Below are 57,671 nucleotides of genomic sequence, written 5' to 3' on the forward strand. Positions count from 1 at the left end.
TTAGAGAGTTTCGAGATAAGATTGAAACAATTACTAGCGAGCAAATTAAAGAAAGAGCAACCTTATCTGCGCAGATAGAAAATTTGAAAAAAACCAGTATTGAAACGCAAGAAACCACACAAAATTTAACCAATGCTTTGACTTATGACAACAAACAACAAGGCGATTGGGGTGAGATGATTTTAAGCTCTATTTTATCCAATTCTGGTTTACGAGAAGGCTATGAATTTGACACACAAAAGCAATTTAAAAATGATTTGGGTGAAGCATTTAAGCCTGATGTAGTTTTACATCTTCCTGAAGAAAAAGACATTATTATTGATTCAAAAGTTTCATTAAAGGCTTATAAGGATTATATTGCCAATCAGTCAGATAAGCGATTACTCAAAGCACATGTGACCTCTATTGAGGCGCATATTAATGGAACTAGTATTAAAGAGTATGAGAATTTACAGGGCGTGTTAACGCTTGATTTTATTTTTATATTCATCCAAATTGAATCTGCACTTTTAATCGCACTTGAGCAAAAACCAGATTTATTCACCATAGCATTGAGAAAGAACATTATTTTAGTATCACCTTCAACGTTGATGATGAGCCTTAAAACTGTGCATCATATTTGGCAAACCGAGCGTCAAAACCAAAATTCTGAAGAAATTGCACGTCAAGCAGGTGCGATGTATGACAAATTATTTGGCTTTATTCAATCAATGGATGATATTGAGAAGCATCTTGATAAGGCTTCTAAAAGTTACAAAGAAGCCAGAAGCAAGTTGTCTAATGGTAAAGGCAATCTTATTGGTCGCGCTGAAAAATTAAAAGAATTGGGTGTTCAAAGTAAAAAGGAATTAAGCTAATGAAAATTGCAACTAATTATTTAATCACCAAGGGTGAGTTAAAGGATAAAGTTATTTTAGTGACAGGTGCAAATCGTGGCTTTGGTAGGACAATAACACTAGATCTTGCCAAAGCAGGTGCAAGCGTTATTATGCTAGGGCGTGATTTAGGTTCGTTAAAAACCACTTATGATGAAGTGCTAGATTTGGGCTATCAAGAGCCCATTCTTTATCCGCTTGATTTAGAAGGCGCAACCCCCGAACATTATCAGCAATTACAAAAAGACATCTTGGATAATTTTGGACAACTTGACGGGCTTATTCATAATGCCAGTATTATTGGCATTATGATGCCAATTGAACAATATGACATTAAGCTGTGGTATTCAACCATGCAAATCAATGTTAATGCGCCGTTTATGCTTACCCAAGCGTTAATTCCTGTACTTAATAAATCAAGTGATGCCCGTGTGCTATTTTTATCTTCATCAGTGGGACGTGCAGCCAAAGCATACTGGGGTGCGTATGGCGTGAGTAAATTTGCCATTGAAGGTATGAGCAAAACTTTATCTGAAGAATTAGAAAAAACAAATATCCAAGTGAATTCACTCGACCCAGGGCGGATGCGTACCAAAATGCGACAAATTGCTTATCCGGCTGAAAATGCAGATAACAACCTATCACCTGAGACAAAGAGCCCAGCGATTGTGTATTTAATGAGTGAAAAAGCTAAAAAACTGAATGGAGAAAGGCTTATTTTATTTAGCATTTAATTAAATTTAAAACAAATAAGATAAATAACAATACCAGAACACCCAACATCAAAGAAAAGCCCCTAGTGGCATAAACATACTGTCGTGTAGCTAGCCTTGGGCAATCTACATATTGGTAAAAAGTATTTTCAAGGAAAAGAAAAATAGAACTTAGAAGTAGTAAAAATAAAGAAATTTTTAAGACTTTTTTAAAATGACACTTTTTAACGTTGCAAATCAGCCGTTAAATGTGGATGGATGGTTTTTAAAATGGCTTTAAAAACTTGGTCATTGCCAGCCACCACATTGCCTGTTTCTAGGTATTTAGCTCGTCCTGAAAAGTCACCCACAAAGCCACCAGCTTCTTTAACTAAAAGCACACCAGCAGCAATGTCCCAAATATTAAGCTTAGTTTCCCAAAAGCCATCTAACCGACCTGCGGCCAAATAAGCCAAATCAAGTGCAGCAGAGCCAGCACGGCGAATACCAGCAACTTTTGGATGAATGGCTTTAAACATATTTAAATAAGCATCTAAATGCTGTGGTGCTTTGAATGGAAAGCCTGTGCCGATTAATGTATTTTCAAAGCCATTGGTATGTGTGGTACGAATTCTTTGTTCATTTAAATAAGCACCTTCGCCTTTAGATGCGGTAAATAACTCCTCTTTAAAAGGGTCATATACTACGGCGTGTGTCGGTTCATTATTCTCATATAAGGCAATGGATACTGCATATTGTGGAAAACCATGCAAATAATTAGTGGTGCCATCTAATGGGTCAATAATCCATTGAAAACGACTGTCGCCTAAAATTTCACCATTTTCTTCACCCAACATTGAATGATTGGGAAAGGCATATTTCAACTCGTCTATAATGGCATCTTCAGCAGCTTTGTCCACTTCGGAAACAAAGTCATTGGTTGCTTTATTCTCAATCGTTAAAATATCAATTTGGTTGTGATATCTTAGGATGATGTCACCAGCTTTTCGAGCGGCTTTAACGGCAATATTAAGCGTAGGATGCATAGTAAGGTAAAATGAAAAAAGAAACAGATTATACCTTTGATAACGTACGTGTGGTTATGGTTAATACCACTGAGCCTGGCAATATTGGCGCAGCAGCCCGTGCGATGAAAAATATGAGCCTCTCTTGTTTGTATTTGGTCAATCCGAAAGGTTATCCATCGGCCACCGCCACCGCTAGAGCTAGTGGTGCAGATGACGTACTGTCAAACGCTGTGGTTTGTGAGTCTTTGAAAGAGGCTTTGAAGGGCGTGCATTTGGTGATTGGCGCTAGTGCACGTCAGCGTAATATCAAATGGCGGCAAATAGATGTTGTGGATACTTGCAGTGAAATTCAAAAAACCATTATAGTTGACAGCCAAAAGGTTGCGGTAATATTTGGCACGGAAAGAGCGGGCTTGACTAATGAGGAATTAGACTTGTGTCAAATACTCATGACTATTCCTGGTAATAGAGATTATTTTTCTTTAAATGTTGCATCGGCCATTCAGGTATTTGCCTATCAAAATTACGTTTACAACACCACAACTGAATTTGAAAAAAGTGCTAATAAATTAGCCAACTTTAATGAATTAGAAAGTTTTTACACACACCTTACTCAAGTGCTAGAGCACATTGAATATTTTGAAGACAAGCGTCCCAAGACTTTGCTAATGCGTCGCTTGCGACGTTTTTTTACCAGAGCAGCGCCTGAAAAAGAAGAAGTGGCAATTTTTAGAGGCATTCTTAGGAACATTAAGCCCTTTAAAAAACCATAAAAATCCAAAAAATCGGGTTTTTATGGTTGATCTAAACTAATCAATTAATCAGTTTATTCATACGCTTTATGAATTCAGCTGGATCTTTAAGTTGCCCGCCTTCTGACAAAACAGCTTGATCAAATAAAACGTTTACTAAATCTTCATCAATTTTGGTTTTAAGTTTTTTAACCAGAGGGTGTGTTGGGTTGATTTCAAGAATTGGCTTAGTATCTGGCACCTCTTGACCTAGGGATTTCATGATTCTTTCCATGTTGCCACCCATTTCATTTTCATCAGCCACCAAACAAGAAGGGGACTCGCTAAGACGAGAAGAGACTTTGATTTCTTTAACCTGAGTATTAAGGATTCTTTGCATTTTTTCGATGACTTTTTCAAAGTTTTTAGCAACTTTCTCTTTTGCTTTCTTTTCCTCTCTAGAACCAAGGTCTTCTAAGTCGCCTTTGGCAATTGATTTCAGCGGAACACCTTCAAATTCTCCAAAATTACTTACCATCCACTCATCAACACGATCAGATAGTAGTAGTACTTCAATGTCTTTTTGGTTAAAAATTTCTAAATGTGGTGAGCCTTTGGCAGCTTCAAAAGTCTCAGCAGCGATGTAATAAATTGCTTTTTGGTCTTTTTGCATACTGTTTATGTAACACTCAAGTGTTGCCGCTTGTGTGGCATTTTCACTTTTATTAGTGGCAAAGCGTAAAAGTTTTGCAATTTTGTCTTTATTAGCAAAGTCTTCAACCACGCCTTCTTTCATCACCATGCCAAATTCTTGCCAAAATTTTGCATAATCTTCGGGTTTGTTTTTGGCCATTTTTTCTAATTCTTTTAAAACTCTACTGACTGAGGCCTTACGGATAGTGTCAACCATTTTGTTGCCCTGTAAAATTTCGCGAGAAACATTTAATGGTAAATCAGCCGTGTCAATCACACCTTTAACAAAGCGCAAATACAAAGGCATTAGGGCTTCATTATCTTCCATAATGAACACGCGTTTGGCATAGAGCTTTATACCGCCTTTGCGCTTAGGCTCCCACATATCATAAGGAGCTTTTGATGGGATGAATAACAATGAAGTATAGTCCAAATTTCCTTCAACTCTATTGTGTAATTGCGTTAGTGGTGCTTCAAAGTCATAAGTGAGTGACTTATAAAACTCATCATAATCTTCTTGCTTAATGTTGCGTTTATCTTGAGTCCAAAAAGCATTGGCTTTATTAATGCGCTCATATTCAATGTCTTTGCCATCTTCACTAGCCTTAATCATCATAATTGGCACGGTGATGTGGTCTGAGTATTTTGAGACAATGCCACGCAAGCGATAATCATCTAAAAATTCTTTTTCATCTTTTTTGGTGTGCAGGATTACTGTAGTGCCAAAATTAGGACAATCAACACTTTCTATTGAGTATTTCCCCTTGCCAGTAGAGGTCCATTTTGTGCCTTTTTTACCTTTGCTACCAGCTTTTCTGGTAATTAGTTCAACCTTATCAGCAATAATAAAGCTAGAATAAAATCCCACACCAAATTGGCCAATTAAGTTAGAGTCTTGTGCTTGTTTTTCATCTAAGCTTTTTAAAAACTTCTTAGTACCAGAATTAGCAATGGTACCGATGTTTTTATTAACTTCTGCTTCGGTCATGCCTATACCATTATCAGTAATGGTAATTGTGCTGGCATCTTTATTCACATCAATGTGAATTTGTAACTCTTCTTTATCCTCAATCAAAGTATCATCTGATAAGAATTTGAATTTTAATTTATCAACCGCATCGGAGGCGTTAGAAAGTAATTCTCGCAAGAAAATCTCTTTGTTTGAGTACAAAGAGTGAATCATCAAATCTAGTAGTTGCGAGACTTCCGTTTGAAAGGCGTGCGTTTGTTTTTCTGCCATTTTTTTTCCTTTTTTGTACGTAGTAAATGTATCAATATGGGTGAACTACAAAAAAACAAGGGTTATAAGGGTTATTTTGCATAAACAAATTACTAATTTTATTCAGTATTTGAGAGTTGGGCGTCATTACGCTATTAACACGCAACAGGCTTATAAGCGCGACCTTGAGAAGTTGTTAGTATTTACCCATAAGAAAAGTCTTAGCCAATGGTCAAATCTTACCAGTGAGCATCTTAATTTATTTGTAATGGAGATGCGCCATCAAGATAATAGTGCCCGCACTATCCGCAGGAATTTGTCCTCAATTCGTGGATTTTTAGCTTATCTTGTTAATCATGAACAGTTGAGTAATAGCTGCGCCATTCATTTACAAAGCCCAAAAATTGATCAAAATTTACCTAATATACTTAATTACGACAACATACTACTTATGCTCAAGCCTAGATCAAACACTTGGCTTGAATTAAGAGATGTGGCAATGATTGAAGTGATGTACTCTTGTGGTCTTAGAGTATCTGAATTGGTTGCTTTAAATGTTAATGACGTGGATTTAAATCAAGGATTTTTGCGCGTGATCGGAAAAGGCGCTAAAGTCAGACATACACCAGTTGGTAAGGCAGCACAGCAAGCCATTAGTCGTTGTTTGTTTGATCATTCAAATCATGTATTATTTGTGAATAGAAAGCAACAAAGAGTGAGTGTAAGAGCTGTGCAAAATATGGTCAAAAAACGTGCACTAGGAGCTGGTATTAAAGTTAATGTGTATCCGCATATGTTGCGTCATACAGCGGCAACTCACTTTTTACAATCCAGTCATGATTTACGCTCTACTCAAGAATTTTTAGGACATTCTAGTATTAAATCTACCCAAGTCTATATCCATCTTGATTTTTTAGAATTGTCCAAAGTGTATGATCAGTGCCACCCAAGAGCTAAAAAATCATGAATTTTCAGACTAGGCTTGCAGCATCTTGTTTAAAAACAGGTGGTGTGATTAGTAATCCTACTGACACCATTCAGGGGTTGACTTGCTTGCCAAAATTTGAGCTCTCTATGGCTAGAATGCTACAACTTAAACGCCGTTCAAGTGCTAAAGGCCTGATACTACTGGCCAGTGATGTGCGTTATTTTATTGATTATGTTGAAGATGCTTCTTTGTTGGTTGATGTAATAATTGATGCTCAGCCAACTACTTATTTACTCAAGGCGAATGAGCATGCCTCTAAATTATTAACAGGTGGCTTTGATACCATTGCACTTAGATTGACCAATAATCAACTCATTACCAATTTGTGTGTAACTACTAATAGCGCTCTGGTTTCAAGTAGTGCCAATATTACAAGTAAGTGTAGTGCAACAAGCATGTTGGATTTAAAAGAATTTTTTAGTAAAAAATTAGATTTTATTATCCCGCCAAAAACTTATAATATCCAAGCATCAAAAATTATTAATCTGCAAACTGGAGAGAAAATTAGGTGATTGAACAAATTAAAAAATATTTATTAATGTTGCAAGCCGATATTTGTGAACAGCTTGAGCAAGTAAATGGTAAGGCTGAATTTATTAAAGATGTTTGGGAAAAGCCAAATAATGCAGGTAATGGATTAACCAGAGTGCTAAGTAATGGCGCTGTGTTTGAACAAGCAGGTGTTAATTTTTCAATCGTTCGTGGCGATGATATGCCAGCCTCAGCTACCGCATTAAGACCAGAGTTATCAGGACGAGGTTTTACCGCTTTAGGCGTGTCATTAGTGATTCATCCACACAATCCCTATGTGCCCACTTCACACGCTAATGTTCGGTTTTTTATCGCCGAAAAAAAAGGTGAAGCCCCTATTTGGTGGTTTGGTGGTGGTTTTGATTTAACGCCGTATTATGGTTTTGATGAAGACGCAATCTTTTGGCATCAGTCAGCCAAAGAAGTATGTGATCCATTTGGTGAAGATGTCTATCCAAAATACAAAAAATGGTGTGATGATTACTTTTATTTAAAGCATAGAGGCGAACAACGTGGTATCGGCGGTTTGTTTTTTGATGATCTTAATGAAGGTGGTTTTGATGAGTGCTTTGCTTTTATGAAAAGTGTAGGTGATGGCTATATTAAAGTTTATCGCCCCATTGTTGAACGTAGAAAAGATACGCCTTATACAGACCATGAAAGGCAATTTCAACTTTATCGTCGAGGGCGTTATGTTGAATTTAATTTAGTTTATGACCGTGGCACTTTGTTTGGTTTGCAAACAGGTGGCCGTAGCGAGTCAATTCTGATGTCATTACCACCATTGGTGCGCTGGGAATATAGATATGAACCAGAGCTAGGTAGCGAAGAAGCAAGGTTATATACACGTTTTATTCAACCCCAAGATTGGATTAATACCCCTCAAGAGGGTGGATAGAGTGAAACATAATCTTGATGTTAAGTGCTTGTTGTGTCCTATGCCAGTGATTCGCTTAGGTGAGATGATTGAAAAAATTAAAATTAGTGACACCATTGAAATGCTTGCCACCGATTCTGGTGTACTACATGACATACCTGCTTGGTGTAAAGTACACGGGCATAAAGTGATTTCGATTAATGAAAAAACTGACGGGATTATTCTACTTGTAGAGAAAATAGGGTAGAATCGTTCGCTGTTTTTATAAAAAAAAATAAAACTAACTAAGAATAATGCTTGCAACGGCGCAGGCTATTTTGACAAAGACTATCAGCAAATATAAATAGTCAAAAAAAAGGAGAAAATATGTCTGCTAAAAATGTAATGAAAATGATTGAAGACAATGAAGTGAAATTCATTGATTTTCGTTTTACTGATACCATTGGTAAAGAACACCACGTAAGCGTTCCAGCACACGCTGTTAATGCTGAAAAATTAGAAGAGGGTCAGATGTTTGATGGCTCATCAATTGCTGGTTGGAAGCCTATTAATGAATCTGACATGATTATGATGCCAGACACAACAACAGCGGTAGTAGACCCATTTACTGAAGAATCCACGCTTAATATCATTTGTGATATTATCGAGTCAAATGATATGAAGGGCTATGAAAAAGACCCTCGTTCTATTGCAAAAAGAGCCGAAGCTTATTTAAATGAAACTGGCATTGGTGATGCTGCATATTTTGGTAACGAGCCAGAGTTTTTTGTTTTTGACAGTGTCAAGTGGGATACTGGCTTCGGTTTGGGCAAGGCATTTTATGAAATTCACTCTGAAGAAGCAGATTGGGAGTCAGGCTCTGATTTTGAAGGCGGCAATAAAGGACATCGTCCTAGAATTAAAGGTGGTTATTTTCCAGTTCCTCCAGTGGATTCATTGCATGATTTACGTTCGCAAATGTGCTTAGCAATCGAAGAAATGGGCGTTACTACTGAAGTTCATCACCACGAAGTTGGTACTGCTGGACAGTGTGAAATTGGTGCATTATTTAACACGTTAGTGAAAAAAGCTGATGAGACTCAAATCCTAAAATATTGTGTGCATAATGTGGCGCATGCTTATGGCAAAACAGCAACGTTTATGCCTAAGCCAATTGCGGTTGATAATGGCAATGGTATGCATGTTCATCAGTCAATCTCTAAAGATGGTGAAAACTTATTTGATGGCGATAAATATAGCAATCTAAGTGAAATGGCACTGCATTATATTGGTGGTATCATCAAGCACGCTCAAGCGCTTAATGCCTTTACCAATGCTTCTACTAACTCGTATAAGCGTTTAGTACCAGGCTTTGAAGCGCCAGAAATGCTGGCGTATTCAGCCAAAAATCGTTCTGCTGCTATTCGCATTCCTTTTGTGTCTAATCCAAAAGGTCGTCGTATTGAAGTGCGTTTCCCAGATCCAACAGCCAATCCATATCTTGCATTTGCAGCAATGTTAATGGCAGGCCTTGATGGTATTAAAAACAAGATTGATCCTGGAAAACCAGATGATGAAGACTTGTATGAATTAACAGAAAAAGAAAAATCGGCCATTCCTAAAGTTTGTGGTTCGTTAGATCAAGCACTAGAGACACTGAATAAAGACCGTGAGTTTTTAAAGCAAGGTGGTGTGTTCACTGATAATGTGATTAATTCATTCATTGAATTAAAAATGACAGAAGTGACCGCATTACGTGCTTCTCCTCATCCAGTAGAGTTTGATATGTATTACAGCGTGTAAAATATTTAATAAAAACGATAAAAAATCGTGCAATTGCACGATTTTTTTATTATATAAGGCAGTAAAATATCAACAATTAATTTACATTAACCCATTATGGCAAAATTAAGAAACGATTGGACTCTAAAAGAAGTTGAGGCATTATTTGCATTGCCTTTTAATGATTTGCTATTCAAAGCACACAGCATTCACAGGCAAAATTTTGACCCCAATCAGGTTCAGGTTAGCTCATTATTAAATATCAAAACTGGCGCTTGTCCTGAAGATTGTTCATATTGCTCACAAAGCTCTAAATACGACACAGCTCTTGAACGTGAAAAATTAATGGAGGTTGATTTAGTGTTTCAACAAGCTAAAGAAGCACAAGACAAAGGTGCAACGCGGTTTTGTATGGGCGCTGCATGGCGAAATCCCACTGATAAGAGTTTAGACAAGGTCATTCCAATGATTCAAGGTGTGAAAGCCATGGGCATGGAAACGTGCGTAACTTTAGGTATGTTGACTCAAGAACAAGCATTTACCTTAAAAGAAGCGGGTCTAGATTATTATAATCATAACATTGACACCTCAAAAGAGCACTACTCAAATGTGGTTACTACACGTAATTTTCAAGATCGCTTGAATACTTTAGAGTCAGTACAAAATGCCGATATTCATGTTTGTAGTGGTGGCATTTTAGGTTTGGGCGAAAATCAGATTGATCGCGCCTCTATGCTTAGGTCACTGTCTAATTTAAAAACACATCCAGATAGTGTGCCACTTAACTTATTAGTGCCAATTCTGGGCACGCCATTTGAAAATATTAAGCCACCAACAGAAAGTAAGTTTATACGCACTATTGCAGTAGCACGCATCATGATGCCAAAATCAGTTGTGCGTTTATCAGCAGGGCGTACTGAGATGAGTGAGGCCATGCAAGCGCTTTGTTTTTTTGCAGGGGCTAATTCTATCTTTTATGGCGAGCGATTACTCACCACTGACAATCCAAACACAAACAGCGATCAAGATTTGTTTGCAAAGTTGGGGATTAATCAAAAGCAAGTAGATAATCTACAATCTGTTTAGCTGCATTGGGTTTGGCAAGTTTGAATGCATTAGTAGACATTTGTTTAATTTGATTTTTGTTAATATTGAGTAAAGTTTTTTCTAACAGTTCAATCGTTAAATCTTTTTGTTCAATCAATATGCCAGCGTTATTATTTGCCAAAATCTTGGCATTATAAAATTGATGATTGTCAATAGCATGAGGCAGTGGGATTAAAATACTAGGCATGGCTGATAGCATCAATTCTGAAACTGTCATTGCGCCCGCTCTACAAAGCACAACATCTGCCCAAGCATAAGCGTTTGCCATATCTTTAATAAATGCAGTCACTTTCGTAGTGTTGTTTTTGTATTGGACTTTAACTGTATCAAAATGTGACCTCCCTGTTTGATGCCAAATATTAATGTCAATATTGAGTTGTGTGACGATATCATTAATAGGCTTTGAGCCTAAAGAGCCACCGATGATTAATAAGTTTAATTTATTGTTATTATTTTGTTTTTTAACAGGATTGAACGCGACAGGATTGCCAGAAGTAGTGGCATTTTTAATAAAAGCATCATTAAATGCTTGAAAGGTTTTGGTGGCTATTTTATTGAGTATTTTATTGGTTGTACCTGGTATAGAGTTCTGTTCATGAATCACCAGTGGTACTCTAAAAATCCAAGCCACTAAACCGCCAACGCCAGAGGCAAAGCCACCCATGCCGAGTACAATATCGGGTTTAAACTTTAGAAGAATACCCATCACTTGCAACGTTGCATAACTAAGCAAAAAAGGCGCTTTTATCAGGCTAACAATACTTTTACCACGCAAGCCAACACTACTCACTGTGTGTAATTTGATGTTGTGTTTAGGCACAATTTCATTTTCCATGCCAGTATTTGAGCCCAACCATTGAATATGAGTTGAATGATTTTTAAGTTCATTAGCAATAGCAAGTGCAGGAAATATATGCCCGCCAGTGCCACCAGCCATAATGAGAATTTTTTTAGACATAATGTTTTTGTTTAGAATATTCACAACGACTTTCCATATCAATTCTGAGTAATATAGCCAGTGATATCAGTGCAAATATCATACTTGACCCGCCATAACTAATCAGTGGTAAGGTAAAGCCTTTGGGTGGAATTAAACCAAGATTCATGGCAATATTAACGCTAAATTGCATGCTCAGCCAAGTACAAATACCAAAAGCAACATAGGAGCTGTATTTTCGATTACTTTTAAGGGCGTCTTTGGCAATTTTAAAACCTTTAAGCACAATATAAGCAAAGGTAAACAATACAAACAACATACCAACAATGCCTGTTTCTTCGCCAATAATAGCAAAAATCATATCGGTATGTGGCTCGGGTAGTTTGGTGTATTTTTGAATGCCATTGCCCAGTCCAACGCCAGTCCAATCACCCCTAGCGATGCCGATTAATGCTTGTTTGGTTTGCCATACTTTTTCAGATTCGTTAAGCCATAAATCTTCTCGCCAAAAGGAAGTTAGCCTTTCAACTCGATTGGGAATTTGGAAAAGAATGACAATAAAAACAGCAACAACGCTTGCACCAACTATGAACAATTGCTTTAAGTAAACACCAGCAGTTAGCAGCATAGCAAAAGCAGTTGCGGAAATAATAAAGGTCGCGCCAATATCTGGCTCTAGTAATAACAAAAAACTTGATGCACCAATGATAATAAGCGTTTTAATAAAGCCCATATAAGGCTTTCTTAAATCCTTTTCCTGCCTAACCAAAAAGCCCCCCATGAATAGAATCATCACCAATTTCATCATTTCAGAAGGCTGAAATTTAAACAACACAAAGTTAATCCAACGTGTTGAGCCTTTAACGGTTTTGCCAATAGGCTCTGGTAAAAACACCAGTGCTAAGCATATCAAAGTAATAATAAAAAATAATTTAGAATGATTTTTGTAAAAATATAAGGGGACTTTAAGCACAGTGTAACCAAGGCTCAAGCCTAAAATAATAAAAACAGTTTGCTTCATAAAGTAACCATAACTACTAAAATGTCCAAGCGAAGCAGAAAAAGACAATATCCAGCCAAAAGTTAGCAGTGTCAAAATCGAAAAAAGTAGATTTTTATCAGGCAGTTGGCCAGTTTTTTCAAACATGAGAATTTTTTAATGATTAATGAGTTTATTATTTTTCACGCCACTTGAATTATACGCTCAAGGGCGGATTTTTTTATAAATTCAAATTCTATTAGTTGAGCTTTTTGTTACTATTATGGGATAATATTTATTTTGTAAAAATAACAACAAACTTATGATTTCTACTACCAATATCACCATGCAGTTTGGTGAAAAACTTTTATTTGAAAATATCTCTATTAAATTTCAAAGCGGTAATCGCTATGGTTTAATTGGTGCAAATGGCTGTGGTAAGTCAACTTTTATGAAAATTCTAACGGGTGAGCTTACGCCTAGTAATGGTACAGTTCATATTAGCGATGGCGATTGTTTGGGTATTCTTCGCCAAGACCAATTTGCTTTTGAGGATTTTCGTGTGGTTGACACCGTGATTATGGGTCATGCTGAATTATGGAAAATTAAAAAAGAAAGAGACAGAATTTACGCCTTACCTGAAATGAGCGAGAAAGATGGCGTTAAGGTTGCAGAGCTTGAAATGCAATTTGCAGAAATGGATGGTTATATGGCAGAGTCTTCTGCCAGTGAGTTGTTATTAGGCTTAGACATCCCAGAAGAGCAACATTATGGCTTAATGAGCGAAATTGCACCAGGTTGGAAATTGCGTATTTTACTAGCCCAGGCGCTGTTCTCAAATCCAGAAATTCTACTACTTGACGAGCCAACAAACAATCTAGATATTAACTCAATTCGCTGGCTAGAAGGTGTATTAAAAGAACGCAAAGCAACCATGGTTATCATCTCTCATGATAGGCATTTTTTAAATGGCGTATGCACACACATGTCTGATTTAGACTATGGTGCACTTAATACCTTTCCTGGTAATTATGATGACTTCATGATTGCATCAACTGCCATTCAAGAAAAAATGCAAACGGATAATGCCAAAAAAGAGGCTAAAATCAAAGAGCTTAAACATTTTGTTTCTCGTTTTTCAGCCAAGGCCTCTAAATCCAAGCAAGCCACTTCAAGATTAAAGCAGTTAGATAAAATTATATTGGATGAGATTAGACCCTCTTCAAGAGTAAGCCCTTACATTATTTTTAATCAAGAAAATAAATTACATAGAAATGTATTAGAAGTCAAAGGCTTGTCTAAGAGTTTCAACCCTCAAGGAGATGCTAAAAAAAATGACAAACTTGAGGTTTTAAAAGATATTAATTTCTTATTTGAGGTGGGTGATCGCATTGCCATTATTGGTCAAAATGGTATTGGTAAAACCACATTACTGCGTACTTTAGTTGGTGAAATCAAGCCCGACAAAGGCAAGATTAAGTGGAGCGAAAACATTAACATTGGTTATTATGCACAGGATTACAGTAAAGATTTTGAAACTGATATGAATGTACTTGACTGGATGAGTCAATTCAAAACCGAAAAAGACGACATACAGGCAATGCGCGCAGTGCTGGGTAAAATGTTATTTGGCAAAGAAGACATTGGAAAGAGCATTAAATCACTTTCTGGTGGCGAAAAAGGCAGAATGTTATTTGGCAAACTCATGCTACAAAACCCCAATGTATTAGTGATGGATGAGCCTACCAATCACCTTGATATGGAGTCTATCGAAGCCCTTAACCTAGCACTGGATAATTACGAAGGCACTTTAATATTCGTCAGCCATGACAGAGAATTTGTATCCTCATTATCTACCAAGGTGGTAGAGCTTAAAGAGGACGATATGCATTATTATTCTGGCAATTATGAAAACTACTTGACCAGCCAAAAATAAAAGTTGTTAGTGTTGATATAATGATTGATAACTTTTTTGATGGAATAGAGTGAATAGCTTAGAGTTAAAAAAAGGCAAATTTATTGTTTATAGTCAAAAAATAGTTGATGATATTTTGTAGCATAAAAAATGACGGATGAGAAAGAAATACTAAAACCCTTTGATAAAAGTGTCAGCAAGGCTTTGACCATTAAAAAAGCGTTGGGGTCACTATGCGGTTGTGTGGAATGAGAAGGCAAAAGAAGTTAAAAGAATTGAGGTAAAGGATTTGCCAGAATATCGCTATAAAATATAATGCATATTCTATATACTAGCTTTTTAACCATTTAAAATCAAAAAAGATTTTGACTTAGCGGCCGTGTTTTTCTTATTTCAACAAGTAGACAGGTGTATTAATTCAATTTAGGGGTTAGGCTTGAGCCTTGCGCGCCATTTTGACGTTGATTTGATTATTTATTTACTGGTGAGTTCTTATCTAAGCGCATCAAAATTATTTGTTTTTATACCGATGGGTGATATTTTTATATCAAGTTTGCCAATCATTCTTTCAGCCATTGGGCTGGGTCTGTTGTACTATTTTATCTCCAATGAAAAAGTATCGTTCAAAAATGCGATTAAATCAGGCTTTATTGCTGTATTTCTTTTAGAGATTTTAAAATCAATATTATTAATTTATATTAACTATTTCCCTTTTTATGAGCTGATTTATAGCGCATTATTCATGCTATTATTGTTCATGCTTTGGGTATATTTTTTTTTGGTTGTGGTATTATTTGGCACAAGTAGCAGTTTTTGTTTGTGTCAGGCAGAGGATCAATAAATGTTCACAGGTATTATTCAGACTATTGGTAAGATTAAAAGCATTAAGGCAGGTACGTTCTGCTTTGAGGCGCGAAGCTCATTTTTTAATGAGGTTGAAATAGGCGATAGTATTGCCGTAAATGGCGTATGTTTAACCGTTATTGAAATAGGCAATGATTATTTCAAAGCCGACATTTCACAAGAAACACTCAGGTGTACAATTTTTAATCACTTAAGCACTAACAATTCAGTTAACCTTGAAAAAGCACTAAGGCTTAATCAAGGCATCGACGGGCATTTAGTCAGTGGTCATGTTGATGGTATTGCCAAGGTTGTTGAGCGATTTATTGAAGGCGAATCGAGACGTTTTAAAATTAATGCGCCTAAGAATTTGATAAAATATATCGCCAAAAAAAGCTCTGTTTGTATTAACGGCGTGAGTTTAACAGTCAATAATATTAATGACTGCGTGTTTGATATCAATATTGTGCCACACACGGTAAAAGCCACAACATTAGGCGAGTTGGAAATAAATAGTAAGGTTAACCTTGAAGTTGACATTATTGCCAGACACCTTGAGCAATTATTACACCATTAAAAACAGTTATGAAATCCACCATTGAAGAAATTTTGAAAGACTATAGCCAAGGCAAAATGATTATCCTTATGGATGATGAAGACCGTGAAAACGAAGGCGACTTAATCATCCCTGCTGAAACCGTTACTAAAGAAGACATTAATTTCATGGCAACTCATGGTCGTGGTTTGATTTGTCTAACCTTAACAGAAGAGCGCTGTAAGCAGCTTAATTTGCCACTTATGGTGGCGCAAAATAACGATGCCAATGGCACTAATTTTACCGTTTCAATTGAGGCAGTAGAAGGCGTAACCACAGGAATTTCAGCAGCAGACAGAGCCAAAACAATATTAGATGCAGTGGCAAGAGATGCCAAGCCTGCTGACATTGTACAACCAGGGCATATTTTCCCACTTATGGCACAGCCAGGTGGGGTTTTAATCCGAGCAGGGCACACAGAAGCAGGGTGTGATTTAGCACGTCTTGCAGGACTTGAACCAGCCAGTGTAATTGTTGAAATCCTCAATAAGGATGGCTCAATGGCTCGACGTGATGATTTAGAAATCTTTGCCAAAAAACACAACATTAAACTAGGTATGATTGAAGATTTAATTTCTTATCGAGTTGAAAACGAAAAAACTATCGAGCGCATTAATGAGCGTGAGTTTAAGACTGAATTTGCCATTTTTAGATTAATTTCATTTCTTGATAGTATTCACAATGAAACACATCTTGCCTTGGTTAAAGGTGAAATTAGCAGTAATACTGACACCTGCGTACGTGTACACATGGAAGATGTTTTTAAGGATGTGTTACGAGAAAAGTCAAACAATTTTAGCGTTAACGCTGTATTAAAGCACATTGCTAAGTTAGATAGTGGTGTTTTATTGCTACTTAGAATGCAAACCGACCAGAGCATTTTAGAAAATATTGACAAGGTTAATGGTAATGCTCATGATGATATCAAAACCTATGGCGTTGGTGCGCAGATCTTATCTGACCTTGGTGTCAAAAGAATGAGAATTTTAGGCAGTCCTAGAAAGCTTTATGGCTTAAAAGGCTTTGGTTTAGAAGTAACTGAATACGTAGACACCAGTAAGTAAAGGAGCAATAATGGAATTTAAATTTGATAAAAATGGCAATAGGGATTTTCTTGTAAAAGCAAAAGTTGCGATTATCGTGGGTTATTTTTACCAAAATATTGGCGATAAGCTATTATCAGCAGCACAAGAAACCTTAGCCAGATATGGCATTAATGTCAATAATATCAATGTGTTTTACGCCCCTGGTGCATTTGAAATCCCGCTATTAGCTAAAAAATTAGCAAGCCAGCAACTAAGTGGCAAAAATCTATACGATGGTATCGTGGCTTTAGGTGCAGTTATCAATGGCGAAACCACGCATTTTGAGTTTATTTGTAACGAATGCGCTCGTGGCGTGGCAGATGTTTCTTACCAATATGAAATCCCCACTGCTTTTGGTATACTTACTACAAACAACATGGAACAAACCATCGGTAGGGCGGGTGGCTATAAGGGCAACAAAGGTGAAGAGGCAACCATGGCAATGATTGAAATGCTATATTTAATGCAACAAGTAGACACTCAAACTTTTTAACCATGACCTTTAAAACCCCAAAGCAACGCTCCCGAGAACGTGTAGTACAAGCGCTATATCAATATCTAGTATCAGGTGGCGAAGTATTGCAAATTGAACAACAATTTTTAAACCAAAAACAAGGCAAAATCTCAAAAGCTTTCTTTTCAAATTTATTCATCAACATTCTTAAAAACAGATCTTTACTAGATGAGATTATCGCACCTACCATTAGCCGAAAAACTGAGCAACTAGGCTCTGTTGAGCACGCTATTTTATATTTAGGCGCTTTTGAGCTTAAATTTAGCCCGGAAGTACCTTATAAAGTCGTGATTAATGAATCACTTGAATTGGCAAAGCTGTATGGTGCAGAAGGTGTGCATAAACTTATTAACGCTTCATTAGATAAACTAGCACAAACACTTAGAGAAGTTGAATTAACCAACTAAAAAAATAAGTCTAATTAAAAGCTTTTACAATCAAAGTTGCTACCTTTTCTTTGCTAGCCAAACGACTTAATTTTTTCCTTACAAAGCCGCTTAGTTAATAAGTGAACGACTCTCTTATTCAAATAGGTTGGCACTATCAAACCATTCATCATAATCTCTAATCGCCATTTTCTATACCCTTCCTGAGTCAAGTTTTCCGGCATAGCCAGCTCTTTCCTATTAAACTCATACAACAGCAATCCCCTGGTCTTTAATACCAGTAAAAAAGTACTGTCCTTCTTTAAGCGTATTATTAACTTCATCCGAAGTATGTACAGTCAAGTTACATTCTAGTTTAAAAAACGGTGGTAAAAAGACTCTTACTCTATCTTCAATCGTATTCCACAAATCAAACTTTGCTACTAAGTCATATTGATCAACAATCACTAAAATATCATAATCACTGATATAACCAGTCTCTGGCTTATTCATCCACTTACCCGTATAGCGTGCGAACCAAACAGAATAACCTTAATCAACTTACCTGTTTTCCTTTTGCCTGACGCCGCACTTACAACTAAATCAAATTTTTCACGAATGACTTGGAGAATTTGCCTTAAATGGGTTTGCTTATTACTAGGTAAGTACTCTTAGGGAGTCTTTCATTTAGTTTGGTCAGAAAACCCTTGTTAGTTAGGTGTTGATGTTCATTGTTGGTATGGATTATACAGATACAATGATGGTGGTGAGGTGTGGGGGCTTGATTGTTGTGATGGTAGAAGTAGTGAAAACACACAAAGTGTTTGATGGGTATTTTCAATAATTAATGCTTATGTTCCTATATTTTCATTATTCCTAAAGCAGTAGAAAAAACGGCACTCAGTCAATAAATTTGAAAATTTCGGCTAGGCCATAGTTTTTAAAAACATGAATGCCTAATTTTTTTGGTTTAACAATGGTATTAAAAGAGAATTTTGATAATAACCAACTCATTCAAGAAAAGTTTGTAGAATTGATCTCCGCTTAAATATTCGAGTAAAACACCGCCTCAATGAATTGAAGGAAATTCACGCCTCTCCCATATACGCTAGTAACGAATTCATTCTGGAAGCAAAAAGGTAAAGAAATGATCGATAAAATCGCTGATAAATCACCTGAGGTCACTTTGGATATTGTAGCTGGCTATCTTAAGAACCCAATAGTTAGGCGATGAGTAGGTATCAAAAGCATCACACGCCGTTCATAGCGACGTTAGGTCTTAAAATATGACTGAGCCAGAATCACTAGCAGAAAAAAGGAATTGAGAGTTGAAAGAATTGGTTTGCTTTTGCCTTTGTTGGCACGGTGTTTACGCACAATTTCATAGTCAGCTTTGGTGTTAGTTAACAGTTGTGGCTTTAGTATTTCAGAGAGTAGAGCGCTTGCTACACTAACGAATTTAGAAGCATCTTGTACGTAAAACACGCCATGGTTATCGGCTGTGCCCATGCTTTAGAGGTGGTAGCACCATCAATCATTAGGGGTAATTTAAAGCTTTGGCGCGCCATCTTTCGGGCAACAAATATCATTTCATCTAGTGAGGAGTGTGATGGAGTCCGGATAGGCCGATAATGTCCATATTTTCTTTTCTGGTGGTCTCTAAAATGGTTTCAGTGGGTAGCAATCACCCCTAAATCGATAATCTCATAATTATTACAAGAAAATATACGACAACAATGTTTTTGCCAATATCGTCCACATCGCCTTTAACTGTTGCCATTTGCTTTGTAAGGTGGAGGCGAAATTTTCTTTTTCGGCTTCTAAGAAAAGGGTCTAGGTAGGCACAGATTTTTTCATCACACGGGCGATTTGACCACTTGTAGCAAGAACATTTTGCCTGCATCAAACAAATCACCGACGATATTCATACCCGCCATTAGCGGGCCTTCGATGACAAGAGTAGGATGATCCAATTCATCAAAGGCTTCTTGAATGTCTTCATCAATATATTTGGTAATGCCTTTGACTAATGCATGTTTTAGACGTTTTTCTACTGCCCATGTGCGCCATTATAAATCTTTGCTGTTGTCTTTTTGTTCAAGCAAGTTGGAGAATTGAGCGGCAATACCCCCACCAAGAGCTCATCGGCTTTGCTATCAGTAAAGCACCACATCTTCAATACCTGTTGCGACGACAAAAATATTGGGGTCAAAAAAATAATGTCTTCTGGTGGGAAATTAACCTCATCAACTAGGATATTTAAGCATTACCGTTTGCGTAAACGTCGTATCAATAAAAGAAAAAACAAACTCATTTCTTTAGAAAAAGCTAGAGCCAACAAGCCCAATATCTCTTTTAATACCATTGTTAAACCAAAAAAAATAGGCATTCATGTTTTTAAAAACTATGGCGGCCTAGCCGAAATTTTCAAATTTATTGACTGAGTGCCGTTTTTCCGAACTTGGGAATTAGCCGGTAAATTTCCCGATATCTTAACGGATGAGATTGTGGATGAATCCGTTAGCACACTATTTGATGATACCGAAGCTTTATTTAAAAAAGTGATTGACAAAAAAATGACTCACCGCCAATAGTGCAAATCTCTATTTTTCGTGCTTGCCCGACTTCATCAAATGCCATAACAATAATAGCCGCGCCATAGCGCTTGCACAGGCGGATGTATTGTATAAAGTTTGCCTTGCCTTCTTTGAGTGAGATGGAATTAACAATGGGATTGCCTTGCGTACATTTAAGCCCAGCTTCGATAATCTCCCATTTAGAAGAGTCCACCATCAGTGGCATTTTGGCAATATCAGGCTCTGAGACGATTAGATTCATAAAACGAACCGTAGCGGCTTTGCCATCAAGCATGCCTTCGTCCATATTGATATCAACCACTTGCGCGCCTTCTTCAACTGTCTAATAATGCCTTTTCATATTCTTCATTAAGAATAAGGCGTTTAAATTTGTCTAAGCCTGTAATATTAGCGCGCTCGCCAATATTTACAAACAATGAATTATCCCAATATTAAAAGCCTCAAGCCCCGAACAAGCGATGTTCTGGCTTAATGGTAGGAATTTTTCTAAGTGATATGTCTTTAATAGCATAGGCAATGGCTTTAATATGCTCAGGCGTTGAACCACAGCAGCCACCTAAGATATTCACCAAGCCTGAATTTACCCATTCCGATGACTTGCTCGCTCATGGTTAAGGCGTCTAAGGTCATATTTGCCAAATTCATTGGGTAAACTAGCGTTTGGATGGGCTGATACATAAGTGTTAGCCAGGCGTGACATTTCAGCCACATATTGGCGTAATAAATCAAGTCCTAATGCACAATTAAGCCCAATAGAGATAAGCTTAGCGTGACGTAATGAGTTATAAAAAGCTTCGGTCATTTGCCCAGATAGGGTGCCCGCGGGACCAGAGACATTAGTAATGGTGCCAGAAATCATGATTGGAAGTTCACAATACCATCGTCTCCAAAGGCTTACTCAACGGCAAAGATAGCAGCTTGGCGTTGAGTGTATCAAAGATGGTTTCAATCAGAATAATATCCGCATCACCTTTAATCAAACCGTGAGTAGACTCTATATATAACATCAACCAACTCATCAAAGGTGACGTTTCTAAATCCAGAGTTGTTTACATCTGGTGAGAGAGCGAGCAAGTACGTAAAGTTAGGCCAGATAAATCTTGGTTTTTCAGTTGTTGAAAGTTCACTGCAAGCTTGTTTGGTAAGTTTGGCACTTTCCAGATTAATTTCATAGGCTAACTCTTCCATTTTGTAATCAGACATGAAAGTGTGTGTTGCATTATAAGGTATTGGTTTCAATAATATCAGCACCGATTTTTAAATAATCTTTATAAATGTCTTTGATAATTTAACTCAGTGAGAGCGAGTCACTGTTGCTTTGAACTAAAACATGTCAATCTTTAAAACGCTCGCCACGATAGTTTTACTCGGTTAATTTATGCTTTTGAATCATGCTGCCCACCCAATGATACCATTAAGTACTAAAATTTGCTGTTCTAAGAGGGATTGTAATATTTGCTTTGTATTCATGGTTGGCACAAAGTATATAGTAAGTTCTAAATTGTAATAAAGAACAGGAAATATAGTGAAAAAGATATTATTACTTGGATTATTATTTAAATGCAACTGCATTTTTAGACTTTAAGAGTTATGGCTCTGGTTATAAGAATAATGATTGGTCACAGTTTGGACACCCATGTATTGGATGGAAAAGGTGAATAATAATAACAGTTCTAATAATCGTCATTATAATTACCCCTATCTCTATAACAATCAAGCATTTAATACCAACGCCTCACGCTTTAATATGAACCAGATGCCAATGCCTAATCAGGCATATCAGGCAGAAAATAGTGCTTTGCCAGCTTTAATGTATGAAATACCTGCAGCTATTTCATTTGTTAACCTTGAACAAATACTAGTAACAAATCATCGTAAAGCACCAAACCCTTACTCTAATTACTACTTCGTCAAGGTCACGTAATCCGCATTCTTTTTAAATTTTAATCTTGATTAGGAGTTAATTTGCATAAATATATTATTATGTTATAATATAAACTGATTTAATAAAGTTAATATGGAGATATGATAATGAAAAAGATTCTTGCAATAGTAGTACTGGCATTCACCTTAAGTGCGAATGCATTTTGGAATAGTAACAACACCCCTTGGAGCAATGGTTACAACAACCATAACGGTTATGGCTACCAAGAAGATAATGGCATGTTTGGCTACAACCCATACGATTTTTGGGATCCTCGTTGGTATCCAGAAGAAATGGGCAATATGTTTGATGAGTTTGATAACAACGGTTGGAATAACAACAACAACTATTATGGTTATGGTCGCAATGGTTATGGTCGCAATGGTTATGGTCGCAATGGTTATGGTTTTGCACCTAATGGTTATGCAAATACCCCATGGGGACCTGGCGTTATACCTAGAACGACTATGCCAGTAACGCCAACAGCAAAATAATAGTATAAAAGCTATGATTAAAACCAGCACTAGTTGCTGGTTTTTTTTTGCTAAAAGTTAGGTTTATAATGAGGGTTAATTAATAATTAAGAAGTGAAAAGTATGAAACAGAAAAATGATGAGCCTTCAGTATTAACTGAAGATACTCAATAAATCATGAGTTACGTAGTAAAGCCGGTTTTTTATTGCCTGATTTGCTGTCTTTAAGGTTAAAGCATTATGCTTATTAATGTTGGTTTGGGTTAAAATATGCACCCTAAATAATCATTAAATTTAGGAATAAAAAAATGAATAGAGGTTGCTTATTTTGTCAATTGCGTGAAGAAAGAATTATTGGTCAATGTAGTTTAACCATTACGTTTTTAGACTCTTATCCTGCCTCTCCTGGACATACGCTGATTATTCCTAAAAGACATGTTGCTACTTATTTTGATATTATCGAACAAGAGCAAAATGCGATTGCTAAAGCCATTCAAACGGCTAAACTTATTCTTGATGAGGAGTTTTCCCCAGATGGCTATAACATTGGTGTGAATAATGGTGAGGTGGCAGGGCAGAGTATTATGCACTTGCATGTACATTTGATTCCTAGATATAAAGGCGATGTTGAAAATCCTAAGGGTGGAGTACGCTGGGTGATTTCAAATAAGGCTGATTATTGGAGTGATCGAGATAAATAGTACGTTTGAATGTGCAATAAAAAATCCATTTTTATAGATTTTTTATTGGTGTTGTATGTTTTTACTTTTTAAAAAGGGATGTCATCATCAAATCTAGAATTATCAACAGGTGCGATAGGGTCTGAGATTGGCGCTGCTGCAGCTTGTTGTTGTACAGGCGCAGCAGGGGCTGATTGTTGAGGTTGAGGTGCGTCATCCATATCAGCATTGTCGCGACGATCTAACATTTGCAATGTGCCATTAAAACCAGACACAACTATTCCAGTTGTGTAGCGGTCAGCACCAGTTTGGTCTTGCCATTTGCGTGTTCTTAGGCTACCTTCAACGTAAACTTTAGAGCCTTTGTGCAAGTATTGACCAGCAATTTCAGCTAATTTTCCAAATAAACTAACCTGGTGCCATTCGGTTTTATCAACCTTTTTCCCTGTATTTTTGTCTGTCCAGCTTTCACTGGTTGCAACGGATAAAGTGGTTACTGCTCTACCATTAGAGGTGTATTTCAATTCTACATCTTGACCTAAATTGCCTATTAAAATTACTTTGTTGATTCCTGCCATTTTCTTTTGCTCCGATTAATTTTCTGTTGCCTGTTTGATGGGTGTTTTTTGCTTTGTTATTAGGATAATTATCCACCAAATAACTGCAACAAATGTTGTGGATAAGAATACGCTATTTAGATTAGATATGTTGTAAATCCATCCACCAAGAATTCCACCAACGAACGCACCTAAAAACTGCGATGTGGCGTACAAACCCATTGCTAAACCACGTTTATCAGCACTTGTACTTGAGGCTATGAGCGAGGGTAGAATGGCCTCTAATGCATTAAAAGCAATAAAGAATAAAGTTAATAGAGTGAAAAATGAAGTATAAGTAAGTTGTATTTGGTAAAACAAAATTTGACTGATAATCAATAGTGCAATAGCACTTAAAAATACAGGTTTAATTTTTTGATATTTGGAAGCCAGAATAACCATTGGCAACATACCAATAAAGGACAAGATAATAATGGGTAAATATATTTGCCAACTGTCTTTAATATCAACAATGTTGCTTTCTTTTAAAAAAATTGGCATGGCGATAAAAGAACAAGTTAGAATTAAATGTAGTGCAAAGACACTGAAATCTAGTAGTAGTAAATCAATATTGAGTACTTTTCTGATGTTTGCAATTGACAAAGCATATTGCTCTTTAGGTTTGGCGTTGGGCAGAGTGCTAACAATAATCAATGCAACAACAGAAAGTAAAGCAATTACCCAAAATAAACCAGATATGCCTAAACTAACACTAATGATAGGGCCTAGTAGCAAGGCTAACATAAAGGCTATGCCTATTTGCACACCCACAAAAGCATTGGCTTTGGAGCGTTGGTTTTCACTAACAAAATCTGCTAAAAATGCCATCAATACTGCTGAAATAGCACCTGCACCCTGCAAGGCTCTACCAATAACAATCCCTATGATGTCTGTTGAGCTGGCAGCCACAACACTGCCAATAAAAAAGATAACAAGACCAATGATTAGCATGGGTTTGCGACCATACTTGTCTGATAAATAGCCAAAGGGAATTTGTAATAATGCTTGAGTTAAGCCATAAATACCAATAGACAAGCCTATTAGATAAGGCGTGGTGCTGGTGTATTCACTAGCATAAACTGAAAATATAGGGAAAATCATAAACAAGCCCAGCATGCGCGTGCTCATGATTAAAGAAATCTTAAACGCGAAAGTTCTTTCTTGTTTGTTCATTGGAGCAGGTTAAGGATCTTAGTTCTCTAAAGAATAGTGTGGTGTGTATGAAGGGTAGCTGTTCTTTAGTACGCGACGTGCATCTTTTGCCAGTATGTTTGCGCTAATAGCATCGTAATTACGTGCCATTAAATATAGTGCCGCAGGTACTGAAGGTGTGTTTGGATATTTTTCAATGATAAATTTAGCGCGGTTGATGGCAGCAATATTAGTCCCTCTTTTAGTGTAGTAAATAGCCACAAACAACTCATGTCTTGATAAAATATTTCTAAGTATAACCAAATGGGTTTTGGCCTCTTCGGCATATTCAGTTTTGGGGAATTTATCAATCAATGCTAGGTAGTAGTTAAAGGCATCACGCACTGAATTAACATCACGTTGGGCGCTATCAGTAAAATAGTCATCTAAAAACGAGCGAGATTTATCTTGTGAAACAACGCCGCGTAAATAATAAGCATATGGGGTTGAGGAGTGTTCTGGATAAAGTTTAATATAGCTATTTAAGCAATCAATTGCTTGATCATAGTCCTTGTTCTTATACAATGCATAAGCAATTTCTAATTTAGACTGTAGTGCATATTTTGAACCAGGGTAGGCTGCTTGTAGTTGTTCAAAAAGGGCAATGGCTTTGTCTGTTGAGCCTGATAAAGCCTCTTCTTTGGCTTGAGCGAAGAATGTTTTTGGCGACCAGCCTTTGGTGATAGATTCTCTTTTGGCTTCCTCTTGCCAAAAGCAGCCATTCAGTAATAATGTTAAAAAAGGTAAGATGATGAATAATTTTTTCATAACTCAAGGTATTTTTTACAGATATGTGAGGGCATTATACTGATGTGGTTATATTATAATGGCAAAGATTTGTCCTTAAATTTTAACCATATTGAATGAATTTGTCTGATAGAAGAGTCCTAATTAGCGAATTATGTAATACGCTAGAAAATTATATGTCTAAAGAGCAGATTGAGGGCGTTTATCAAGCTTATATTGTTGCAGCAACGGCGCATGATGGACAATATCGACAATCAGGAGAGGCTTATGTATTTCACCCCATATCAGTTGCTATGATTTTAGCAGAGTTAAAACTAGACTACTATTGTATTGTGGCAGCAATATTACACGATTGTATTGAGGATACTTCGGTTACTTATGAGCAAATTAAGCGTGATTTTGGTGATGAAATTGCACATATTGTAGAGGGTGTATCCAAACTAACTGGGTTGAAATTTCACTCAAATACAGACAAGCAGGCGCAAAATTTTAGAAAGTTGTTCTTAGCCATGAGTAATGACATGCGCATTATGATAATCAAATTGGCAGATCGTTTGCACAATATACGAACACTTGACTCCATGCGTCGAGATAAGCAACTTAGAATTGCTAAAGAAACGGTAGAAATACATGCACCCATTGCACGTCGCTTAGGTCTTAATAGCATTAGGGTTGAACTTGATAATTTGTGTTTTGCCATTATTTATCCATTTCGTAATAAGGTTCTGGTCAGTCAAATTAAAAAACAATGTGGCAATCGCAAGAAAATTATCAGTCACATCCAAACTGAAATAAGAAACCGATTAGACCAAGAAGGCATATCTAATGCTGAAATTAATGGTCGTAGAAAGCAACCTTGTAGCATTTATAGAAAAATGAAAATCAAACACCTGAAATTTTCTCAGGTGTTAGACATGTATGCACTTAGGGTTATTGTGGCTGATGTGGCACAATGCTATCAAGCTCTAGGTATTATTCATAATTTATATAAGCCATTACCAGGCAAGTTTAAAGATTATGTAGCACTACCCAAATCAAACGGCTATCAGTCCTTACATACGGTGCTATTTGGCCCTAAAAAAATTTTTATTGAGGTGCAAATCCGTTCATCTGACATGCATTTTATTTCAAAATATGGGATTGCTGCGCATTGGCATTATAAGAGTAACTTAAATCATAAACCAGAATTGGCTAATAACTGGTTAGGCTCATTACTAGATATTCAACAAAATTCGGGCACTTCTATTGAGTTTTTAGAAAAAACTAAGGCAGATTTGTTTCCTTCCGAGGTGTTTGTTTTTACTCCCGAGGGAGATATTATTCAGCTACCTTATAAATCAACTGTGCTTGATTTTGCCTACATGGTACATACCAGTATTGGCAACCACACCCTTAAAGCCAAAGTTGACCAAGTTAACACATCCATTGCCACCGAATTAAAATCAGGACAAACCATTGAAATTGTTACCGATGATAAAGCCACACCTAGATCTTTTTGGTTGCAAATTGCCGTTACTGTAAAAGCCAGATCTTCAATCAAGGCGTATCTTAAAAACGAATCCGCTGCTGAACTAATCCAATTAGGAGAGTATTTATTAACCAATGCACTGGATTATCAAAATATAGACACAGATGGCATTGATGAAGCTCAGTGGTTAACATGTCTTAAAGCGTTAAATTGTGATTCTAAAGAAGACATGTACATGAAAATTGGACTCTCTGAAATTTTAGTATCAGTTGCACTGAACAAATTACAAGGTGATAACGCCAAGCATGCAGCTCAAAAAATTAGTATTTATAAAACCCAAGGCAAAGCCATTAGTTTTGCGCATTGTTGCCATCCAATTCCTGGTGATAAAGTGATTGGTGTTTTAACCACTTCTAAAGGCATGGTAATTCACAGAGTAATTTGTGCCAACTTAGTTCGTGCTAAAAGCAAAAATGCACAATGGCTTAATATTGATTGGCAAGCAGACAGGGATGAGGAATTTAAAGCAATGATTGATGTTGATGTTGCTAACCAGAGAGGCACACTTGCCTCTATTGCTAGTGTTATTTCAAAAATGAATATTAATATTGAGCATCTTGAGATTCAAGAAAAAAACAATTCTATCAAATCACTCAATATGGTCATTAGTGTTGCAAATATCACTCAATTAAATAAGGTGTTTGTACAGCTAAAGACGCTAGAATTTGTTCGAGATGTGAGCAGAGTGTGATTTTAAAAAGCTACTAAATTTTTACTCATGCCAAACTTTAGTTTGGTTAAAATTGAGATTTTACTCAAGGTGTTTTTTATGAACTGGACAGACTCCCTAAATATTGCAATAGCCTTAAATGAGGCTCATCCAGAGGTTAATCCTAGTATTGTTAATTTTGTTGACCTTAGGCAAATGGTGATTGCACTGGATGAGTTTGATGATGATGTAAATAAATCAGGCGAAAAAATCCTTGAAGCCATCCAAATGAATTGGATAGAAGAAAAAGAATGAAGCAACTTATTGTTTTTGTTTTATCACTTTATACAAGCCTCACTTGGGCGGTATTAGAAGTCACCATTCTCAAACAAGATGAAAACATTTTTCCCATTGTTATTTCTGATTTTTCTGTTGTGGGCGATGCAAACCAAGGCAAAACCATTGCGCACGTTATGCGTGATAATTTTAATCGATCAGGCGAATTTAGCGCCTCTAGTGCAAATTATGTGATTAATAATAAGCCCAATTTTGACAAATGGAAGGCAAAAAAAATTGAAGCCATCGTGCTTGGCAAGCTAGAAAAAATCAGCAAAAAAGTCTTTAATGTCGAAATTGAACTACTGGATGTTTATTCTAATAAAATACTCTATAAAGATAAGTTTGCCGTGCACAATAGTGGCATCAGAAGAATTGCACACTACTTGTCTGATCAAATTTATCATGCCTTATTGGGTGAAAAAGGCTCTTTTGATACGCGCCTAGCTTATATTACCGTTACCAATAAAGGCAAAGGTGAGCGCGAATATCGCTTAGAAATATCAGATTCTGATGCGCAAAATCCACAAACCATTCTAAAATCCAAAGAGCCTATTTTATCACCCGTTTGGTCACCCGACCAAAATAAAATTGCTTATGTTTCTTTTAGAAACGCTCGTTCAGAAGTGTTCATCCAATACCCATTTGTACGCCGAAAAACACAAAAACTGCCTTATTTTGATGGCATTGCCTCAGCGCCATCTTGGCATCCGAATGGCAAAAGCCTTTTGCTTACGCTGTCTAAAAACGGCAATAAAGATATTTATTCTTATCAGTTAGCCTCTAAAAAACTAACAAGGCTAACCACAGACGTGGGCATCGATACTGAGGCAAGCTACTCACCAGAGGGTGATAAAATTGTGTTTACCTCTAATCGTTCTGGACAAGTGCAGGTCTACATTAAAGATTTAAAAACCAGTAAAATTAACAGAGCAACCTTTAAAGGCAGATACAACGCCAAAGCCGTTTTTTCACCCAATGGTAAAAGCTTGGCTATGGTACATAGAGTAGGTAAAGATTATCGCATTGCTTTACTGGATATTGCCACTAAGGATTTGACTATTATGACAAATAATCAATTAGACGAATCGCCGTTTTTTTCGCCCAATGGCGGTATGATTATCTTTGCTACTAATAAAGGTAGTTCTGGTGTACTTTCTGTGGTTTCAATATTGGATCATCAAACTTTCGAGCTGGCTAGTAAAGCAGGCGAAGTTAGAGAACCAAATTGGTCACATTATTTAAAATAGGAGGCGTTAAATGTTAAAAATAATATTCCTAACAACAATAGTGCTGTTGTCATCATGTTCATCCGTGGATGATTTGTATAAAAAAGTATTGCCCAAGCTAAGCGCGGTTACCATTGAAGATAGGACGGAAAATACACAAGAAAATGTTATTAAGGTAGATCAGTCTAGTTTTCAATCGCAAGGGTTTTCTAGAAGTGGTGTAAACACATCAAACATTATCGAATCAGTTGTCGTGGCAGATTTTAGAAACACGGATGTTAGTTTTATTTTGTATTTTTTCTATGATGGCACTGAGATTGATGAAGATTCAACCAAACAAATCATCAAACACGCAAATTTTATGCGCAGCAATCCAGCACTAAATTTACGTTTAGAAGGGCATGCAGATGAGCGTGGTACACGTGAATACAACCTAGCACTGGGTGAAAATCGAGCTTTAAGCGTTAAAGAAATATTAGGTCTGTATGATCTTTCTTCAAGGGTTGAAGTTATTAGTCTTGGCGAGGAAAAGCCCATGTTACAACAGCACGATGAGGATGCATGGCAGAGAAACAGACGCGTTGAGTTTGTTTATCAATAAAGCTTAATGTGCCACCTTGGTTTAGTCGCTTTTTTAAGTATTTTTGTCTGTCACCCTGTTAGTGCAGGTATTAATACAGAAAAAGTGGTGATGGATCACAATCAAAAAATAAAGCGTTTGGTGCGTAAAAATAAAGCCTTGTTGGGCAAGATTGAGCTCTTAGAGCAACAACAAAAAATAAGCACTGGAAAAATCAAAGAGTTATTTAACTTAATCACTTATCAAAAATCCAATGCCACTATTGTAAAAACCACGCTCAGAGTTAGAGAGTATGATCAAAAAGCCAAACGCATTTATACCCAAGCGCGCAGTCTATTAGTAACGGATCAATACGACCAAGCCATTAACTTGTTTAAACAATATTTAGCCACATATCCGAATAATAATCACACCCCAGATGTGTACTATTGGTTAGCTAAATCTTATTTAACCAAAGAAGATTTTTACAATGCTAGAAATACTTTTGTTGTATTTCAACAACAAAACCCATTGCATTATAAGTTTTCAAACTCTTTGTTTGAGTTGGCTAAGGTGTATATAGAACTTAACCAACAAGACAAGGCACGTAGTTTGTTAAGCGCAATGTTGGTTAAATTCCCTTCTCATAAAGCAATTAATAGAGCTAAACAACTGCTTAGTAAGATCATTACCCCTAACCCTAAGTCAAAGATAAATAAATTAACCATCAATTAAGGTGAAAGTTTTACCCATTCCTGATGTTGCTTTAGAGGCGTTATCTTATGCCAATCCTGTGCGCTATCCATTTTTGCTAGAAAGCGTTAATCACAATGCTAACAATCGTTTTTCGATACTATTTGCACACCCTGACAAACAAATTATTCTAAGCCACTTAGAAGAGTTTAATTTTTTAGACAAACTCACTACTAGTATTGATACACCACTTATTCACAGCGATTTACCTTTTACTGGTGGTTGGTTTGTATATTTGTCTTATGAATTAATTGGGCAAATAGAGACGACTTTAAAACAAATAATGCACACAAGTGGCCAACCTATTGCTATTGCTGTGCAAATTCCCACAGCCATTGTTATTAACCATGCCAATCATCAAACTTATTTATTAGATCAATTCGCCAATCAATACAGAATAGACCAAGTATTGGTAGATATTGAGCAATTAAAAGCCGTGCCTAAAAGTAAATTAGTAGGTGTTTTATCTGCTGAAGAAGAGGCCAAATTTTTATCAGGTGTGGTAAAGAGTCGCGAGTACATTAAAGCAGGAGATGTTTTCCAAGTAAACCTCTCAAGACAGTGGCAATACCACTTAACCAATGACATTACCCCAGCCCAAATTTACCAAGCACTAAAAAAAACCAACCCCGCCCCATTCTCCGCACTGGCACAATTTCAAACGTTTAGCATTATTTCCTCCTCTCCCGAGCGCCTATTTAGCGTGGATGGTAGAGTCATACAAACAAGGCCCATTGCAGGTACCCATCCACGTGGTACAGGCAGTGAAGACAAACGCCTTAAACAACAACTCATTAATCATCCTAAAGAGCAAGCAGAGCATATTATGCTGCTTGATTTAGAGCGCAATGATTTGGGCAGGGTGTGCGAATACGGTAGTATCAAAGTTGATGAAATCATGGGGTTGGAAAGCTATCCCTTTGTACATCATATCGTTTCAAACATCAAAGGCAAAATTAAGCCACACACCACTATTAAGCACCTAATCAGTGCATTATTCCCAGGTGGCACCATCACTGGCTGCCCTAAAATTCGTTGTATGCAAATTATTCAAGAACTAGAACAGATGCCACGTCAAACTTACACAGGCTCGCTAGGCTATATTAGCAGTAACGGAAAAATGGATTTTAACATCCTTATTCGTACTATTAGCAAACAAGACAATCTATTAACTTTAAGGGCAGGGGCAGGTATTGTGTTTGACTCTATTGCCAAACAAGAATTACAAGAAACCAAACACAAAGCCAAGGGTATGCTTCAGATTTTTGTATAATGCCTAAATGCAACAGCATGCTGACGATGATTGATATGATTTATTATATATTTTAATGCAATACTCGCCCTTTGTCTTTGGCGTTAGTGTCGGAAATTTATGCGTTGCAAAAAACTGTATGACAATCAATACACGACTAATTCATTTTAGAAAAATAAACATTTATTAGTTCTGACTTTCTGTTTTTTTGCAGCATGTCTCCAAGCATACTTGCTAAATAATGAAACCTCTGAGCTCTTTAATATTAGTAAAAAAGTATTACCCTTCTTAAAGTGCACTGTTTACCTCATTTGAAGCATACACAATTAAATCCGTCGCATGTGAGCCACAAAGAATAATCTTAATCAACTTATTGCCTGTTTTTTGTTTATCCGAAGTGTGTTTTACAACCCCATCAAATTCCTCACGAATCACTTGGACCAAATGCCCTTTATTTTTACAGAGGTAAAATGGGTCACAATATTAGATTATTTAATCTTAATTTTGATACAAAGTAAGCTTATAAAAAATTTACTCTATTTTAAATCTATTAAGATAGGTTGATCAGTTTGTTAGATGCCGCTCAATTTATGACTCCCTCTTTCCAGAATAAGATTTCGCAGGTGATTTTATCATCACACCTTCCTAAAATAAACATCTTTATATATTGGGCGTGTGGATGTTTAAAGCAATTAATATTTTCCCTGATATCTTTCAGAAATTTATTAACTTACGGTCGAAATATGGATGGCACCATTAATACCAACTATCAACATTTGAACCCCAATTACAGCCAAAATCAAACCCATTAAACGAGTAACAATACCAAGCCCATCTCTACCTATTATTATTAATATTTTCGAACTAAAAATGAAACAATAAAAGGTGATAAGACATAGGACTGCAAACACAGATATTGTTACAAAAGTTTCTCCCCATCCTTCTGCTGCTGAATAATTCATAGCTGTTGCAATAGTGCCTGGCCCAGCAAGAAGTGGTACAGCTAGAGGTGATACGGCCACATTTGAATGGATACTTTCTTGGGTTGTATGTAACTTTGAGACATTTCCTTGAAGCATATGATATCCAACAAGAAATACCAAAATACCTCCCGCTATTCGTAATGCAGGAAGAGTTATTCCAAAAAGGTGGAAAATTGATTTACCTAAAACAGAAAATAGCAAAATTATAACAAAGGTGATAATGAGGGATTTAATAGCAATTTTAGTTTGTTCAGATTTCCCTATATTTCTTGTTAATCCAGCGAAGACTGCCGTGCTTGCAATAGGATTCATAATGGCAAAAAATGCCATGAAAATTGTCACTGCATGCTCAAATAATAAATTCATTTTTCCAACACCTTTACCTTTGGTAGGTAAACGCCAAAACTCACCTGACAAGTTGGAGTAGGCGACATAGGAACCAGCGGAAAGGCGGTCATCAGGTGGAACGTCTTGTTAGGGGTAACAACTTGTACAGAGTTGGTGTTGTTGATAAGGTTTGTTGAGGCTTGCATGGTTTGTGTTTGTTCTTCCTTAAAATGATGAATGCTTTTTCGTTGTATGTTCTTTTTCTTCTTTTTTTAAAATGATACGTGTTTTTAAACAAAGGTTTGGTAAAGTTAATATTGTCACTTAACATAACGGATAACTATAACCTGCCTAATAACTTACCAAATTTTACTCTATTTTAAATTACTAGGGCAGGGCAATTGATTTGTTAGACAGCAAAGTCGGATTAAATAAGAAAATCTGTTATCGCCACCCATTAGATGCGACTGCTCTACGGTTACGTCTAACTATTATTAGAAGGATATACCTTATAATTCGATTTTGAAATAAATTTATGTAAAAATATCCATATTTTTTGAAAAATCAATATTTACTTGATATAAGCTTAAGCTATTGTAGTAACAAAAAATAACCAACTTAAACCACGATTTCAATTTAGTAAACATAATAACATAATAATTGAAATTTTCTGTGATACCCTATGAATGATATTCTTTGCATTTTATATAGTGTTAAGGCTGAAATTTTGATGTCATGGGGTAACGACGTTCTTTGCCAAAGGCATTTTGGCTAATCTTAGGGCCAGGTGCACTTTGTCTGCGTTTGTATTCGTTGTTAAGTACCATTTTGGTAATGCGTTTAACGGTTTGTTCACTAAAGCCTTGTTTGATGATGCGTTCAACGGAATATTTTTGTTCGATAAATAGTGCTAGAATTGCATCCAATTCCTGATAAGGGGGTAGGGAGTCTTGGTCAATTTGGTTAGGAGCAAGTTCGGCAGAAGGTGCTTTCTCGATAACACGCTCTGGAATGATGATTGATAGGGTATTTCTGTATTTAGTCAGTTGGTAAACTAAGGTTTTACTAACGTCTTTAAGAGGGGCAAAGCCGCCTGACATATCGCCATATAAAGTAGCATAACCTACTGCCATTTCAGATTTGTTGCTTGTGGTGAGTACGATTTTGCCTAATTTATTAGAGATTGCCATTAGTAGAGTACCACGCACACGCGCCTGCAGGTTCTCCTCAGTGGTATCAGCTTCCATGCCGTTAAATAGTGTGTTAAGTTGTGTCTTAAAGCTATTCACTATAGTGTGAATGCTGATTTCATGATAATCAATATTCATTGCTGTGGCTTGTATTTTGGCATCTTCAAGGCTTATGTTTGAGGTGTATTCATAGGGCATCATAATGGCTTTAATATTCCCAGTACCGATGGCATCAGCAGCAATAGCAAGGGTCAGTGCAGAATCGATACCGCCAGATAAGCCAATTACCACGCCATTAAAAACTCCGTTTTTCTCAATGTAGTCTTTAGTGGCGAGCACCAAGGCATTATAAATAGTTTTTTCAATAGGATCAGTATCAGCAGGCAGTGTGTTAGGGGGGGTAAAGCTAACTCTTTTGACTGTTTCTTTAAATAAGGGTAATTGCAGAGTGATTTCGGCATTTGAGTTCATCACAAAAGATGCACCGTCAAATATCAATTCGTCTTGTGCACCAACCATATTAACGTAAATAAAATCAGTTTTGGTTGCTAATACGCGTTGCTTAATTTGCTCAATTCGTTGTGAGTGTTTGCCAACTTGGAATGGGGAGGCGTTAATACTGACGATGATTTGTGCGCCCTGATTAGCCGTGGTAGAGATAATCTTTGGTGTCCAAGCATCTTCACAAATGACCAAGCCAATTCTTTTACCTTGGCATTCAAAAATAAAAGCCTCATGACCCGATTCAAAATAACGCTTTTCATCAAACACGCCATAATTGGGAAGGTTTTGCTTGTGATAAACTCGCAGTTGCGAATCTTGGATAAGATAAGCGCCGTTGTATAAAGCGCCGTCTTGTTTAGAAGGTGCGCCAAATATAATGGCAATATCTTCAGGAATGGTTTGTTTGATTAGGATTATTTTGTCTTCCATCTGTTGAATAAACCCCTCACGTAATAATAAGTCTTCGGGAGGATAGCCAATCAGTGATAATTCGGGGAAAATCAACAAATCACACTCTTGAGCATGTGCCTCTTTAGTTAACTTGATAATTTTTTGAAAGTTTCCATCCAAATCGCCAACAATGGGGTTAATTTGTGCAATATCTATTTTGATAGACTTTGAGTTGTTTGCAAGTTTTTCTAGTTGCTCTTGCCAAAATACGGCCTTTGATTTACTGCCAGTAATTTTTGCATGTTCAAGTTTGGTGTGAGCAACAACTTCTGCAGGATTGATGCCTAAAATATTGGCAAATAGCCAAGCGTGGGTTTCAGAAAGGGCGGCTTTCCCTGATTTATATTTGCTTAAATTGGATTGATTGATTGAATATTCTTGTGAGATTTTATAATCTGAAAAGCTAGTCTTCTTACGTACTTTAGCCAGATAGTCTTTGGTTTTATTTGCCATTATTTGTACCTTAATTTCAATGTAATTTTTACCTATTATAGTTAATTTTTACTGCCCATATTTGGTCATAAATTAGTTAAAAAATACTAGTATTGGTAAAAACATCATAAATACTATATAACAAATTAAGAGGAATTAATGAGCTAAATTCACAAACACTTATTAGCAGAATCAAGCCTATTTAGACAAGAAATAGTCGTATAACATTATCAAACAAATTGATAATTATTCTGTTAATACGCCAATTAACATTACTTAGAGGCTTAAATACCTTATGAAAGATGGTGATATTTTATACTCACCGCCATTTAGATAAACCCTCAAAAAACAGTTTTAATTTAAGACTGTTTTTTTAATCTACACTATGTGTTCAAAGATCACCATGTTGGTTTAATTTCAAATTATTGTAGTATTTACAACATTGATCGTTGCTACTCAAAAAGCTTTTATAAAGACGCTTTAATACAAACGATTAAAAGAGAGTTAACATGAAAACAAACAACATTATTACAATTAAAGGGGGGGTTAAACAAGCGGCATGGTGATTTTCGGACCTTCTGGCAGTGGCAACAAAGTTAACACTGATACGTTGCGTTATGAATAAGGGATAAATTATTGAACAGAATGAGCTAGATACCTTCTTTAACAACCCAGAATCAGATTACGCCTGTTTCTAAATCAAATATTGACTCAATGATACCTATATTGAAATATTTATTCAAACTTTGGTTTTTGGTAAACTATTCTTATTGTCTTTAAACTAATTTATCTAACAATGGGCTTATTCAGTAAATACAAAAAACACACACAAAAGTTTGATAAAAATCAGGACTGGTGTAAAGATTTAAAACGCAATAATGCGTTAAAAAATATTGCAGAACAACAAGAATTTAATTTTAAAGAAAACATTGATAAAAATAGTGATTTAGATATACTTTGTCCTAAGAAAGGACTAAGTTTGAATTATGTAGAAATAAGCTCAGACCAAGTCAAAATTTTAAAACAATGTAGTGCTGAAAGTAGTGCTGACGAATTGATGAAAATTCTAAAAAGAACACACAAGACAAGATTCAAAAATGATATTTTAAATCCGCTACTTGAATACGGCTTTTTTGAGCGAACCATTCCAGAAAAACCCAAAAGCCCGAAACAAAAGTACAGGCTCACCAAACAGTTTGTTAACGTAAATGCGATATAAACTTTAGCTAAAACCTTTTTTACTCCTTGCCCTAAATTCTAATTTTTACAAGCTTTTATAAAAAAGTAATGACTAGCCTTAAATTTACATAAAATCGTTTAAAAAATAAAGCAAAATTTGAATGAAAACAGGTATTTTACTAACCAATCTTGGCACTCCAGATACCCCTACAAAGAGTGCTTTAAGGCGATATTTGTCTGAATTTTTGTCAGACTCTAGAGTGGTCGACCCGCCTAATAAATTAATATGGTGGCTGGTATTAAATGTCGTTATTCTTAATATTAGACCTAAAAAATCAGCCAAAATTTACGCCAAAATTTGGGACAAAATTGGCACTGGTTCTCCATTATTAAGCATCACCAAGTTGCAATTACAAGGCGTTAAAAAAACATTGCTTAAACAGCATGAAAACTTAGTATTTGAAATAGGTATGCGTTATGGAAATCCTTCTATTTCATCAGCTTTGGATAAGTTACGCGCTCAAGGTTGTGAAAAAATCATTGTGCTGCCACTTTATCCTCAATATTCAAACACAACGACACTTTCAACATTAGATACCATTAATCAAACACTGAGCTCTTGGACACAAAAGCCTAAAATAGCCTTCATTGAGTATTATTACGACAATGATGGCTATCTTCAATCTCTCGCTAATTCGGTATTAGAGCATCAAACTAAGCATGGGAAGCCGGATAAATTAATGATTTCATTTCACGGCATTCCTCAACGATACGTCGATAATGGAGATGTATATTATGATCATTGTATTGGCACGGCTAGATTACTTGCTAAAAAGCTAGATTTGGATGAAAGCGACTATTTGTTCAGCTTCCAATCTATTTTCGGACGAGAGCTGTGGACTAAGCCACAAACCAAAGAAAGATTAGAAGCATTGGCCAGTAATGGTGTTGCACATATTCAAGTTATTTGTCCAGGGTTTTCAGCCGATTGTTTGGAAACTCTAGAAGAGATTGAGTGTGAAAACCGTGATTATTTTATTCAAGCTGGCGGTCGTCAGTTTAGCTATATCCCTGCATTGAATGATAGAAATGATCATATAAAGATGCTCATCGATTTAATTTCCATTCATTTATAACAACTTCGTATAATTTATATTATGTTAAATAATATATTTTCAAGTCAAACCTTACAAGATTTTGACATAATCACCCTATTGAAGCTATGTCTAATTTATTTAATGTTAGAATAAAAACTATGAGGAGTGCTCATCAAACGATTCTTTGCTTGAAAGTGGGCTCCATCATAGTTATAAATGCAGTAATGATGCTTACAAAACCGAGTGTGCTGCAACTCTGTTGCGTCAGATATTGAATTATCCTTTCAAGGAAACACTTCTAGGTAGGTATCCTTGCACTTGAAATTTCACACTCGTAACAACAAATCCGATGCTTTTGCACGAACAATTTTTAACAAAATCACTTTAAGGTTAAAAGTAAAGTTGCCTTAGAAGGACCTAAAGGCATCTCCGTTCTTAAAGAGACATGTCGTCACTCCCCTTTTTGTCATTGCTAAGGGTTAATGTTAATCGAGCCATGGACATTCATGGTGGTAAAACACTCATGCTCGGTTAAGCGCAACTATTTGACCAACATTTACCAAAGCATTCCAATTGCCATCACACAGTTGAAGGGGTAAATATTTTAACCAGATCAATGATTATATTTAGCCAAGGATTAATGCGTTGCAACCCTTTCTTAAAAAATGAGCTAACAAGTTTAGAGAATCAAGATCATGTTTCATTTAATAAAATGCTGGGTAAACACCTTGCTTATTTATCTGCTGTTAAGGCTAAAAGCTTTATTCTTGCACTAAATAATGGCAAAGTTGCCATTATTCCAAAAAATAACAAGGGGTGATTAAAGCTTACCAAATTTTGAGGCTGATTATGACATAGACGCCTCCGTTGAAGAGATTTTTAAAAAAGATACCTCACAACAGATTACTCGCTCTGTTCGAGATATTGATTGGGCTTTGTGTGGTATTGAGCATGAAATAAGTGGTCAAATTGTCAAAGCATTTGTGGTAAAAAAACCAGTTTAAGGCTAGAAAAACAAGTATTGATTGATTATTGCAAAGAGCATTTGGCTCATTGCAATAATCCAATATTGGAAAAATTCTTAAAAGAAAATTAACGGGCTAAGCAAGATCAAAAATCTTGCTATTTTTTTCAATCTAACAATCCCTTTCATAGCAATATTTTAAGCATTTTCTTTATAAATTGCAAAATTTAGCACTTGCAAAAATAATTCAAATACACTATATTTAGTTACAATTAACTTTTACTAACACTATATGTAGTGTTTTTTACTAGGAGCACTAATGAACCAAGACATTAAAGTCACCAAGCGCAACGGACAACAAGAATCCATTGATATGGAGAAAATTCATCGAGTTGTGCACTGGGCTTCACAAGATTTAAAAGGTGTGAGTGTAAGTCAAGTTGAAATTAATGCCCAGTTGGCATTTTTTGATGGCATTAAGACAGAAGACATTCATGAAACCATTATTAAATCAGCAGCAGATTTAATCTCAATAGAGGTGTTAGATTATCAATATTTAGCAGCACGTTTGGCTATTTTTCATTTGCGTAAAAAGGCATTTAAATCCTTCACCCCGCCCCCACTTTTTGAACATATTAAAAAATTTACAGATTTGGGTATTTATGACAAAGACATTCTTAATAAATACTCAAAAGAAGAAATTGAAACCTTAGATGTCTATATCGACCATTGGCGTGATATGAAGTTTTCTTACGCCGCAGTTAAGCAATTAGAAGGCAAATATTTAGCTCAAAACCGCGTCACTGGCGAAATCTACGAATCCCCACAATTGCTTTATGTGTTGGTGGGTATGTGTCTATTCCAAGAGTATGAAGCTAGCGTACGCATGGATATTGTGAAGCGTTTTTATGATGCAGTGAGTTTGTTTAAAATCTCTCTTCCCACCCCTATTATGGCGGGTGTTAGAACACCCACACGCCAGTTTTCATCTTGTGTATTAATTGAGGCAGACGATGATTTAGACTCAATTAGTGCTGCTGCTGGTGCTATTGTAAAATATGTCTCCCAGCGTGCTGGCATTGGTATTAATGGTGGCAAAATTCGCGCAATTGGCAGTCCAATTCGGGGTGGCGAGGCAACACATACGGGTTGTATCCCTTTTTATAAACACTTTCATACTGCGGTTAAATCTTGCTCCCAAGGAGGAGTGCGTGGTGGCGCAGCCACCTTATTTTACCCTTTGTGGCACTTGGAAGTTGAAAGCTTGTTGGTGCTTAAAAATAACATAGGTACGGATGAAAACCGCATTCGTCACCTTGATTATGGCGTGCAATTTAACGGACTAATGTATCAACGCTTTCTAAAAGATATTGATATTACTTTATTTTCACCACATGATGTACCTGGTTTGTATGACGCCTTTTTTGCTGACCAAGAAGAATTTAAACGTTTGTATGAGCAATACGAACAAGACGACTCGATTAGAAAACAAACCATTAAAGCCAGAGAGTTGTTTGCCAAATTTATGCAAGAACGCGCCAATACAGGCCGTATTTATTTACAAAATGTTGATCATTGTAATACCCACAGTGCCTTTGATGCCAAGCAAGCCCCTATTAAACAATCCAATCTTTGTATGGAAATTACCTTACCAACCAAGCCTTTGTACTCAGTTCAAGACGAGCAAGGCGAAGTGGCGCTTTGTACGTTATCAGCGGTCAATCTTGGTGCATTAGACTCTTTAGACGAGATGGAGGCACTAACTGATATTATTGTACGCTCATTAGATTGTTTGCTTGATTATCAAGATTATCCAATTAAAGCAGCTGAACTTGCTAGCAAAAACCGCCGTACACTCGGTATTGGTGTCACCAACCTTGCTTATTATTTAGCCAAAAATGGTGCAAAATACTCTGATGGATCAGGTAATCAGCTCATTCACAAAACCTTTGAAGCATTGCAATATTATTCATTAAAGGTTTCAAATACATTGGCAAAAGAATTGGGTGCTTGTCCATTATTTTCTCAAACCCAATATTCACAAGGTATTATGCCCATTGATTCTTATAAAAAAGACATTGACGCGTTCTGTGATTGCGAATTAGAGCTTGATTGGGATACGCTACGCCAAAATATTAAATTAACAGGGCTTAGAAACTCAACTTTAACAGCGCTTATGCCATGTGAAAGTTCATCACAAATCTCCAATTCAACCAATGGTATCGAGCCACCTAGAGGATTTGTGTCTATTAAACAATCTAAAGACGGCATCTTAAAGCAAATTGTGCCTGATTATGAGTTATTGAAAAATCAATATGAATTACTTTGGGACATTAAAGACAATGAGGGTTATCTACAACTTTGTGGGATTATGCAAAAATTTGTAGACCAATCTATTTCTACTAACACGCATTATGACCCTTCACAATTTGAAGGTAATAGAGTGCCGATGAAGTTGTTTTTAATGGATTTGTTAAAGGCATATAAATACGGCATTAAAACGCTTTATTATCACACAACTCGCGATGGTGGTAATGAATGGCAAGAAAAAGAAGATGGTAACGCATGTGCAGGTGGTGTTTGTAAACTATAAACCATCAACATTAAATCTTGAATAAAAGATTAAAAGCTTTGCTTGGGAATCAAATAAAGGAGTTATATTATGTCGTACAGTATTTTTAACAAAAAAATTAGTGATACACTAATCCAGCCTATGTTTTTTGGCGACAGCGTGAATGTTGCACGTTTTGATAAGCAAAGATTTAAGATATTTGAGAAACTCACCGAAAAACAACTTTCATTCTTTTGGCGTCCAGAAGAGATTGATGTTTCTAAAGATAAAATAGATTTTGCTAAATTACTACCTAATGAAAAGCATATTTTTATCTCCAATCTACAATACCAAATTTTGTTAGATTCAGTGCAAGGGCGCGCTCCTAATATTGCTTTTTTGCCAATTGTGTCACTGCCAGAGTTGGAAAATTGGATTGAAACTTGGTCATTCTCTGAAACCATTCATTCACGTTCTTATACGCATATTATTCGCGCTATCGTTAATGAACCAGATGTGATATTTGACGATATCATGAAAACAGATGAAATTATTCAACGTGCTGAAAGTGTCTCCAAACATTATGACGAGCTAATTAAATGCACTCAGGCCTATTTGCTACATGGCACAGGCAAGATTAAGGTCCAAGAAAAAGAAGTGTCAATTGACTTGTACTGTTTAAAAAAGCAACTTTATCTTACGATTATGTCGGTCAATATTCTTGAGGCAGTGCGATTCTACGTTAGTTTTGCTTGTTCATTTGCTTTTGCTGAACGCAAGGTTATGGAGGGCAATGCCAAGATTATCAAAATGATTGCTCGCGATGAAGCGCTCCATTTAACAGGCACTCAACATATGCTTAATTTGATGAGCGATGGCAAAGACGACCCTGATATACAAAAAATTGCCAAAGAGTGTCAAAATGAAGTAATTACCATGTTTAGAGAGGCTTGTGAGCAAGAAAAAAACTGGGCAGAATACTTGTTTCGTGATGGTTCTATGATTGGCTTAAATGCACAGATTTTAAAACAATATTTAGAATACATCACCAACGTACGTATGAAAGCTTTAAACCTAAACCCCATATTTGATGAATGCATCAATCCACTACCTTGGATTAACCACTGGCTAGATTCCGATAATGTGCAAGTTGCACCACAAGAAACTGAAATTACCTCTTATTTGATCAGTGCTATTGATAATACTTTGGATGAAGAAGACTCTGATTTTAACGGCTTTAAATTGTAGTTAACTAAATGTTCAGAATAGAGGTCGATAACATTAATGGCAAAACTGAGTTATTATATGTCCATGGAGACCGCTCCATTCTTACCGAACTTGAACAGCATAATGTGCTTATTAACCACTCTTGTCGTCAAGGGCATTGTGGCAGTTGCATATTACAGCTTTTATCTGGTGATGTCATCCATCAGGATTCTCTAATGCCTTTATCACAAGGGGAAATTTTAGCTTGTAGAGCGACGCCCGTTAGGGATATTAAAATTGGCCCAAGAGATTAAACAAGTGTTTAAATATTCCAATATTCCAAGACTTCGCTAGTATTTGCCTTTAAATACAATTCTTTTGTTCTTTTTCTTAATTTGGTAGAGCTATACATTGGATCATAATAAATGTTGGCTAAGTGCATTGGTAATCATTTTTTGCATTACTTTATAACGCGCCAAATCTAATCTTCTTTGAATCTTTTGCAAACTACCCAGCCAACCTAGCAAAATTATTAATCACATCTTGGTAAATAAAATCTTGATGCATATTAATCACATACGCATCCATACTAACGATGATACGCTCTTGTATACTAACTTTGAGTAAAACTCAATCAGCTTGAGCGATTTTATCTTTAATACAAGTTGGAATATGTACTGTACCTATATTTAAGCAACTCACTCAATCGGCCAGTTCATTTTCAAAATTAATTTAGCTAGATTGGCTTGTTGTGGTATTGTCAAAAACTGAACCTCGATGATTGGCCAAGCCTTTTAAATCAATTTTTGCCTTAATTTTATCCAATAATAGTGTCTTAATAAAAAGTTGGCTAAAGTCTTCTATTTGAGCAACCTTGTCAAATTATACTTGCGCACTACTAGAAATCATAACCAGCAAGCCACCACTGGTTTGTGGATTGCAAATAATTGATTGCGCCTCGTCATTCATTTGGCTTAAATGATACCCATAACTTTCAAAGTTACACTGCGCGGGGGCCTCTCGGCGAACAAAGCCCCCCTGGCTAGATACTCTATAGTCTTTAATATTAAGCAGAATAAAGCACTTTGCTATAATCAATTTTTTCTACCATATTGGAGCCCTATGTATATCTCAGATAAATGACTGCCTAAATCAAAACCACTCACATCAGTCATTACGTTTACGCCATCAATTTTTGCAAAATCAGCACCAATATCATTTAACTGACACATGGTCTTAATTGCTTGATTTTCATCTTCCGGTGTAATTTTTTTCTGTTTTTGAGCTGTGGTTAAAATGTCGATATCCAAAGGCTTGGTTAAATAAATTTTATCACCTATCCCTAGCAGTTGAATTTTCTTTTAAATACTCGGTCTTTACTCGCTCTATGACGCACAAACCAGAAATAGGCTTAGGAAAGTCAATGCTATGCCCACCTGCTAGAACCCATACCAACAGCATGACACACTTCTACCGCTATCAATAACTTATCGTCCTTTACCTCTACAGGGAGTTTCTCTTGTGGCCAGCCAAAAACAGCAATTGCCATAAATAGGCGTGCCACCCATTGCATAAATATTACCAATGGCAGCAATGCGTCCGAAGGTAAAAGAATCATCTACAATTAGCATAAAGAAATTTGTTATACTAATTATATCATTACCTAATGATGATGCTAGAATAGTGCTCAACACTTTAGGCGAAATTTTACAACCTTTAATTGTACGAGTTCATATTCAAAACATACCCTTATTAAATAAAAAAATCAAAACATAATTCTCAATTAAATAGTGCTATTATTGGCATAATGTACTTGCTCTAGCAATTTTGGTTTAATTTGGATTGTACAGCAACCCTAGCACTTATCAAACAAGGAATATTGACCCTAGCTAATTAGTTCGTATTCTTTTTCTAATTCTTTATACAATTGTTCTGACGTTAAATCAGGATGTTCTTCCATAATACGAAAGGCAATAACGTTATCCTCCACCGCACCCCAATTCTTAATATAAGTGCCTTCTTTATAGCCATACTTTCGTCTAAAGGTATTGAGTTGATTTTTAACAAGATAGCGTTTGTAAAGCTCTGGCACGTCCATACTCATAGTTGCTAGCGCCTTAAAAAAAAGTCCCGTAATTTCATATAAAGCATTTTGAGATTTATCTACATTAGCACCACTTGCTACAGCCACCAGTTTTTCTAAAATCTCTATCACAAGTTCTGGATTTGCCTGCCTTTCTGACTCTGTATTTTCATAGCTCTGAGCAAATTGAGTATCGCCAAAATGAATGGCCTCAGACATAATAAAATGCCAAATATCCACCAACTCAACTTTGACGTTATCCAAATCATGCGCCCCTTCAATATCTTTCCAGTGTTTCCAGTTAAATGAATCAATCGCCTCAGTGGCCTCCATATAAATACAACGCAACCAAGAAATATAACGTCCATCTTTGGTTATGCCACTACGCCACTCAGGACCGTTGGTGTTGTCATTTAATTGCTGTTGCAATTCAAACATTTTCTTAATTTGACTCATTATAAATCCTTATAATAAATATAAAATATCAAGGATTATAATGCAATACTTGACAAATAAAAAATTAATTAATTGTGATTTAGGCGAGTGCTTAACACCCAATCCTGATACACATATTATGCCACTTATTGATATGGCAAATATTGCCTGTGGCGGGCATGCAGGTGATGATAAAAGCATGGTTCAAACTATTCAACTTGCTGCGCAAAATAACACTGCAATTGGTGTACACCCCAGTTATTTTGACAAGGAAAATTTTGGTCGTTTGAGTCATGATTTAAATAAAAATGAGTTGTTTGATTTGATTTACAATCAAGTTTTACACTTTCAACAATTATGCACTGAGAATAGCGTACAACTTAGCTATATCAAACTACATGGTGCACTATACCATGATATCATACACAAGCAATTTGTGCTAAATATTGTGTGTGATGTTATTAAGGCAATTAATCAGAACATAAACCTTGTCGTGCAAGCGGGTAACGAAGCTCATTTTAAGCACATTGAAACAAACAAAAAAATTCAATTATTGCATGAGGTGTTTGCTGATCGTGGTTATCATAGTACACATATCATTCCTAGAGGCGAGAAAGGAGCTGTTTTGGATAATGCATATGCCATTGTTAAACAATATCAAGATTTTTTAAATAAAAAATCTTTCAAAATAGACACAATTTGCTTTCATAGTGATAATATAGCCTCCGTAAAGGCTTTAAAAATACTAAAAAATGCATAAAATTATTCTAGCAGGTGAGCACTCCTTATTGATTTATTTTGGTCATAAAATCGACCCTAACTTACCTAAAAATATTGCAAGTTTTTCTGAGCAACTCATTGCTAAATTCCCTAATCTTATCATTGATTTAACCCCTTCCTATACTTCCCTATTGGTCAGTTATAATTTAAATTTAACCACCTATCAATCATTTGCAAAGCAAGTGGAACAATGCCTAAATGCCTTTGAATATAAATCTAATCACGTAGCATCTACCTTACTGTCCATTCCTGTGTATTATGGTTTTGAAACTGGACTTGATCTTGAAAGATTATTGACTGAGAAGCAACTTGATTTGAACGCTTTTATTGACATTCATTCATCCGTTGAATACTTGGTTTATGCTATTGGGTTTAGTCCAGTATTTGCTTTTTTAGGCGAGGTGGATAGTCGTATTCGCGCACCAAGGCTAGCTACACCAAGAATTAAAATTCCTGCAGGGTATGTTGGTGTTGCGCAGAGCCAAACTGCCATCTACCCTACTGACTCTTCTGGTGGGTGGAATATTATTGGCCGTACACCTATTGATTTATCTTTAAACAATCCTAGTAATATTGATAAATTTAAAACAGGTGATCGGGTTAAATTTTACCCAATCAACAAGAATGAGTATATTAAGCACGGTGGTAAGTTATGAGTTTTAAAGTAATTAAATCAGGATTTTTAGCAACCATACAAGATTATGGTCGTTTTGACCATGCCAAACATGGCATGAGCCGTTGTGGCGTGATGGATGAACACGCTTACAGTTGGGCAAATTATCTATTGAATAATGCATTTGATGACGCAGTGTTAGAAATTACCTTTGGCGCAGTTGAACTTGAAGCGCAACTTGATGTGTTAATTGTTGTTACTGGTGCAGATTTAGATTTTAAAATTAACCACAAATCAGCAGCAATATGGCACAGTATACAAATACATAAAGGTGATACACTTAGTTGGAATAGCCCAAAGAGTGGCATACGTACTTATTTAGCCGTTAAAAATGGATTTGATGCTAAAGTGTTGTTTGGCTCAAAATCGGTTAATTTACGTGAGCACATTAGCACAAAAATAAGCCAAGGCAAAACATTGGATTATACTGAATCTTTCGATACAAGAGAACGTTTGATACCTATTCAATACATCCCAAATTACAACAAAGACATTACTTTGCGTTTATTACCCAGTTATCAATTTAATGAATTTAGCGTTAGTCAACGTGATTTATTTTTTAATCAAACTTATCAAATTACCAATGACAGTGATAGAACAGGCTGTCGCTTGCAAGGCGCACCTATTGATTTAAAACAAACTAAAATGATTTCTGAAGGCATGAGTTACGGCAGTGTAGAAATTACCACAAATGGCTTGCCCATTATTTTATTAAAAGATGCACCAACCATTGGTGGCTACCCGAAAATTGGTACCGTATTCTCACTAGACTTAGCCAAACTTGCACAAAAACAACCTAATGACCATCTTAGATTTGAATTAATCAATATTAATGAAGCACAAGAAGAAAGAGTGGTGTTTAATCAATTCTTCAACATTAAACATTAGATATTTTGTTGCTATAAGGAAACCTTGTTTCCTTATGAATCGTTGTGATGTTAACCTCCTTAATTGCTATTCTAAATGGATTATCAACATCAATACCATTGAACTTTAGCGCACTAGGCGCTCTAACACACTACCTTTGAAAGGTTCAAGTATGTCAATGATTACTGGCAAATAGCTACGAATTCTGTCTTTAACTAACATCTTTAAAAAAAATTGATGAGTTGCGGTCTTGATTAAATAAGGCTTGACGTTTTTTTGGCAAATTAGTAATTTTCATTTGGGTAAAGCCATTTTTAATAAACCAATCTGTGCCGTCGTGTTTGGTCAATGCAAAAACCTTGGAAAATTTTTCAGCTTTTGCTTTTTTCATAATCTTATCAAGTAGTTTTAATGAAAGTCCTATTTTTTGCGCTTTTTTAGATACTGCCAATGAATAAATCTCCCCTATACCACCCTCTTTACAGTCTTTAAGACCTGCACAAGCAAGTAATTGATTGTCGCCCATCAAACAAACAAAATCCCCAAGATTTTCATTGATTTGCGCCTTGCTTCTGGGCAATATTTTGCCCTCCTCAACAAAAGGCTTGACTAGGGTTAGAATTTGTTCAGCTTTAATCAAGCTAACGGCTCAAATGTTTAATGAAACGCCTATTTTAGTCTAAAATTTAATCTTTTTATCATACGAAGAAAATATTATGTGCAATCCAAGAAAATATTCCTCACAAGTTGTTGATGGGTTTGAGCGCGCACCAAGTCGCGCTATGCTTTACCCGGTTGGTTTTACAAAAGAGGATTTTAACAAACCTCAAGTAGGCATAGCAAGCACTTGGTCAATGGTAACGCCGTGCAATATGCACATTAATAAATTGGCTGATGAAGCATCAAAAGGAGTCAATACCACAGGTGGCAAAGCCGTTATTTTTAACACCATCACTATTTCAGACGGCATTTCTATGGGTTCTGAAGGCATGAAGTATTCTTTAGTCTCACGTGAAGTCATTGCTGATTCAATTGAAACTGTTGTTGGCTGTCAAGGTTTTGACGGTGTGGTTGCTATTGGTGGTTGTGATAAAAACATGCCTGGTTGTATTATCGGCTTAGCACGCCTTAACCGTCCTAGTATTTTTGTTTATGGTGGTACCATTCAGCCAGGTAAAAATCATACAGATGTAGTGAGTGTTTTTGAAGCAGTTGGCCAATTTGCCAATCATGCAATTAATGCAATTGAACTGGAAAATATTGAAAAAACAGCCATTCCTGGTTCTGGCTCTTGTGGCGGTATGTACACGGCTAACACTATGGCATCAGCAATTGAGGCATTAGGTATGAGTTTGCCAAATTCTAGCGCGCAAAATGCTATTTCAGATGATAAAAATAACGACTGCGTTCAAGCTGGACAAGCCGTTCTTAATTTATTAAATAAAGACATTAAACCTCGTGATATCATGACTATGAAAGCATTTGAGAATGCCATTACCGTGATTATTGCACTGGGCGGCTCAACCAATGCTGTTTTGCATTTAATTGCCATGGCAAGTGCTGCTGAGGTTAATCTTAAAATTGATGACTTTACTCGCATTGGCAAAAAAGTGCCTGTTATTGCTGACCTTAAACCATCAGGCAAATATATGATGAGTGAATTGGTTGAAATTGGCGGTACATTACCACTAATGAAGACGCTACTTGATGCAGGATTATTGCACGGAGACTGCCTAACAGTAACAGGTAAAACTCTAGCTGAAAATTTAGAAAACGTTAAGTCATACGCTGATTCCCAAGAAATCGTTAGAACATTAGATAACCCAATAAAAAAAGATTCACACCTTAGGATTCTACGTGGTAATCTTGCAACTGATGGCGCTGTGGCAAAAATTACTGGCAAAGAAGGCTTAAGCTTCAAAGGTAGCGCAAAATGTTTTCTTCGCGAAGAGGATGCGCTTGAAGCCATCCTAAATGACCAAATAATAGCAGGTGACGTTATCGTCATTCGCTATGAAGGCCCTGTCGGTGGTCCTGGTATGCGCGAAATGCTCGCCCCCACTTCTGCAATTATGGGCAAAGGCTTAGGCGGCAAAGTTGCCCTTATTACCGATGGTCGCTTCTCTGGCGGTACACATGGTTTTGTAGTTGGTCACATCACCCCTGAAGCCTTTAAAGGCGGTGTACTAGCTGTGGTTGAAGATGGAGATGAAATCTTAATTGATGCAGAAAACAACATTTTAGAATTATTAATTGAGCAAACTATGATTGATAAACGTTTATCTAATTGGACACAACCTAAGCCAAACTACACCAAAGGTGTATTGGCTAAGTTTGCCAAGTTAGCTAAATCTGCTTCTGAAGGTGCGGTTACTGATTAACTACTCAATTACTTAGTTAAATCTTAATGAGAATCCTTTATATAAATAAGGTGCTATAAAATGACAAACTTTGCCGATTTGATGTTTATGTAAAAGATTCTATTTGCATCTGATAAATTATCAAACCTAGTAATAGTAAGATCTATAAGTGGTTCTTTTTATAGCACCTTATTTAGCTGGCACAAACACCATTTGCCTATCGTCAAGATTAACAGAAGCGACTTGAATTTTGATGGTGTCGCCTAGTTGATAAACTTTGCCAGTGTGTTCGCCTTTGAGTTGATGATGGAGGTCGTCAAAAATATAATAGTCTTCTTTCATGTCACGTATGGCAATCATGCCTTCGACAAATACGTCGGTGAGCTCGATAAAGATACCAAAACTAGCAATGCCAGAAATAACACCGTTAAAGGTATCTCCTACTTTATCACGCATGTACTCGCATTTTAGCCATTGTTCAACATCGCGTGAGGCGTCGTCTGCTCGGCGCTCGGTCATGGATAGGTGTGCGCCAATTTCAAGCATTTTTTTGCTGGGTTTTCTGATCTTTTTGTCTAAAACGCGTTTAATGGCGCGATGTACCAAAAGATCAGGATAGCGTCTGATGGGTGAGGTGAAATGGGTATAGTCTTCAAATGCCAAACCAAAGTGGCCTTCGTTGGCAGGGGTGTAAACGGCTTGTTTCATGGTGCGTAGAACAACGGTTTTAATGATGTTTTCATCGTCTCTGCCTTTGGCACTTTCAAGCACTTTGGCAAAGTCTTTAGAGTTTGGTTGCGCACCACCTTCAAGCGTTAAGCCAATGGCGGTTAAAAACTGGCGAGTAACTTCTACTTTTTCTGCCGTAGGTTTGGGATGAATTCGGTATAAAAAATCCTCATTATGATGGTTTAAAAATTTAGCACTGGCTTGATTGGCCATTAACATGCACTCTTCAATCAACTTGTGGACATCGTTGCGAGAACAGGCAACAATGTTGTCAATTTTGCCATTATCGTTAAATAAAATTTGTGATTCAATGCAGTTAAAATCCATCACCCCGCGCTTAATTCTGGCGTGTTTAAGGGCTTTGTATAAATCGTACAGTGCATTTAAATTATCCATCACTGATGCGTACTGCTGAGTGAAGTCGACATCATGGTGTTCCAAAATTTGGCTCACCTTGGTGTAGGTCAATCGTGCGTGTGAAAACATAACAGCAGGATAAAACTTATAATCTAATAAACTGCCATGAATATCAATATTCATCTCACAAGTCATACACAAGCGTTCAACATCAGGATTGATTGAACATAAGCCGTTCGATAAGGCCTCAGGCAGCATTGGCACAACACGGCGTGGAAAATATACCGAATTGCCACGATTTGCGGCATCTTTGTCTAAGTCTGAGCCTTCTTTCACATAGTGCGATACATCAGCAATGGCAACAACCAATTTCCAGCCTTTGCTGGTGGCTTGCGCGTAAACGGCATCGTCAAAATCACGAGAATCTTCACCATCAATCGTAACTAACTTCATTTTAGTGATGTCAATTCGACCTTTTTTATCGCTATCGATTACTATACTTGGTAATTTATCGGTTTGCACGAGTGCTTCGGGTGAAAAATCAACTGGAATACCATTGCGATAAAGGGCAGAATCTATTTCTACGCCTTCATCCATGTAACTGCCTAAAATTTGGACAATTTCACCCACCGCTTGACTTTCTAGGGTTGGGTATTTGGTGATTTTAACAATCACAATTTGTTCATCAAGATGTTCTTTATTAATCTTTGGAATGCTAATATTATGCTTAATACGCTTGTCGTCAACCACAACATAAGCCCCTTCTTTTTCAAGATGTAGGCACCCTACTACAGTTTCAATACTTTTGATAACTTTAATAATTTGCGCGTCACCGCGCTGGTTAAGCAAGCGTGCTTTGACTCGGTCGCCATGAAAAACCAATTGCATTTGTTTTGATGACAGTCTTAAATCTTTAACACCTTCACCTAGTGCAATAAAACCAAAGCCTCTTGGATTGGCAATCACTGTACCAGTCATCATCCCGCTTTTTGCACTAAATTTGTGATACACGCCACGCTGATCACAATTTAGCTGTTGGTCGCGAACCATGGACTTAAGGCGGTGCGTTAAGGGTCTTTTTTGATGATGGCCAATGACCAATAAATCGCACAACTCATGTAATGTGTGTGATTTTTTTTCAAAAAAACTAAGGATATACTCCCTTGAAGGAATTGGGTTGTCGTATTTCTCTGACTCTCTTTTATAATGGGGATCTGACATTTAATTACTCGAATGGATGTTTTAAAATTAGGGTTTGTGTGCGGTCTGGACCAGTGGATAAAATATCTACTGGAAGATTGGCTAATTGTTCAATTTTTCGAATGTAGTTTTGTGCCTTAACGGGCAATGATTCAAACGAATCGGTGCCAATGGTTGAGGTTTTCCAACCGGGCATTTCAATATAGATTGGCTTGGCTTTAGCGTAACCTTCGGCAGAAAATGGGGGTGTGGTTGTTTCAACACCATCAACCTCATAAGCTGTGCAAATTTTGATTGTTTCCAAGGTGTCCATCACGTCAAGTTTGGTTAGGCAAATGCCTGTTACTGCATTTAAGTTAAATGAACGTCTAAGCGTTACCATATCTAACCAACCACAACGACGTTGACGACCTGTGGTTGCGCCAAATTCATGGCCAACCGTACCCAGTACTTTGCCAATTTCATCACCCTTATCAAGAACAACATCATAAATCAACTCAGTTGGGAATGGACCACCACCCACACGTGTTGTATAGGCTTTAACAATGCCCAATACATAATCAATGTCTGTTACACCAACACCTGAGCCAGTGACTGCACCACCAGAGGTTGTGTTTGAAGAGGTGACAAATGGGTAAGTGCCCTGGTCAATGTCTAATAATGCGCCTTGTGCGCCTTCAAATAATATGTTTTCATCATTAGCAATGTGTTGATGAATTTGCTCTGTTACATCAACAATCATATGTTTGATTTGCTTTGCTTGAGATAAGGCTTCATCTAACGTGGCTTGATAATCAACAAAGTCTGCATTATAGTAATGAGTCAAAGAAAAGTTATGGTATTCCATGACTTCTTTAAGTTTTAAAGCAAATAGGCTTGGGTCTAATAAATCACCTGCACGTAAGCCACGACGAGCAACCTTGTCTTCATAAGCAGGACCAATACCATTACCTGTAGTGCCAATAGCAGCTTTGCCACGCCTTACTTCACGAGCGTTATCAAGGGCAATGTGATATGGCAAAATCAAAGGACAGCCTGAACTAATTTTTAAGCGTTTTGTTACATTAATATCGGCAGCTTCTAACTCTGTCATTTCTTTTAACAAAGCAGACATTGACAATACTACGCCATGACCAATTAAACACTCAACATGGTTGCGCAAAATACCCGAAGGAATAAGGTGCAATACAGTTGTTTTACCGTTAATTACCAAGGTGTGGCCTGCATTATGCCCACCTTGAAAGCGCACCACACTCGCTACTTTATCTGTGATTAAATCAACCACCTTTCCTTTGCCTTCATCACCCCATTGGGTGCCAATAATGACTACATTTTTTGACATGTTAGCTCCTAACTATTTAATGTTTTAAAAAAAAATATTTGCTAAAAATCATTTACTAAAAATGACGTTGAGATAAAAATTTCAAATCAAATGAAAAACCAGTAGCCGCTCTTGATTTGCCAAAAGATTTGCCAATGCCATTATAACGCCCCCCTTGTACCAATGCTTTGGAGTAGTTTTCGTTATAAGCTGAAAACACAATGCCAGTGTGATACTCATGAACTTGTAATTCACTAAGGTCAAAAATGGCTTTAATGCCTTTGGTATTAAGTTGTTTCTCAATGGTAATTAAATCCTCAATGGCTACCTTGGCTTGATCAAGATGGCTAAATATTGTCAATGCCTTGCTTAAAATATCTGACTCCCCTTCTAGTTTGATCAAACGAGCAAATAAATCAGCATTTTTAAGCGCATTATTATTTAAAAATACTGACAAATCTGGGGTTGAACGATGTGAGAGAATTGCTCGCAGTTGTATGATAGTTTGTATTGAAATGTCTTCTTGTGCTATCAGTGCATCAAAAATTGCAACATTGCCCAAGCTTAGCACGATTGGGCTAATTGATAATAATTTTAAGCTTTCCAGCATTAGCTCAATCACTTCAATATCAGCGCTAATTTCACCTGAACCATACAACTCAGCACCAGCTTGAATGGGGGAGCGTGAGGCATAAAAATCATCCGCTTTGGTTTTTAGAATTGAATTAATATAGCAATATTTTTCAACTAAATCACTGCTACGTTTGGCATCAATACGTGCAATTTGTGGAGTAATATCGGCATGCACACCTAGCATCTTGCCACTGATAGGGTCTAATAATTTAAAGGTTTTTTCATCAACAGCATCACTATTCAGCAAGAGTGAGTTGACATGTTCAACCATAGGTGGAATGACTAAGCCAAAACCTTTGTCAGCGTATAAATCCAAAAGCTGACGGCGCAGAGATTCAAAAACTAATGCTTGATTGTTAGTAAGTTCATCTATGCCTTCAGGTAGTTGCCATGCCCCCATTTTAATTATTTAATTTGCGGGTTGAAGTGACGGAAAAATTTCGTATTTGGATTAAGTACTAAAATATTGTTTTGATTAGAAAATGACTTTTTATATGACTCTAACGCACGATAAAAAGCATAAAAATCTGCATTCTTATTATAGGCTTGCGCATAGTTATTTGCACCAACTGCATCACCTTCACCTCGAATTTTCTCAGAATCGCGATAAGCATTTGCCAAAATAATAGTACGCTCTTTGTCAGCTGCCGCTCTGATGATTTCAGCCTCTTCTGCGCCTTTGGATCTAAACTCCTTGGCCACTCGTTGACGCTCTGCTTGCATACGACGATAAACTGAATTAGACACTTCTTGTGACAAATCAATTCGTTTAATACGCACATCAATAATTTCAATACCAAATTGAGCAATGTCTTCTTTAGCAAGTCTGACAATATTGGACATAATCTCACTACGCTCGCCAGAAACCACATCAGCAATCGTGCGTTTTGAAAATTCACTCTTAAGACCGGTTTTAATAATCTGTGTTAGACGATTATTGGTTCTTGCTATATTACCACCCGTTGATTTGTAGAACTTCTCAGCGTCAATAATGCGCCATTTAACATAAGAATCAACAATTACATTTTTCTTCTCACCTGTTAAAAACCGCTCGGCTGGTGCATCTAAAGTTTGAATACGATTGTCAAATTTTACAATGTTATTAACAAACGGCATTTTGAATTTAAGACCTGGAGATTCCTCAATAGTGACAATTTCACCTAAACGCAATTTAATAACGGTTTGGATTTCGTTAACTGTATAAAGTGCTGAACTCAACACTAAGAATAAAACAGAAATTATTAATAAACCTATTTTTTGCATTATCTGCCTCCTCTATTGCGGAAAATGTCTCTAATATTACCACCTTGATTGTTTTGTTGTGTTGATGATTCTTTGGCAAAAACTTGAGTATTCGCTTGTCTAGCATTAATCAATTTGTCAATAGGTAAGTACATCATACTATTAGCCTTAGAATCAACCACTACCTTACTGGTAGAAGCCAGTACATTTTCCATGGTTTCGCGATACAAACGCTCCCTAGTAACTTTAGGTGCTTTTTCATACTCTGCTAAAATTTGCTTAAAGCGCGACGCCTCACCTTCTGATTTAGAAACCACCTTAGATTTATAAGCTTTTGATTCCTCAAGCATACGCGCAGCTTTACCACGAGATTTTGGCAAAATATCATTAGCATAAGTTTGTGCTTCATTAATCAAACGTTGTTTGTCTTCGCGAGCCTTAACCGCATCAGAAAAAGCAGATTGCACCTCTTCTGGTGGCTGCGCATCTTGCATGTTAACCGTTGTTATTAACAAGCCAGTCTTATATCTATTGAGTAAACTTTGAGATTTTTCTTTAATATCATCAGCGATACTAACTCGACCTTCAGTTAAGATGTAATCCATAGTGTTTTGACCAACAACTTGTCGAATGGCACTTTCAGCGACGTGACGAAGTGTTGTGTCTGGATTGACAACATTAAATAAATAAGCTTGAACATCATTAATTTTATATTGGATTGCAAACTTAGCTTCAATCATATTTTCATCTTTAGTCAACATTAAAGATTCGGATGAAATATTACCGCCAAAGCGTCGATTGCCGTTAATCACATTACGATAACCAATTTCAACTGTTCTAATTTGTTCAACATTAATTCTATTTAAAGTTTCAATCGGATAAGGAATATGCCAATGAGGTCCTTGAGAGGTTTCTTCTTGGAATGCACCAAAACGTAATACAACGCCTTTTTCAGCTGGATCAATAATATAAATACCTGACAATAACCAAACTAGTAAAACCAAAATGAATATATATTTAAAACCACTACTTGAGAGCGTTTTGGATGCGCCACCAGCACCCGATGATTTTTTATTACTAAAGAAACCGTTAAATTTATTTTTAAAATCTTTAATCACTTCCTCTAATTCTGGTGGTGTTTGATTACTGCCAGCCCAAGGGTTTTTATTCTTGTTGTCATTCCAAGCCATTTTATTTATGTGTGTCCAAATATAGTGAAAATTGGGGTTATTTTACCCAAACTAAAGCAAGCTTATGTAATTAATAAGTAATCTATTATTACGGTATATAATGTTAAAATAGCGAGTTTTGAGTAGATATTACAACCATCATGAAAAAGCAACTAGCTCTTTATTCATTATTTACCCTACTATCTAGTACTATTAACGCCGAAAGCTTAGTATTAAATTGTCAAAACAATGCCTTACTTTTTCCGAAACAAATCCTTTCAGACAAAATCAAAGATCTTGATGTTCAAGCAGATTATAGTGAAGTTGTTAAAGGTGGCAATTATCTTTTAAAAGGCAATGTCTCATTAAATTCAAGTGCTTATTTTTTAGGTGCTGATGAAATCAGTATTGACAAATCTAGTAAAACATCTACAGCAATTGGTCATGTTAAATTTCAAGATAACGAGCTTATGCTGACTGGTGATAAGGCTGTGGTTAAAAAACAAGGCGAAGTGACTCACACAACACTAAATCAGGTCAAATTTCACTACTCTAATTCAAGGATAAATGGTCGCGCTCAAGTTATAACTAATGATGGCACTAAGCAAGTATTTAGCTCAGGTAGCTATGGTTTATGTCCGCTTGGTAATTCTGACTGGCAAATGAAGGCTGATAAAATCACATTAAATT

Annotated in this window: 59 protein-coding genes and 2 pseudogenes (2 of these 61 cut by a window edge); 37 read left to right on the top strand and 24 right to left on the bottom strand. The window is 36.5% G+C overall.

The features are described from left to right. Both HUE58_RS02140 and HUE58_RS02145 read left to right on the top strand, forming a co-directional pair. On the top strand, positions 1–857 hold the 3' portion of the coding sequence (locus HUE58_RS02140; protein ID WP_174605427.1) for a DNA recombination protein RmuC. 280 nt of this gene lie to the left of the window's left edge; 857 of the gene's 1,137 nt are visible here — the last part of the coding sequence; its start codon lies beyond the left edge, outside the window; its stop codon occupies positions 855–857. Continuing rightward, positions 857–1,609, top strand: coding sequence for a YciK family oxidoreductase (locus tag HUE58_RS02145; protein ID WP_174605428.1), 753 nt, complete (start codon positions 857–859; stop codon positions 1,607–1,609). Before HUE58_RS02140 ends, HUE58_RS02145 begins: the two co-directional genes overlap by 1 nt. 203 nt (positions 1,610–1,812) lie before the next feature. Here HUE58_RS02145 and HUE58_RS02150 read toward each other — a convergent pair whose 3' ends face one another. Further along, the gene (locus HUE58_RS02150) at positions 1,813–2,613 is read right to left on the bottom strand and encodes an inositol monophosphatase family protein (protein ID WP_174605429.1); all 801 of its coding nucleotides are present in this window, start codon (positions 2,611–2,613) and stop codon (positions 1,813–1,815) included. Positions 2,614–2,624: 11 nt separating this feature from the next. On the opposite strand from HUE58_RS02150, the gene HUE58_RS02155 reads away from it, so the two are divergent. Next, complete coding sequence (locus HUE58_RS02155) at positions 2,625–3,368, top strand: RNA methyltransferase (RefSeq protein ID WP_174605430.1); 744 nt, start codon at positions 2,625–2,627, stop codon at positions 3,366–3,368. A gap of 40 nt (positions 3,369–3,408) precedes the next feature. On the opposite strand, the gene htpG is transcribed toward HUE58_RS02155, so the two are convergent. Further along, the gene (gene htpG, locus HUE58_RS02160; protein WP_174605431.1) at positions 3,409–5,259 is read right to left on the bottom strand and encodes a molecular chaperone HtpG; all 1,851 of its coding nucleotides are present in this window, start codon (positions 5,257–5,259) and stop codon (positions 3,409–3,411) included. A 76-nt stretch (positions 5,260–5,335) separates the two neighbouring features. On the opposite strand from htpG, the gene HUE58_RS02165 reads away from it, so the two are divergent. From HUE58_RS02165 to bioB, 6 genes are all read left to right on the top strand, one after another. Then, positions 5,336–6,205 carry a tyrosine recombinase XerC gene (locus HUE58_RS02165; RefSeq protein WP_246260838.1) on the top strand — a complete coding sequence of 290 codons (870 nt, stop codon included), beginning with the start codon at positions 5,336–5,338 and terminating at the stop codon, positions 6,203–6,205. Continuing rightward, entirely contained in the window at positions 6,202–6,738 is a 537-nt protein-coding gene (locus tag HUE58_RS02170) for an L-threonylcarbamoyladenylate synthase (protein ID WP_174605433.1), read from the top strand. The genes HUE58_RS02165 and HUE58_RS02170 overlap by 4 nt, the downstream gene beginning before the upstream one ends. 26 nt (positions 6,739–6,764) lie before the next feature. Then, positions 6,765–7,655 carry an oxygen-dependent coproporphyrinogen oxidase gene (hemF, locus tag HUE58_RS02175; RefSeq protein WP_246260856.1) on the top strand — a complete coding sequence of 297 codons (891 nt, stop codon included), beginning with the start codon at positions 6,765–6,767 and terminating at the stop codon, positions 7,653–7,655. Position 7,656: 1 nt separating this feature from the next. Continuing rightward, on the top strand, positions 7,657–7,881 hold the full coding sequence (locus HUE58_RS02180; RefSeq protein ID WP_174605435.1) for a sulfurtransferase TusA family protein: 225 nt from the start codon (positions 7,657–7,659) through the stop codon (positions 7,879–7,881). 119 nt (positions 7,882–8,000) lie between these two features. Beyond that, positions 8,001–9,416 (top strand): type I glutamate--ammonia ligase, encoded by a 1,416-nt coding sequence (gene glnA / locus HUE58_RS02185; RefSeq protein ID WP_174605436.1) that lies wholly within the window; start codon positions 8,001–8,003, stop codon positions 9,414–9,416. Between the two features lie 96 nt (positions 9,417–9,512). Next, the gene (gene bioB, locus HUE58_RS02190; RefSeq protein ID WP_174605437.1) at positions 9,513–10,481 is read left to right on the top strand and encodes a biotin synthase BioB; all 969 of its coding nucleotides are present in this window, start codon (positions 9,513–9,515) and stop codon (positions 10,479–10,481) included. Here the strand turns inward: bioB and murG are convergent. Both murG and ftsW read right to left on the bottom strand, forming a co-directional pair. Next, positions 10,444–11,460 carry an undecaprenyldiphospho-muramoylpentapeptide beta-N-acetylglucosaminyltransferase gene (gene murG, locus HUE58_RS02195; protein ID WP_174605438.1) on the bottom strand — a complete coding sequence of 339 codons (1,017 nt, stop codon included), beginning with the start codon at positions 11,458–11,460 and terminating at the stop codon, positions 10,444–10,446. The two genes, bioB and murG, sit on opposite strands and share 38 nt — an antisense overlap. Continuing rightward, on the bottom strand, positions 11,453–12,586 hold the full coding sequence (ftsW, locus tag HUE58_RS02200; RefSeq protein ID WP_174605439.1) for a putative lipid II flippase FtsW: 1,134 nt from the start codon (positions 12,584–12,586) through the stop codon (positions 11,453–11,455). The genes murG and ftsW overlap by 8 nt, the downstream gene beginning before the upstream one ends. Before the next feature lie 154 nt (positions 12,587–12,740). Here ftsW and HUE58_RS02205 point away from each other — a divergent pair, with 154 nt between their 5' ends. The 6 genes from HUE58_RS02205 (at position 12,741) to nusB (ending at position 17,777) form a co-directional block, all read left to right on the top strand. Continuing rightward, positions 12,741–14,354: an ABC-F family ATPase gene (locus tag HUE58_RS02205; RefSeq protein ID WP_174605440.1), complete on the top strand. Its 1,614-nt coding sequence runs from the start codon at positions 12,741–12,743 to the stop codon at positions 14,352–14,354. Positions 14,355–14,769: 415 nt separating this feature from the next. Continuing rightward, positions 14,770–15,174, top strand: coding sequence for a YhjD/YihY/BrkB family envelope integrity protein (locus tag HUE58_RS02210; protein WP_174605441.1), 405 nt, complete (start codon positions 14,770–14,772; stop codon positions 15,172–15,174). Further along, on the top strand, positions 15,175–15,753 hold the full coding sequence (locus HUE58_RS02215; protein ID WP_174605442.1) for a riboflavin synthase: 579 nt from the start codon (positions 15,175–15,177) through the stop codon (positions 15,751–15,753). Between the two features lie 8 nt (positions 15,754–15,761). Then, positions 15,762–16,835 (top strand): bifunctional 3,4-dihydroxy-2-butanone-4-phosphate synthase/GTP cyclohydrolase II, encoded by a 1,074-nt coding sequence (gene ribBA / locus HUE58_RS02220; protein WP_174605443.1) that lies wholly within the window; start codon positions 15,762–15,764, stop codon positions 16,833–16,835. 10 nt (positions 16,836–16,845) lie between these two features. Further along, complete coding sequence (ribH, locus tag HUE58_RS02225; protein WP_174605444.1) at positions 16,846–17,349, top strand: 6,7-dimethyl-8-ribityllumazine synthase; 504 nt, start codon at positions 16,846–16,848, stop codon at positions 17,347–17,349. A gap of 2 nt (positions 17,350–17,351) precedes the next feature. Further along, the gene (gene nusB, locus HUE58_RS02230) at positions 17,352–17,777 is read left to right on the top strand and encodes a transcription antitermination factor NusB (RefSeq protein ID WP_174605445.1); all 426 of its coding nucleotides are present in this window, start codon (positions 17,352–17,354) and stop codon (positions 17,775–17,777) included. A gap of 225 nt (positions 17,778–18,002) precedes the next feature. Here nusB and HUE58_RS02235 read toward each other — a convergent pair whose 3' ends face one another. After that, positions 18,003–18,248, bottom strand: a complete 246-nt coding sequence (locus HUE58_RS02235) for a hypothetical protein (protein ID WP_174605310.1) — start codon at positions 18,246–18,248, stop codon at positions 18,003–18,005. A 900-nt stretch (positions 18,249–19,148) separates the two neighbouring features. Then, positions 19,149–19,804 (bottom strand): annotated as a pseudogene (locus tag HUE58_RS07450) (B12-binding domain-containing protein); the annotation flags it as partial. 150 nt (positions 19,805–19,954) lie between these two features. On the opposite strand from HUE58_RS07450, the gene HUE58_RS02245 reads away from it, so the two are divergent. Further along, positions 19,955–20,179, top strand: coding sequence for a hypothetical protein (locus HUE58_RS02245; protein ID WP_174605446.1), 225 nt, complete (start codon positions 19,955–19,957; stop codon positions 20,177–20,179). Positions 20,180–20,242: 63 nt separating this feature from the next. Further along, positions 20,243–20,329 carry a hypothetical protein gene (locus HUE58_RS06800; protein ID WP_246260858.1) on the top strand — a complete coding sequence of 29 codons (87 nt, stop codon included), beginning with the start codon at positions 20,243–20,245 and terminating at the stop codon, positions 20,327–20,329. 1 nt (position 20,330) lies between these two features. Here the strand turns inward: HUE58_RS06800 and HUE58_RS02260 are convergent. Further along, positions 20,331–21,802 (bottom strand): annotated as a pseudogene (locus HUE58_RS02260) (homocysteine S-methyltransferase family protein); the annotation flags it as partial. A 184-nt stretch (positions 21,803–21,986) separates the two neighbouring features. Here HUE58_RS02260 and HUE58_RS02265 point away from each other — a divergent pair. The 3 genes from HUE58_RS02265 (at position 21,987) to HUE58_RS02275 (ending at position 23,430) form a co-directional block, all read left to right on the top strand. Continuing rightward, on the top strand, positions 21,987–22,256 hold the full coding sequence (locus HUE58_RS02265) for a hypothetical protein (protein WP_174605448.1): 270 nt from the start codon (positions 21,987–21,989) through the stop codon (positions 22,254–22,256). 107 nt (positions 22,257–22,363) lie between these two features. Next, positions 22,364–22,750 (top strand): hypothetical protein, encoded by a 387-nt coding sequence (locus HUE58_RS02270; RefSeq protein WP_174605449.1) that lies wholly within the window; start codon positions 22,364–22,366, stop codon positions 22,748–22,750. A gap of 287 nt (positions 22,751–23,037) precedes the next feature. Further along, the gene (locus HUE58_RS02275; protein WP_174605450.1) at positions 23,038–23,430 is read left to right on the top strand and encodes an HIT family protein; all 393 of its coding nucleotides are present in this window, start codon (positions 23,038–23,040) and stop codon (positions 23,428–23,430) included. Between the two features lie 68 nt (positions 23,431–23,498). Here HUE58_RS02275 and ssb read toward each other — a convergent pair whose 3' ends face one another. The 3 genes from ssb to HUE58_RS02290 form a co-directional block, all read right to left on the bottom strand. Next, positions 23,499–23,987 carry a single-stranded DNA-binding protein gene (gene ssb / locus HUE58_RS02280; protein ID WP_174605451.1) on the bottom strand — a complete coding sequence of 163 codons (489 nt, stop codon included), beginning with the start codon at positions 23,985–23,987 and terminating at the stop codon, positions 23,499–23,501. Positions 23,988–24,002: 15 nt separating this feature from the next. Then, positions 24,003–25,133 carry an MFS transporter gene (locus HUE58_RS02285; protein WP_246260839.1) on the bottom strand — a complete coding sequence of 377 codons (1,131 nt, stop codon included), beginning with the start codon at positions 25,131–25,133 and terminating at the stop codon, positions 24,003–24,005. A 63-nt stretch (positions 25,134–25,196) separates the two neighbouring features. Further along, positions 25,197–25,964, bottom strand: a complete 768-nt coding sequence (locus HUE58_RS02290; RefSeq protein WP_174605453.1) for an outer membrane protein assembly factor BamD — start codon at positions 25,962–25,964, stop codon at positions 25,197–25,199. Positions 25,965–26,059: 95 nt separating this feature from the next. Between HUE58_RS02290 and HUE58_RS02295 the strand changes: the two genes are divergently transcribed. From HUE58_RS02295 to HUE58_RS02320, 6 genes are all read left to right on the top strand, one after another. Next, positions 26,060–28,162: a RelA/SpoT family protein gene (locus HUE58_RS02295; protein ID WP_174605454.1), complete on the top strand. Its 2,103-nt coding sequence runs from the start codon at positions 26,060–26,062 to the stop codon at positions 28,160–28,162. A gap of 78 nt (positions 28,163–28,240) precedes the next feature. Further along, a complete protein-coding gene (gene iscX / locus HUE58_RS02300; RefSeq protein ID WP_174606219.1) occupies positions 28,241–28,435 on the top strand; it encodes a Fe-S cluster assembly protein IscX in 195 nt (64 codons plus the stop codon). Continuing rightward, complete coding sequence (tolB, locus tag HUE58_RS02305) at positions 28,432–29,706, top strand: Tol-Pal system beta propeller repeat protein TolB (protein ID WP_174605455.1); 1,275 nt, start codon at positions 28,432–28,434, stop codon at positions 29,704–29,706. The genes iscX and tolB overlap by 4 nt, the downstream gene beginning before the upstream one ends. Positions 29,707–29,716: 10 nt before the next feature. Continuing rightward, positions 29,717–30,286 carry an OmpA family protein gene (locus HUE58_RS02310; protein ID WP_174605456.1) on the top strand — a complete coding sequence of 190 codons (570 nt, stop codon included), beginning with the start codon at positions 29,717–29,719 and terminating at the stop codon, positions 30,284–30,286. A 6-nt stretch (positions 30,287–30,292) separates the two neighbouring features. Beyond that, the gene (locus tag HUE58_RS02315) at positions 30,293–30,979 is read left to right on the top strand and encodes a tetratricopeptide repeat protein (protein WP_174605457.1); all 687 of its coding nucleotides are present in this window, start codon (positions 30,293–30,295) and stop codon (positions 30,977–30,979) included. Position 30,980: 1 nt separating this feature from the next. Then, a complete protein-coding gene (locus tag HUE58_RS02320; RefSeq protein WP_174605458.1) occupies positions 30,981–32,270 on the top strand; it encodes an aminodeoxychorismate synthase component I in 1,290 nt (429 codons plus the stop codon). Between the two features lie 267 nt (positions 32,271–32,537). Here the strand turns inward: HUE58_RS02320 and HUE58_RS02325 are convergent, their stop codons facing one another. The 3 genes from HUE58_RS02325 to HUE58_RS02335 all read right to left on the bottom strand — a co-directional run bounded on the left by HUE58_RS02325 (position 32,538) and on the right by HUE58_RS02335 (position 36,156). Next, positions 32,538–32,684 carry a hypothetical protein gene (locus tag HUE58_RS02325; RefSeq protein WP_174605459.1) on the bottom strand — a complete coding sequence of 49 codons (147 nt, stop codon included), beginning with the start codon at positions 32,682–32,684 and terminating at the stop codon, positions 32,538–32,540. Between the two features lie 290 nt (positions 32,685–32,974). After that, positions 32,975–33,598, bottom strand: coding sequence for a MarC family protein (locus tag HUE58_RS02330; protein WP_174605460.1), 624 nt, complete (start codon positions 33,596–33,598; stop codon positions 32,975–32,977). A 674-nt stretch (positions 33,599–34,272) separates the two neighbouring features. After that, on the bottom strand, positions 34,273–36,156 hold the full coding sequence (locus tag HUE58_RS02335; RefSeq protein WP_174605461.1) for an NAD+ synthase: 1,884 nt from the start codon (positions 36,154–36,156) through the stop codon (positions 34,273–34,275). Between the two features lie 775 nt (positions 36,157–36,931). Here HUE58_RS02335 and HUE58_RS02340 point away from each other — a divergent pair. The 6 genes from HUE58_RS02340 (at position 36,932) to HUE58_RS02365 (ending at position 43,446) form a co-directional block, all read left to right on the top strand. Next, positions 36,932–37,354 (top strand): Fic family protein, encoded by a 423-nt coding sequence (locus HUE58_RS02340; RefSeq protein WP_174605462.1) that lies wholly within the window; start codon positions 36,932–36,934, stop codon positions 37,352–37,354. 121 nt (positions 37,355–37,475) lie between these two features. Next, complete coding sequence (gene hemH, locus HUE58_RS02345; protein ID WP_174605463.1) at positions 37,476–38,450, top strand: ferrochelatase; 975 nt, start codon at positions 37,476–37,478, stop codon at positions 38,448–38,450. A gap of 577 nt (positions 38,451–39,027) precedes the next feature. After that, on the top strand, positions 39,028–39,231 hold the full coding sequence (locus HUE58_RS02350; RefSeq protein ID WP_174605464.1) for an acyl-CoA dehydrogenase domain-containing protein: 204 nt from the start codon (positions 39,028–39,030) through the stop codon (positions 39,229–39,231). A 463-nt stretch (positions 39,232–39,694) separates the two neighbouring features. Next, positions 39,695–41,968 carry a class 1a ribonucleoside-diphosphate reductase subunit alpha gene (nrdA, locus tag HUE58_RS02355; RefSeq protein ID WP_174605465.1) on the top strand — a complete coding sequence of 758 codons (2,274 nt, stop codon included), beginning with the start codon at positions 39,695–39,697 and terminating at the stop codon, positions 41,966–41,968. Between the two features lie 69 nt (positions 41,969–42,037). Further along, positions 42,038–43,174 (top strand): class Ia ribonucleoside-diphosphate reductase subunit beta, encoded by a 1,137-nt coding sequence (nrdB, locus tag HUE58_RS02360; RefSeq protein WP_174605466.1) that lies wholly within the window; start codon positions 42,038–42,040, stop codon positions 43,172–43,174. A gap of 8 nt (positions 43,175–43,182) precedes the next feature. Continuing rightward, the gene (locus HUE58_RS02365) at positions 43,183–43,446 is read left to right on the top strand and encodes a 2Fe-2S iron-sulfur cluster-binding protein (RefSeq protein ID WP_174605467.1); all 264 of its coding nucleotides are present in this window, start codon (positions 43,183–43,185) and stop codon (positions 43,444–43,446) included. Positions 43,447–43,864: 418 nt separating this feature from the next. On the opposite strand, the gene HUE58_RS07455 is transcribed toward HUE58_RS02365, so the two are convergent. The 5 genes from HUE58_RS07455 to HUE58_RS02380 form a co-directional block, all read right to left on the bottom strand. Next, positions 43,865–43,957, bottom strand: a complete 93-nt coding sequence (locus HUE58_RS07455; protein ID WP_479722973.1) for a hypothetical protein — start codon at positions 43,955–43,957, stop codon at positions 43,865–43,867. A 57-nt stretch (positions 43,958–44,014) separates the two neighbouring features. Then, positions 44,015–44,230, bottom strand: a complete 216-nt coding sequence (locus tag HUE58_RS02370) for a hypothetical protein (RefSeq protein WP_174605468.1) — start codon at positions 44,228–44,230, stop codon at positions 44,015–44,017. Further along, the gene (locus tag HUE58_RS06805; protein ID WP_246260840.1) at positions 44,227–44,442 is read right to left on the bottom strand and encodes an AIR synthase-related protein; all 216 of its coding nucleotides are present in this window, start codon (positions 44,440–44,442) and stop codon (positions 44,227–44,229) included. Before HUE58_RS06805 ends, HUE58_RS02370 begins: the two co-directional genes overlap by 4 nt. A 116-nt stretch (positions 44,443–44,558) precedes the next feature. Then, positions 44,559–44,705, bottom strand: a complete 147-nt coding sequence (locus HUE58_RS06810; RefSeq protein WP_246260841.1) for a hypothetical protein — start codon at positions 44,703–44,705, stop codon at positions 44,559–44,561. A 312-nt stretch (positions 44,706–45,017) separates the two neighbouring features. Continuing rightward, on the bottom strand, positions 45,018–45,671 hold the full coding sequence (locus HUE58_RS02380; protein WP_174605469.1) for a dUTP diphosphatase: 654 nt from the start codon (positions 45,669–45,671) through the stop codon (positions 45,018–45,020). Between the two features lie 40 nt (positions 45,672–45,711). Between HUE58_RS02380 and HUE58_RS02385 the strand changes: the two genes are divergently transcribed. The 3 genes from HUE58_RS02385 to HUE58_RS02395 are packed head-to-tail and all read left to right on the top strand — an operon-like array spanning position 45,712 to position 47,991. Then, positions 45,712–46,410: a LamB/YcsF family protein gene (locus tag HUE58_RS02385; RefSeq protein ID WP_174605470.1), complete on the top strand. Its 699-nt coding sequence runs from the start codon at positions 45,712–45,714 to the stop codon at positions 46,408–46,410. After that, positions 46,403–47,086: a 5-oxoprolinase subunit B family protein gene (locus HUE58_RS02390; protein WP_174605471.1), complete on the top strand. Its 684-nt coding sequence runs from the start codon at positions 46,403–46,405 to the stop codon at positions 47,084–47,086. Before HUE58_RS02385 ends, HUE58_RS02390 begins: the two co-directional genes overlap by 8 nt. Next, positions 47,083–47,991, top strand: a complete 909-nt coding sequence (locus HUE58_RS02395) for a 5-oxoprolinase subunit C family protein (protein ID WP_174605472.1) — start codon at positions 47,083–47,085, stop codon at positions 47,989–47,991. The genes HUE58_RS02390 and HUE58_RS02395 overlap by 4 nt, the downstream gene beginning before the upstream one ends. 190 nt (positions 47,992–48,181) lie before the next feature. Here HUE58_RS02395 and HUE58_RS02405 read toward each other — a convergent pair whose 3' ends face one another. Beyond that, on the bottom strand, positions 48,182–48,610 hold the full coding sequence (locus HUE58_RS02405; protein WP_174605473.1) for a GNAT family N-acetyltransferase: 429 nt from the start codon (positions 48,608–48,610) through the stop codon (positions 48,182–48,184). 76 nt (positions 48,611–48,686) lie between these two features. On the opposite strand from HUE58_RS02405, the gene ilvD reads away from it, so the two are divergent. After that, a complete protein-coding gene (gene ilvD, locus HUE58_RS02410) occupies positions 48,687–50,351 on the top strand; it encodes a dihydroxy-acid dehydratase (protein WP_174605474.1) in 1,665 nt (554 codons plus the stop codon). Between the two features lie 168 nt (positions 50,352–50,519). Here ilvD and rnr read toward each other — a convergent pair whose 3' ends face one another. From rnr to hflK, 5 genes are read right to left on the bottom strand one after another with little or no spacing between them, the layout of a single operon-like run. Continuing rightward, on the bottom strand, positions 50,520–52,637 hold the full coding sequence (gene rnr / locus HUE58_RS02415; RefSeq protein ID WP_174605475.1) for a ribonuclease R: 2,118 nt from the start codon (positions 52,635–52,637) through the stop codon (positions 50,520–50,522). A 4-nt stretch (positions 52,638–52,641) separates the two neighbouring features. Continuing rightward, entirely contained in the window at positions 52,642–53,958 is a 1,317-nt protein-coding gene (locus HUE58_RS02420; protein ID WP_174605476.1) for an adenylosuccinate synthase, read from the bottom strand. A 55-nt stretch (positions 53,959–54,013) separates the two neighbouring features. Further along, entirely contained in the window at positions 54,014–54,970 is a 957-nt protein-coding gene (locus HUE58_RS02425) for an ATP phosphoribosyltransferase regulatory subunit (protein ID WP_174605477.1), read from the bottom strand. A gap of 5 nt (positions 54,971–54,975) precedes the next feature. Then, positions 54,976–55,833 (bottom strand): protease modulator HflC, encoded by an 858-nt coding sequence (gene hflC, locus HUE58_RS02430; protein WP_174605478.1) that lies wholly within the window; start codon positions 55,831–55,833, stop codon positions 54,976–54,978. Continuing rightward, positions 55,833–57,002 (bottom strand): FtsH protease activity modulator HflK, encoded by a 1,170-nt coding sequence (gene hflK / locus HUE58_RS02435; protein WP_174605479.1) that lies wholly within the window; start codon positions 57,000–57,002, stop codon positions 55,833–55,835. The genes hflC and hflK overlap by 1 nt, the downstream gene beginning before the upstream one ends. 140 nt (positions 57,003–57,142) lie before the next feature. Here hflK and HUE58_RS02440 point away from each other — a divergent pair, with 140 nt between their 5' ends. Beyond that, a protein-coding gene (locus HUE58_RS02440) for an LPS-assembly protein LptD (protein WP_174605480.1) crosses the window boundary here: on the top strand, positions 57,143–57,671 show its start. 1,679 nt of this gene lie beyond the right edge of the window; the window shows 529 of its 2,208 coding nt (coding positions 1–529); the start codon lies at positions 57,143–57,145; its stop codon lies off the right edge, out of view.

Origin of the sequence: Candidatus Ruthia endofausta (genome assembly GCF_013342985.1) — a bacterium.
Taxonomy (GTDB): domain Bacteria; phylum Pseudomonadota; class Gammaproteobacteria; order PS1; family Pseudothioglobaceae; genus Ruthia; species Ruthia endofausta.

Bases quoted from the DNA above. Each gene is read 5' to 3' on its own strand.
- HUE58_RS02145 (WP_174605428.1), top strand. From the start codon at position 857: ATGAAAATTGCAACTAATTATTTAATCACCAAGGGTGAGTTAAAGGAT.
- HUE58_RS02150 (WP_174605429.1), bottom strand. From the start codon at position 2,613: ATGCATCCTACGCTTAATATTGCCGTTAAAGCCGCTCGAAAAGCTGGT.
- HUE58_RS02155 (WP_174605430.1), top strand. From the start codon at position 2,625: ATGAAAAAAGAAACAGATTATACCTTTGATAACGTACGTGTGGTTATG.
- htpG (WP_174605431.1), bottom strand. From the start codon at position 5,259: ATGGCAGAAAAACAAACGCACGCCTTTCAAACGGAAGTCTCGCAACTA.
- HUE58_RS02170 (WP_174605433.1), top strand. From the start codon at position 6,202: ATGAATTTTCAGACTAGGCTTGCAGCATCTTGTTTAAAAACAGGTGGT.
- hemF (WP_246260856.1), top strand. From the start codon at position 6,765: ATGTTGCAAGCCGATATTTGTGAACAGCTTGAGCAAGTAAATGGTAAG.
- glnA (WP_174605436.1), top strand. From the start codon at position 8,001: ATGTCTGCTAAAAATGTAATGAAAATGATTGAAGACAATGAAGTGAAA.
- bioB (WP_174605437.1), top strand. From the start codon at position 9,513: ATGGCAAAATTAAGAAACGATTGGACTCTAAAAGAAGTTGAGGCATTA.
- murG (WP_174605438.1), bottom strand. From the start codon at position 11,460: ATGTCTAAAAAAATTCTCATTATGGCTGGTGGCACTGGCGGGCATATA.
- ftsW (WP_174605439.1), bottom strand. From the start codon at position 12,586: ATGTTTGAAAAAACTGGCCAACTGCCTGATAAAAATCTACTTTTTTCG.
- HUE58_RS02205 (WP_174605440.1), top strand. From the start codon at position 12,741: ATGATTTCTACTACCAATATCACCATGCAGTTTGGTGAAAAACTTTTA.
- HUE58_RS02215 (WP_174605442.1), top strand. From the start codon at position 15,175: ATGTTCACAGGTATTATTCAGACTATTGGTAAGATTAAAAGCATTAAG.
- ribBA (WP_174605443.1), top strand. From the start codon at position 15,762: ATGAAATCCACCATTGAAGAAATTTTGAAAGACTATAGCCAAGGCAAA.
- ribH (WP_174605444.1), top strand. From the start codon at position 16,846: ATGGAATTTAAATTTGATAAAAATGGCAATAGGGATTTTCTTGTAAAA.
- nusB (WP_174605445.1), top strand. From the start codon at position 17,352: ATGACCTTTAAAACCCCAAAGCAACGCTCCCGAGAACGTGTAGTACAA.
- HUE58_RS02235 (WP_174605310.1), bottom strand. From the start codon at position 18,248: ATGAATAAGCCAGAGACTGGTTATATCAGTGATTATGATATTTTAGTG.
- HUE58_RS02245 (WP_174605446.1), top strand. From the start codon at position 19,955: ATGTCTTCTGGTGGGAAATTAACCTCATCAACTAGGATATTTAAGCAT.
- HUE58_RS02270 (WP_174605449.1), top strand. From the start codon at position 22,364: ATGAAAAAGATTCTTGCAATAGTAGTACTGGCATTCACCTTAAGTGCG.
- HUE58_RS02275 (WP_174605450.1), top strand. From the start codon at position 23,038: ATGAATAGAGGTTGCTTATTTTGTCAATTGCGTGAAGAAAGAATTATT.
- ssb (WP_174605451.1), bottom strand. From the start codon at position 23,987: ATGGCAGGAATCAACAAAGTAATTTTAATAGGCAATTTAGGTCAAGAT.
- HUE58_RS02285 (WP_246260839.1), bottom strand. From the start codon at position 25,133: ATGAGCACGCGCATGCTGGGCTTGTTTATGATTTTCCCTATATTTTCA.
- HUE58_RS02290 (WP_174605453.1), bottom strand. From the start codon at position 25,964: ATGAAAAAATTATTCATCATCTTACCTTTTTTAACATTATTACTGAAT.
- HUE58_RS02295 (WP_174605454.1), top strand. From the start codon at position 26,060: ATGAATTTGTCTGATAGAAGAGTCCTAATTAGCGAATTATGTAATACG.
- iscX (WP_174606219.1), top strand. From the start codon at position 28,241: ATGAACTGGACAGACTCCCTAAATATTGCAATAGCCTTAAATGAGGCT.
- tolB (WP_174605455.1), top strand. From the start codon at position 28,432: ATGAAGCAACTTATTGTTTTTGTTTTATCACTTTATACAAGCCTCACT.
- HUE58_RS02310 (WP_174605456.1), top strand. From the start codon at position 29,717: ATGTTAAAAATAATATTCCTAACAACAATAGTGCTGTTGTCATCATGT.
- HUE58_RS02315 (WP_174605457.1), top strand. From the start codon at position 30,293: ATGTGCCACCTTGGTTTAGTCGCTTTTTTAAGTATTTTTGTCTGTCAC.
- HUE58_RS02330 (WP_174605460.1), bottom strand. From the start codon at position 33,598: ATGAATTTATTATTTGAGCATGCAGTGACAATTTTCATGGCATTTTTT.
- HUE58_RS02335 (WP_174605461.1), bottom strand. From the start codon at position 36,156: ATGGCAAATAAAACCAAAGACTATCTGGCTAAAGTACGTAAGAAGACT.
- HUE58_RS02340 (WP_174605462.1), top strand. From the start codon at position 36,932: ATGGGCTTATTCAGTAAATACAAAAAACACACACAAAAGTTTGATAAA.
- hemH (WP_174605463.1), top strand. From the start codon at position 37,476: ATGAAAACAGGTATTTTACTAACCAATCTTGGCACTCCAGATACCCCT.
- HUE58_RS02350 (WP_174605464.1), top strand. From the start codon at position 39,028: ATGATTATATTTAGCCAAGGATTAATGCGTTGCAACCCTTTCTTAAAA.
- nrdA (WP_174605465.1), top strand. From the start codon at position 39,695: ATGAACCAAGACATTAAAGTCACCAAGCGCAACGGACAACAAGAATCC.
- nrdB (WP_174605466.1), top strand. From the start codon at position 42,038: ATGTCGTACAGTATTTTTAACAAAAAAATTAGTGATACACTAATCCAG.
- HUE58_RS02365 (WP_174605467.1), top strand. From the start codon at position 43,183: ATGTTCAGAATAGAGGTCGATAACATTAATGGCAAAACTGAGTTATTA.
- HUE58_RS06810 (WP_246260841.1), bottom strand. From the start codon at position 44,705: ATGCAATGGGTGGCACGCCTATTTATGGCAATTGCTGTTTTTGGCTGG.
- HUE58_RS02380 (WP_174605469.1), bottom strand. From the start codon at position 45,671: ATGAGTCAAATTAAGAAAATGTTTGAATTGCAACAGCAATTAAATGAC.
- HUE58_RS02385 (WP_174605470.1), top strand. From the start codon at position 45,712: ATGCAATACTTGACAAATAAAAAATTAATTAATTGTGATTTAGGCGAG.
- HUE58_RS02390 (WP_174605471.1), top strand. From the start codon at position 46,403: ATGCATAAAATTATTCTAGCAGGTGAGCACTCCTTATTGATTTATTTT.
- HUE58_RS02395 (WP_174605472.1), top strand. From the start codon at position 47,083: ATGAGTTTTAAAGTAATTAAATCAGGATTTTTAGCAACCATACAAGAT.
- ilvD (WP_174605474.1), top strand. From the start codon at position 48,687: ATGTGCAATCCAAGAAAATATTCCTCACAAGTTGTTGATGGGTTTGAG.
- rnr (WP_174605475.1), bottom strand. From the start codon at position 52,637: ATGTCAGATCCCCATTATAAAAGAGAGTCAGAGAAATACGACAACCCA.
- HUE58_RS02420 (WP_174605476.1), bottom strand. From the start codon at position 53,958: ATGTCAAAAAATGTAGTCATTATTGGCACCCAATGGGGTGATGAAGGC.
- HUE58_RS02425 (WP_174605477.1), bottom strand. From the start codon at position 54,970: ATGGGGGCATGGCAACTACCTGAAGGCATAGATGAACTTACTAACAAT.
- hflC (WP_174605478.1), bottom strand. From the start codon at position 55,833: ATGCAAAAAATAGGTTTATTAATAATTTCTGTTTTATTCTTAGTGTTG.
- hflK (WP_174605479.1), bottom strand. From the start codon at position 57,002: ATGGCTTGGAATGACAACAAGAATAAAAACCCTTGGGCTGGCAGTAAT.